55 protein-coding genes, 3 tRNA genes and 1 riboswitch (2 of these 59 cut by a window edge) are annotated in these 55,280 nt (G+C 62.4%); of the genes, 23 read left to right on the forward strand and 35 right to left on the reverse strand.

Annotation, left to right across the window (positions count from 1 at the left end; genetic code table 11):
- On the forward strand, positions 1-1,081 hold the end of the coding sequence (locus ABDB81_RS06005) for a bifunctional (p)ppGpp synthetase/guanosine-3',5'-bis(diphosphate) 3'-pyrophosphohydrolase (RefSeq protein ID WP_137922949.1). The gene continues 1,340 nt to the left of window position 1, outside the view; 1,081 of the gene's 2,421 nt are visible here — the last part of the coding sequence; its start codon lies off the left edge, out of view; its stop codon occupies positions 1,079-1,081.
- Between the two features lie 3 nt (positions 1,082-1,084).
- Here ABDB81_RS06005 and greB read toward each other — a convergent pair whose 3' ends face one another.
- Positions 1,085-1,657, reverse strand: a complete 573-nt coding sequence (gene greB / locus ABDB81_RS06010; protein ID WP_346810393.1) for a transcription elongation factor GreB — start codon at positions 1,655-1,657, stop codon at positions 1,085-1,087.
- A gap of 124 nt (positions 1,658-1,781) precedes the next feature.
- On the opposite strand from greB, the gene ABDB81_RS06015 reads away from it, so the two are divergent.
- The 4 genes from ABDB81_RS06015 to ABDB81_RS06030 all read left to right on the forward strand — a co-directional run bounded on the left by ABDB81_RS06015 (position 1,782) and on the right by ABDB81_RS06030 (position 2,870).
- A tRNA-Arg gene (locus ABDB81_RS06015) sits at positions 1,782-1,858 on the forward strand.
- Between the two features lie 137 nt (positions 1,859-1,995).
- Positions 1,996-2,274, forward strand: coding sequence for a hypothetical protein (locus tag ABDB81_RS06020; protein WP_137922951.1), 279 nt, complete (start codon positions 1,996-1,998; stop codon positions 2,272-2,274).
- Positions 2,275-2,440: 166 nt separating this feature from the next.
- Positions 2,441-2,686, forward strand: coding sequence for a hypothetical protein (locus tag ABDB81_RS06025; protein ID WP_346810394.1), 246 nt, complete (start codon positions 2,441-2,443; stop codon positions 2,684-2,686).
- A gap of 107 nt (positions 2,687-2,793) precedes the next feature.
- Positions 2,794-2,870: transfer RNA gene (locus tag ABDB81_RS06030), tRNA-Met, on the forward strand.
- A 122-nt stretch (positions 2,871-2,992) separates the two neighbouring features.
- On the opposite strand, the gene ABDB81_RS06035 is transcribed toward ABDB81_RS06030, so the two are convergent.
- On the reverse strand, positions 2,993-3,256 hold the full coding sequence (locus tag ABDB81_RS06035) for a hypothetical protein (protein WP_346810395.1): 264 nt from the start codon (positions 3,254-3,256) through the stop codon (positions 2,993-2,995).
- A gap of 47 nt (positions 3,257-3,303) precedes the next feature.
- Entirely contained in the window at positions 3,304-3,594 is a 291-nt protein-coding gene (locus tag ABDB81_RS06040) for a hypothetical protein (RefSeq protein ID WP_137922954.1), read from the reverse strand.
- Between the two features lie 308 nt (positions 3,595-3,902).
- On the opposite strand from ABDB81_RS06040, the gene ABDB81_RS06045 reads away from it, so the two are divergent.
- The 3 genes from ABDB81_RS06045 to lpxO all read left to right on the forward strand — a co-directional run bounded on the left by ABDB81_RS06045 (position 3,903) and on the right by lpxO (position 6,621).
- Entirely contained in the window at positions 3,903-5,264 is a 1,362-nt protein-coding gene (locus tag ABDB81_RS06045) for a DUF2252 domain-containing protein (RefSeq protein ID WP_160473213.1), read from the forward strand.
- 24 nt (positions 5,265-5,288) lie between these two features.
- Positions 5,289-5,594: a hypothetical protein gene (locus ABDB81_RS06050; protein WP_137922955.1), complete on the forward strand. Its 306-nt coding sequence runs from the start codon at positions 5,289-5,291 to the stop codon at positions 5,592-5,594.
- A 124-nt stretch (positions 5,595-5,718) separates the two neighbouring features.
- Complete coding sequence (gene lpxO, locus ABDB81_RS06055; protein ID WP_137922956.1) at positions 5,719-6,621, forward strand: lipid A hydroxylase LpxO; 903 nt, start codon at positions 5,719-5,721, stop codon at positions 6,619-6,621.
- A 68-nt stretch (positions 6,622-6,689) separates the two neighbouring features.
- Here lpxO and ABDB81_RS06060 read toward each other — a convergent pair whose 3' ends face one another.
- Together ABDB81_RS06060 and ABDB81_RS06065 are read right to left on the reverse strand one after the other, a co-directional pair.
- Positions 6,690-8,189 carry a sensor domain-containing diguanylate cyclase gene (locus ABDB81_RS06060; RefSeq protein WP_137922957.1) on the reverse strand — a complete coding sequence of 500 codons (1,500 nt, stop codon included), beginning with the start codon at positions 8,187-8,189 and terminating at the stop codon, positions 6,690-6,692.
- An 86-nt stretch (positions 8,190-8,275) separates the two neighbouring features.
- Positions 8,276-9,733, reverse strand: a complete 1,458-nt coding sequence (locus tag ABDB81_RS06065) for a PLP-dependent aminotransferase family protein (RefSeq protein WP_137922958.1) — start codon at positions 9,731-9,733, stop codon at positions 8,276-8,278.
- Positions 9,734-9,909: 176 nt separating this feature from the next.
- Here ABDB81_RS06065 and ABDB81_RS06070 point away from each other — a divergent pair, with 176 nt between their 5' ends.
- The 3 genes from ABDB81_RS06070 to ABDB81_RS06080 are packed head-to-tail and all read left to right on the forward strand — an operon-like array spanning position 9,910 to position 12,477.
- A complete protein-coding gene (locus tag ABDB81_RS06070) occupies positions 9,910-10,293 on the forward strand; it encodes a hypothetical protein (protein WP_346810396.1) in 384 nt (127 codons plus the stop codon).
- A complete protein-coding gene (locus ABDB81_RS06075; protein WP_137922960.1) occupies positions 10,277-11,899 on the forward strand; it encodes an NAD(P)/FAD-dependent oxidoreductase in 1,623 nt (540 codons plus the stop codon). The genes ABDB81_RS06070 and ABDB81_RS06075 overlap by 17 nt, the downstream gene beginning before the upstream one ends.
- A 2-nt stretch (positions 11,900-11,901) precedes the next feature.
- The gene (locus ABDB81_RS06080; protein ID WP_346810397.1) at positions 11,902-12,477 is read left to right on the forward strand and encodes a DUF1415 domain-containing protein; all 576 of its coding nucleotides are present in this window, start codon (positions 11,902-11,904) and stop codon (positions 12,475-12,477) included.
- A gap of 21 nt (positions 12,478-12,498) precedes the next feature.
- Here ABDB81_RS06080 and ABDB81_RS06085 read toward each other — a convergent pair whose 3' ends face one another.
- A complete protein-coding gene (locus ABDB81_RS06085; protein WP_346810398.1) occupies positions 12,499-13,338 on the reverse strand; it encodes an SAM-dependent methyltransferase in 840 nt (279 codons plus the stop codon).
- Positions 13,339-13,548: 210 nt separating this feature from the next.
- Here ABDB81_RS06085 and ABDB81_RS06090 point away from each other — a divergent pair, with 210 nt between their 5' ends.
- Both ABDB81_RS06090 and ABDB81_RS06095 read left to right on the forward strand, forming a co-directional pair.
- Positions 13,549-15,162, forward strand: coding sequence for a FapA family protein (locus ABDB81_RS06090; RefSeq protein ID WP_346810399.1), 1,614 nt, complete (start codon positions 13,549-13,551; stop codon positions 15,160-15,162).
- Positions 15,163-15,436: 274 nt separating this feature from the next.
- Positions 15,437-15,868, forward strand: coding sequence for a DNA-binding response regulator (locus tag ABDB81_RS06095; protein ID WP_346810400.1), 432 nt, complete (start codon positions 15,437-15,439; stop codon positions 15,866-15,868).
- Between the two features lie 517 nt (positions 15,869-16,385).
- Here ABDB81_RS06095 and ABDB81_RS06100 read toward each other — a convergent pair.
- From ABDB81_RS06100 to ABDB81_RS06175, 16 genes are all read right to left on the reverse strand, one after another.
- Positions 16,386-17,891: a hypothetical protein gene (locus tag ABDB81_RS06100; protein ID WP_346810401.1), complete on the reverse strand. Its 1,506-nt coding sequence runs from the start codon at positions 17,889-17,891 to the stop codon at positions 16,386-16,388.
- Positions 17,888-18,634 carry a hypothetical protein gene (locus ABDB81_RS06105; RefSeq protein WP_346810402.1) on the reverse strand — a complete coding sequence of 249 codons (747 nt, stop codon included), beginning with the start codon at positions 18,632-18,634 and terminating at the stop codon, positions 17,888-17,890. Before ABDB81_RS06105 ends, ABDB81_RS06100 begins: the two co-directional genes overlap by 4 nt.
- Before the next feature lie 241 nt (positions 18,635-18,875).
- Positions 18,876-19,391 carry a hypothetical protein gene (locus ABDB81_RS06110; protein WP_346810403.1) on the reverse strand — a complete coding sequence of 172 codons (516 nt, stop codon included), beginning with the start codon at positions 19,389-19,391 and terminating at the stop codon, positions 18,876-18,878.
- A gap of 278 nt (positions 19,392-19,669) precedes the next feature.
- The gene (locus ABDB81_RS06115; RefSeq protein ID WP_346810404.1) at positions 19,670-20,128 is read right to left on the reverse strand and encodes an HNH endonuclease; all 459 of its coding nucleotides are present in this window, start codon (positions 20,126-20,128) and stop codon (positions 19,670-19,672) included.
- Complete coding sequence (locus ABDB81_RS06120) at positions 20,116-21,159, reverse strand: hypothetical protein (protein ID WP_346810405.1); 1,044 nt, start codon at positions 21,157-21,159, stop codon at positions 20,116-20,118. The genes ABDB81_RS06115 and ABDB81_RS06120 overlap by 13 nt, the downstream gene beginning before the upstream one ends.
- Positions 21,160-21,188: 29 nt before the next feature.
- A complete protein-coding gene (locus tag ABDB81_RS06125; RefSeq protein ID WP_346810406.1) occupies positions 21,189-21,563 on the reverse strand; it encodes a hypothetical protein in 375 nt (124 codons plus the stop codon).
- Positions 21,560-22,273 (reverse strand): hypothetical protein, encoded by a 714-nt coding sequence (locus tag ABDB81_RS06130; RefSeq protein WP_346810407.1) that lies wholly within the window; start codon positions 22,271-22,273, stop codon positions 21,560-21,562. Before ABDB81_RS06130 ends, ABDB81_RS06125 begins: the two co-directional genes overlap by 4 nt.
- A gap of 570 nt (positions 22,274-22,843) precedes the next feature.
- Positions 22,844-23,104, reverse strand: coding sequence for a hypothetical protein (locus ABDB81_RS06135; protein ID WP_346810408.1), 261 nt, complete (start codon positions 23,102-23,104; stop codon positions 22,844-22,846).
- Complete coding sequence (locus ABDB81_RS06140; protein ID WP_346810409.1) at positions 23,101-23,469, reverse strand: hypothetical protein; 369 nt, start codon at positions 23,467-23,469, stop codon at positions 23,101-23,103. The genes ABDB81_RS06135 and ABDB81_RS06140 overlap by 4 nt, the downstream gene beginning before the upstream one ends.
- On the reverse strand, positions 23,466-24,152 hold the full coding sequence (locus ABDB81_RS06145; RefSeq protein WP_346810410.1) for a helix-turn-helix domain-containing protein: 687 nt from the start codon (positions 24,150-24,152) through the stop codon (positions 23,466-23,468). Before ABDB81_RS06145 ends, ABDB81_RS06140 begins: the two co-directional genes overlap by 4 nt.
- A 1-nt stretch (position 24,153) precedes the next feature.
- Positions 24,154-24,465 carry a hypothetical protein gene (locus ABDB81_RS06150; protein ID WP_346810411.1) on the reverse strand — a complete coding sequence of 104 codons (312 nt, stop codon included), beginning with the start codon at positions 24,463-24,465 and terminating at the stop codon, positions 24,154-24,156.
- A gap of 95 nt (positions 24,466-24,560) precedes the next feature.
- The gene (locus ABDB81_RS06155; RefSeq protein WP_346810412.1) at positions 24,561-24,869 is read right to left on the reverse strand and encodes a hypothetical protein; all 309 of its coding nucleotides are present in this window, start codon (positions 24,867-24,869) and stop codon (positions 24,561-24,563) included.
- Positions 24,870-25,018: 149 nt separating this feature from the next.
- Positions 25,019-25,534, reverse strand: a complete 516-nt coding sequence (locus ABDB81_RS06160; RefSeq protein WP_346810413.1) for a hypothetical protein — start codon at positions 25,532-25,534, stop codon at positions 25,019-25,021.
- Entirely contained in the window at positions 25,531-26,532 is a 1,002-nt protein-coding gene (locus ABDB81_RS06165; protein WP_346810414.1) for a site-specific integrase, read from the reverse strand. The genes ABDB81_RS06160 and ABDB81_RS06165 overlap by 4 nt, the downstream gene beginning before the upstream one ends.
- 72 nt (positions 26,533-26,604) lie before the next feature.
- A tRNA-Thr gene (locus tag ABDB81_RS06170) sits at positions 26,605-26,680 on the reverse strand.
- Positions 26,681-26,943: 263 nt separating this feature from the next.
- Positions 26,944-28,005 (reverse strand): porin, encoded by a 1,062-nt coding sequence (locus tag ABDB81_RS06175; protein ID WP_137922964.1) that lies wholly within the window; start codon positions 28,003-28,005, stop codon positions 26,944-26,946.
- Positions 28,006-28,684: 679 nt separating this feature from the next.
- Between ABDB81_RS06175 and ABDB81_RS06180 the strand changes: the two genes are divergently transcribed.
- From ABDB81_RS06180 to ABDB81_RS06205, 6 genes are all read left to right on the forward strand, one after another.
- Positions 28,685-29,521 (forward strand): NAD(P)-dependent oxidoreductase, encoded by an 837-nt coding sequence (locus tag ABDB81_RS06180; RefSeq protein ID WP_137922965.1) that lies wholly within the window; start codon positions 28,685-28,687, stop codon positions 29,519-29,521.
- A gap of 5 nt (positions 29,522-29,526) precedes the next feature.
- Entirely contained in the window at positions 29,527-30,432 is a 906-nt protein-coding gene (locus ABDB81_RS06185; RefSeq protein ID WP_346810415.1) for an SMP-30/gluconolactonase/LRE family protein, read from the forward strand.
- 70 nt (positions 30,433-30,502) lie between these two features.
- Complete coding sequence (locus ABDB81_RS06190) at positions 30,503-31,453, forward strand: TRAP transporter substrate-binding protein (RefSeq protein ID WP_346810442.1); 951 nt, start codon at positions 30,503-30,505, stop codon at positions 31,451-31,453.
- Between the two features lie 85 nt (positions 31,454-31,538).
- Positions 31,539-32,111: a TRAP transporter small permease gene (locus ABDB81_RS06195; protein WP_137922967.1), complete on the forward strand. Its 573-nt coding sequence runs from the start codon at positions 31,539-31,541 to the stop codon at positions 32,109-32,111.
- Positions 32,102-33,385 carry a TRAP transporter large permease gene (locus ABDB81_RS06200; RefSeq protein WP_346810416.1) on the forward strand — a complete coding sequence of 428 codons (1,284 nt, stop codon included), beginning with the start codon at positions 32,102-32,104 and terminating at the stop codon, positions 33,383-33,385. The genes ABDB81_RS06195 and ABDB81_RS06200 overlap by 10 nt, the downstream gene beginning before the upstream one ends.
- Positions 33,386-33,473: 88 nt before the next feature.
- On the forward strand, positions 33,474-34,388 hold the full coding sequence (locus ABDB81_RS06205) for an aldose 1-epimerase (RefSeq protein WP_346810417.1): 915 nt from the start codon (positions 33,474-33,476) through the stop codon (positions 34,386-34,388).
- A gap of 54 nt (positions 34,389-34,442) precedes the next feature.
- Here the strand turns inward: ABDB81_RS06205 and ABDB81_RS06210 are convergent, their stop codons facing one another.
- Both ABDB81_RS06210 and pepN read right to left on the reverse strand, forming a co-directional pair.
- On the reverse strand, positions 34,443-35,465 hold the full coding sequence (locus ABDB81_RS06210; protein ID WP_137922970.1) for a class 1 fructose-bisphosphatase: 1,023 nt from the start codon (positions 35,463-35,465) through the stop codon (positions 34,443-34,445).
- 77 nt (positions 35,466-35,542) lie between these two features.
- Positions 35,543-38,236 (reverse strand): aminopeptidase N, encoded by a 2,694-nt coding sequence (gene pepN, locus ABDB81_RS06215; protein WP_346810418.1) that lies wholly within the window; start codon positions 38,234-38,236, stop codon positions 35,543-35,545.
- Between the two features lie 175 nt (positions 38,237-38,411).
- On the opposite strand from pepN, the gene ABDB81_RS06220 reads away from it, so the two are divergent.
- Both ABDB81_RS06220 and ABDB81_RS06225 read left to right on the forward strand, forming a co-directional pair.
- Positions 38,412-39,065, forward strand: coding sequence for a DUF4136 domain-containing protein (locus tag ABDB81_RS06220; protein WP_137922972.1), 654 nt, complete (start codon positions 38,412-38,414; stop codon positions 39,063-39,065).
- A gap of 212 nt (positions 39,066-39,277) precedes the next feature.
- Positions 39,278-41,599: an NADP-dependent malic enzyme gene (locus ABDB81_RS06225; RefSeq protein WP_346810419.1), complete on the forward strand. Its 2,322-nt coding sequence runs from the start codon at positions 39,278-39,280 to the stop codon at positions 41,597-41,599.
- Positions 41,600-41,727: 128 nt separating this feature from the next.
- Here the strand turns inward: ABDB81_RS06225 and ABDB81_RS06230 are convergent, their stop codons facing one another.
- From ABDB81_RS06230 to ABDB81_RS06255, 6 genes are all read right to left on the reverse strand, one after another.
- Positions 41,728-41,973, reverse strand: coding sequence for a hypothetical protein (locus ABDB81_RS06230; protein ID WP_137922974.1), 246 nt, complete (start codon positions 41,971-41,973; stop codon positions 41,728-41,730).
- Positions 41,974-42,232: 259 nt separating this feature from the next.
- Entirely contained in the window at positions 42,233-43,336 is a 1,104-nt protein-coding gene (locus tag ABDB81_RS06235; protein ID WP_137922975.1) for a porin, read from the reverse strand.
- Positions 43,337-43,550: 214 nt separating this feature from the next.
- On the reverse strand, positions 43,551-44,081 hold the full coding sequence (uraD, locus tag ABDB81_RS06240) for a 2-oxo-4-hydroxy-4-carboxy-5-ureidoimidazoline decarboxylase (protein WP_346810420.1): 531 nt from the start codon (positions 44,079-44,081) through the stop codon (positions 43,551-43,553).
- Positions 44,078-45,022 carry an allantoinase PuuE gene (gene puuE / locus ABDB81_RS06245; protein ID WP_346810421.1) on the reverse strand — a complete coding sequence of 315 codons (945 nt, stop codon included), beginning with the start codon at positions 45,020-45,022 and terminating at the stop codon, positions 44,078-44,080. The genes uraD and puuE overlap by 4 nt, the downstream gene beginning before the upstream one ends.
- A gap of 209 nt (positions 45,023-45,231) precedes the next feature.
- Positions 45,232-46,638, reverse strand: coding sequence for a nucleobase:cation symporter-2 family protein (locus ABDB81_RS06250; protein ID WP_137922978.1), 1,407 nt, complete (start codon positions 46,636-46,638; stop codon positions 45,232-45,234).
- A 208-nt stretch (positions 46,639-46,846) separates the two neighbouring features.
- A complete protein-coding gene (locus ABDB81_RS06255) occupies positions 46,847-47,596 on the reverse strand; it encodes a GntR family transcriptional regulator (RefSeq protein WP_137922979.1) in 750 nt (249 codons plus the stop codon).
- A gap of 348 nt (positions 47,597-47,944) precedes the next feature.
- Here ABDB81_RS06255 and uraH point away from each other — a divergent pair, with 348 nt between their 5' ends.
- Positions 47,945-48,298 carry a hydroxyisourate hydrolase gene (uraH, locus tag ABDB81_RS06260; protein WP_137922980.1) on the forward strand — a complete coding sequence of 118 codons (354 nt, stop codon included), beginning with the start codon at positions 47,945-47,947 and terminating at the stop codon, positions 48,296-48,298.
- Between the two features lie 28 nt (positions 48,299-48,326).
- The gene (locus ABDB81_RS06265; RefSeq protein ID WP_137922981.1) at positions 48,327-49,532 is read left to right on the forward strand and encodes a urate hydroxylase PuuD; all 1,206 of its coding nucleotides are present in this window, start codon (positions 48,327-48,329) and stop codon (positions 49,530-49,532) included.
- 133 nt (positions 49,533-49,665) lie between these two features.
- Here the strand turns inward: ABDB81_RS06265 and ABDB81_RS06270 are convergent, their stop codons facing one another.
- The 5 genes from ABDB81_RS06270 to xdhC form a co-directional block, all read right to left on the reverse strand.
- A complete protein-coding gene (locus tag ABDB81_RS06270) occupies positions 49,666-50,244 on the reverse strand; it encodes a TMEM165/GDT1 family protein (RefSeq protein ID WP_137922982.1) in 579 nt (192 codons plus the stop codon).
- Positions 50,245-50,311: 67 nt separating this feature from the next.
- Positions 50,312-50,485: riboswitch (yybP-ykoY riboswitch) on the reverse strand.
- 84 nt (positions 50,486-50,569) lie between these two features.
- The gene (locus tag ABDB81_RS06275; protein WP_346810422.1) at positions 50,570-51,742 is read right to left on the reverse strand and encodes a fatty acid desaturase; all 1,173 of its coding nucleotides are present in this window, start codon (positions 51,740-51,742) and stop codon (positions 50,570-50,572) included.
- A gap of 182 nt (positions 51,743-51,924) precedes the next feature.
- Positions 51,925-53,256: a guanine deaminase gene (gene guaD / locus ABDB81_RS06280; RefSeq protein ID WP_137922984.1), complete on the reverse strand. Its 1,332-nt coding sequence runs from the start codon at positions 53,254-53,256 to the stop codon at positions 51,925-51,927.
- 92 nt (positions 53,257-53,348) lie between these two features.
- Positions 53,349-54,413: an adenosine deaminase gene (locus ABDB81_RS06285; RefSeq protein ID WP_137922985.1), complete on the reverse strand. Its 1,065-nt coding sequence runs from the start codon at positions 54,411-54,413 to the stop codon at positions 53,349-53,351.
- Positions 54,414-54,458: 45 nt separating this feature from the next.
- On the reverse strand, positions 54,459-55,280 hold the 3' portion of the coding sequence (gene xdhC / locus ABDB81_RS06290; RefSeq protein ID WP_346810423.1) for a xanthine dehydrogenase accessory protein XdhC. The gene runs 183 nt beyond the window's last position; 822 of the gene's 1,005 nt are visible here — the last part of the coding sequence; its start codon lies off the right edge, out of view — the gene reads right to left on this strand; its stop codon occupies positions 54,459-54,461.

Raw genomic sequence — 55,280 nt, forward strand, 5'->3', positions numbered from 1 at the left:
CGATATCCAGAGTCAGACTGGTGATTCGCAGGAGTTCCTGGAGCACGTCAAGATCGACCTGTTCCCGGATGCCGTCTATGTCTTCACGCCGAAGGGCCATATCCGTGCGCTGCCGCGTGGTGCCACGGCGCTGGACTTTGCGTACGCGGTGCACAGCGACCTGGGTAACCAGTGCGTTGCGGTCAAGATCAACAACGAAATGCTGCCGCTGCGCACGGAGCTCAAGAGTGGCGATATCGTCGAGGTGGTCACAGCGCCATACTCGAAGCCGAATCCTGCTTGGCTGGCCTTCGTGCGCACCGGCAAGGCGCGTGCGGCGATTCGCCATTTCCTGAAGACGACGAAGCTCGACGAGGCCATCCAGCTTGGCGAGCGCCTGCTGGACCAGTCCGCGCGCCAGCTTGGTATCGAACTCAAGGCGGTGCCGCAGTCGGTGTGGGAGCGGATGATCCAGTGGACCGGCAACAAGGCGCGCGAAGATATCTTCGCGGACCTGGCGCTGGGTCGGCGCGTGCCTGCAGTTGTGGCGCGCCGCATGGAAATCCTGCTGCAGGAACTCTCCGGCGATGTCGACAGCGCGCTGCTGGCGGCCGTGCAGACGTTTGCTGGCGAGGAAGCCCCGGCGGTGCCGATCACCGGCGACGAGGGTATGTCGATGATCTTCTCGGCATGCTGCCGTCCGATCCCTGGCGACTCCATCGTTGGTTATCTGGGCAAGGGCGAAGGGCTGCAGATCCACGTACAGGACTGCAAGGTGGCCAAGCGCCTGCACAGCAAGGACCCCGAGCACTGGATCGAGGTAATGTGGGCCAAGAAGACGACGCGTGCGTTCGACGTGTCGATCAAGATCATGGTCCACAACGTCAAGGGTATCGTCGCACGCGTGGCGGCGGACCTGACCTCTGCCGACGCCAATGTGGCGCACGTGGCGATGGAACAGCAGCAGGGCGGCCATCAGGAGGCCACCTATATGCAATTCGTGATCCAGGTGCAGAACCGCCTGCATCTCGCCAACGTCATGCGGGCACTGCGTCGCAATCCGGACGTCATCCGTATCTTCCGCGACCGGAACGACGGCTGACCGCTATCCTCCGGCTGTGCCTTTCGCGGGATAGCGCACTTCCAGGATATCGATCTGTTCAACGCCGACCGGCGTGCGTAGTGGCACCGTGTCCCCTTCGCGCGCCTTGATCAGTGCCTTGGCGATCGGTGAGATCCAGCTTACGTGATTGCTGTCGAGATCGACCTCGTCCATGCCGACGATGGTGATGGTCGTTTCTTCGCCCGACTGGTTCGCGTAAGTGACCGTGGCACCGAAGAAGATCTGGTCATTGTCGCCCTGCGGCGAGGGATCGACGACTTCGGCCTTGTCCAGCCGGCGTGTAAGGAAGCGGATGCGTCGGTCGATTTCGCGCAGGCGCTTCTTGCCGTAGAGATAGTCGCCATTCTCGGAACGGTCGCCGTTCGATGCTGCCCACGACACGATCTGCACGACGTCAGGGCGATCTACATCGATCAGGTGCATCAGCTCATCGCGCAGCCGTTGATAGCCAGTTGCAGTGATGTAGTTCTTGGTGCCGGCAGGCAGCGGTGTGGCGCCTTCGGGAAGATCATCGTCGTCATCGTTCGACGACTCTTTGACAAATGCCTTGTTCATGGTCCGGATCACTTCATCGGGCTCTCATTATAGGAAGTTGCTCGGGCCGAACGCCTCGGAAGAAAAAATGCGCGCAGGGGGCTTCACAAAACTGAAAACTTCTATATAATCTCTTTTCTCGGTTGCGGCTGTAGCTCAGTTGGATAGAGTACTTGGCTACGAACCAAGGGGTCGTGGGTTCGAATCCTGCCAGCCGCGCCAACCAATACGTGAGAAGGGCTTCCAGAAATGGAAGCCCTTTTTGCATTGGGCGCTCGGGATTTGTTTTGTGTCGATTTGGGAACGGCGCCACGTTGCGAGGCTCGAATCCTTATCGACAACCCATCGAGGGGACGCACATGCAGCAAGAAGAGTGGCGTGTGGAAGGCTATCGCGGCATGGATGCATACGTTCTGGTGACATCGCATCGCGATGCGGTGGCCGGCAGTGTTGGCGATACGCAGACGTGGGGCTACGAAGTGCGCGTGGGTCAGGAGGGTGCAGATCCTGCCGATGCAGGCGATACGGAAATTCTGTCGAGCGGCGCGCATGTGTTTGCCACACGGCATGCGGCCGAGGTGGCTGCGTTTGCTGCGGCTTATGCGTGGATCGACAAGCTGCTGGGTGACGCTCGGTAGATAAGAGACCAAGTTCCTTGCGATGCGTGCAACAGTCCATATCGACGCGAAAAGGCTGTCATCAAGGTCGATTTGATCGAGATCATTTTTGGTTTGGGGTATCACTCCTAGTCTGCAGATAAGGCGCGCCGCGGTGCGCGCCAGCTGCAGAAGACAAGGAGGTGCGATGCCCGAGTACGAAGGCTTCAAGATCGTTTATGAAGTGCTTGCCATGCCCAAGGACAAGTGGGCGATCATGATCGAAATCATTCGGCGGCACGGGGGTGAGGTCTTGATGGCGCGACACAATCCATTTCCGCGTCAGCCGTTCGATACAAAGCTGGAGGCGCTGGAGCATGTCAATCGATACGTGTCGGAGACCGTAGCGCGTCTTGAAGGTGAGGCGGAAAATGATCGGCGGCGCCGTGCGTGACGCCCGGCCTCATTGAAAAGCCTCAGGCATGCCTGAGGCTTTTTTCATTTTGGTGCATGAAGTGCTTGCCAGGGGCGTCACATTACTGCATAATCTCTTTTCTCAGACGCGGGGTGGAGCAGTCTGGCAGCTCGTCGGGCTCATAACCCGAAGGTCGCAGGTTCAAATCCTGCCCCCGCAACCAGTACCTTGTACTGGAACCCCTGAGAGTCTCGGCAGTCATCGAGTAGTTTCCCAGCAGTTCCCAGGCCGTTCGGCCAACCTTCTCAAACTTCGATCAGTACCGCTTCAGCGCACAGAGCTTCGTCACGCTTTCAGCAATGATGCAGCTTGTGCGAACGTATCGCGTACCTGTGGCTGACCTTCGCGTTCCGCTGCCTCGGCGCGATCCTTCAGGCGCGAAGCCAGCACGGCAAGATTGCCGCCGGTGCCACATTGTTGCGCGGCGTCCTTCATCAGTTGCTTGAGTTCCTGGTCGATGTCGGCGCCATCGAATGCGCTGACCGACAGCGCGGAAATGCGCTCCAGAAGATTGTTGACCAATGCTTCGTCGTGTTGCGGCTCGGGCATGGCGTCTCCTTGGCTGTCGAATATCAGGGATGCGGGAGCAACGGCGCTTAGTCGCGCCGCGACAATTGCGGTGGGATGGCTACGCGTCGTCGGGCCGGTTTCAGCGCGCGCTGCGGCCATAGTACGTAGTTGGTATGCGGATCCATCGGCTTGCCGAAGTAGGACACCCATACCTGGACGCCATGCTCCGTCTCGGACACGATGGCGGCAACGGCACGCGCGGCGACGGACGGCGACTTCAGAAGATCTCCGAGCGCTTCCACGCCCTGGACCACATGGTGCTTCACCCCTCTGAACCACACGTATTGACGCATGGCTGCAAGAAAACTCTTTGTCATGATTGCTGTTCTTCTCGTTGGCAATGCGAAACAGAGACCACAGCTTACACGCTTGGGTGTGACGTTTTTGTAGGGAAGCGTCTGATATTTGTGGCATCGCATGTCATGGGCGCCGCGGCGGCGCAGAAAGTGCGCCAGCCGTTGCTGGAATGCTGTGTGAGCCAGCAAATTGACAATGTGACGCTGCTGTCTTAGCGTGGTTACATTGCTGCACAAATGTTGTCATTGGCTCGGTGAGCCGTGGAGGCATTGTGGAAACTCAAGCGGAGTTGCAGGAACGGCGCGAACGAGGCAGGGCTCTGCGGCAGATGGTGCCCCGGCGCGAACATGAAGTGATCGGCAACATCGATCGCGACCCCGTCGCGTTGCTCAAGCAGAGCAGCGAGGGGCGCGTGCCCAAGCTGATTCCGCTTCGATACGGGCGAATGATTGCGTCGCCCTTCACATTCTTCCGAGGCAGCGCGATTATCCAGGCACATGACCTGGCCGGCACCCGGCATTCAGGCGTGATCCACCAGATCTGCGGCGATTGCCACCTTTCGAACTTCGGTGGATTTGCTACACCCGAGCGTGCGCTGCTGTTCGACGTCAACGATTTCGATGAGACAAGTCCCGGCCCCTGGGAGTGGGATGTCAAGCGGCTGGTGGCGAGCTTCGTGGTTGCGGCCCGGCATTTTCGGCACGGTTCAGTGGCTGCGGACGAGATGGTTCGTCATGTCGTCTCCAGTTATCGCGACCGTATGGCCGAATATGCGGAGATGGGTATCCTGGATACCTGGTATGACCGCATCACATTCGAGCGGCTGCTCGACAATGCGTCGGACCCCGACGTTCAGAAGCGTATCCGTCGCGCCATGGATCGCGCTGCCGAGCGCACGCACGAGGCGTTATTGCCAAAGCTCGGCATACGAGAGGGTGAAGGCGACCGGTGGCGCATTCTTGATGCGCCACCGGCCATCTTCCATGTGCGCGGTGAGCAAACCTTGTTCGACCCCGACGATGACTGGCTCGGCGTCGATGATCCCGCCGCCATCGTCAACAAGTGTTTCGGTGACTACACGGCCACGCTGGCACCGGATCGCCGCCAGTTGCTCTCGCATTTCAAGCTGCACGACATGGCGTTCAAGGTGGTGGGCGTCGGCAGTGTCGGTACGCGGTGCCTGATCCAGTTGATGATCGATACCCATGGCAAGCCGTTGTTCCTGCAGGTCAAGGAAGCATCGAAGTCCGTTGTCGCGCGGTATTTCAAATCGCCGTCAGTGGCGCATGAAGGGCGCCGGGTAGTGGACGGGCAGCGACTGATGCAGGCGGCAAGCGATCTGTTCCTGGGCTGGTCCAAGGGCCCATTCGGCCGGCACTTCTATATCCGCCAGTTGCGCGACATGAAGTTCTCGGCCGATCTGGAGCTGATGGATACCAACCTGCTCAACTTCTACGCGCGAGTGTGCGGGTGGGTGCTGGCGCGTGCGCATGCCAAGGCAGGCGGGCTCGCCGCCGAGATCAGCGGCTATCTTGGTACCAGTGACCGCATAGCCGATGCGCTGGTGATCTACGCCAATGCCTATGCTGATCAGGTGGAGCGCGATTACGAGATCTTTGTCGATGCCTGCCGCTCGGGGCGTCTCGAGGCGCGCACCGATACCGATATGGCCGCCGATTTCCGAGTTTGATCTGCCCATCTCCAGGAGTCCGGGATGACTGAAGACATGCTGCTGCAACTCATCATCGAAGTGGAGAAGGCCGATCCCATCGACTACGCCAACCTGCCGTTCGACGACGTCAAGCTGCGGGCGCTGGCGTGCAAGCTGATTGCCGAGCGGTCCATCGAACTGGAGTCGTCGGGCATGTCGCAGGATGCCTTGTTGGCAACACTCTGGGTCTCCACCGCCAAGCTCGTGCTCGAAAACATCGTGCTCAATGCGCGCCTGCTGACCTTGATGGGCAAGGCCGAAGATGCCCGGGTGCTGATCGACCGGATTTCCCGGCAATCGCGGGGATAATCCCGCATCGATTATCGATGTGGTGACTTGCGCACACACTGCGCGAAGCGCGCCAATTCGCTAAAATACGGCGTTTCTACCCGTTCGGACGATCCGTTGGGTGGGTTTGTCTTGGAGAATTCGGGTGATCAAGTGGATTATCGTCGCGGCTTACGTAGGTGCCATCTTGTATGTGCATTTCCGCGGCAAGGTCAGGTTGCCGTTCATGCGCCAGATGCTCGACCATTCGGCATTGGTTGCGCCCGTGAATTGCTTTATGTATCTGTTCTCGGGGGTACCGCGCACGCCGTATATTCCCGTCGAGCGTTTTCCTGATCTCGAAAAGCTGCGCGCTGCCTGGCCGCAGATTCGCGACGAAGGCCTGGCGCTGATCGCGATGCGCAAGATCAAGGCCGCGGACAAGAACGATGACGCCGGTTTCAACTCGTTCTTCAAGTACGGCTGGAAGCGTTTTTACCTCAAGTGGTACGAAGCCCAGCATCCGTCCGCCGAGCAGCTGTGCCCCAATACCGTAGCGCTGCTGCGCGAGATGCCGACGGTCAAGGCGGCGATGTTTGCCGAACTGCCGCCGGGCGGCAAACTCAATCCGCACCGTGATCCGTTTGCCGGTTCGCTGCGCTATCACCTGGGTCTCTCCACGCCGAACGACGACCGCTGTTTTATCGAGGTTGATGGCGAGCGTCATAGCTGGCGCGATGGTCATGGCGTGGTCTTCGACGAGACCTACCTGCACTGGGCCGAGAACCGCAGCGAGACCGATCGCCTGATCCTCTTCTGCGACATCGAACGTCCGATGCGCTACCGCTGGGCCGCGGCCGTTAACCACTGGATGGGCCGCAAGGTCATGACGGCAGCCAGCTCGCCGAATGACGATACCGACCAGACCGGCATGATCAACAAGCTGTTCCGCTTTGTCTGGCTCGGCGGCCAGTACCGTCGCCGCTTCAAGGCATGGAACAAGACCGTGTACAAGATGACGAAGTTCGGTCTGATCATCGGTGGGGTGGCGTTGATCGTCTTCCTCTGATCGAACGGGACGTTGTATTAAAAAAGCCGGCTGAATTGCCGGCTTTTTTGTTGGGCGATCGAGCAGTACTATCCTCGCCGCTCATTGCCCAACGCTTCATAGTGCGCACGCTTGGCTTCGTACATCCGGCTGTCCGATAGCTTCACCGTGTCCGTCAGCCGGTCCCCTTGCGAACAGGTTGCCGCGCCGATGGAGAAAGACAGTCGCGCACCGGGATAGAACTGGTTGTTGAGACCCACGACTTCCTCGATCTGCTCGACCACGGTGGCGGCGCCACGTTCGTCGCGGCCGGCCAGCAGGACCATGAATTCGTCGCCGCCGATGCGGGCGATGCAGGCTTGTTCGCCCACGGCCTTCTTGAGGACTTCGCCGGTGCGGCGCAGCAGGGCGTCTCCATCGCTATGGCCGAACTGGTCGTTGATGATCTTCAGGCCGTTCAGGTCTACGGCAATCACGCTGACGGGCCAGGGGCCCTTGCGGCCCAGGCGGGCCAGTTCGTCCTCGTAGTACGCACGGTTGTAGAGTTTGGTCAGCACGTCGTGCTTGCCCAGGAACTCCACGTAGGCTTCAGCCTTCTTGCGCGCGGTGATATCGGTCAGCGATACGAGCACCTGATCCCAGTCGGATTCGCAGCCGGGGAAGACCGACCATTGCATGAAGACATCGACCGCGCGGCCGTCGAGCGCGTAGTTGATGACTTCGCGTTGCTGCCAGAGTTTCTCGTGCCAGAGATCGACGAGTTGCTCGGCGAAGTGGATGCGCATGTCGTCGCGGAACACGTCGCCGAGGCGCGACAGCAGGATGTCCTTGCTGGGCGCGCCGAACATCGACAGCGTTTGCTGGTTCACGTCGAGCACGCGGATTTCCTGCATGCAGCGCGAGACGAAATCGGGGTGGACGTTCAGGAAGGTGCGGAAGTCCGTGATGCCCGCAGCCCGCACTTCGTCGAGCAGCATCTTCACGACGCTGAAGTCTTCCACCCATAGCGATACCGGCGAATGTTCGAACAGTCCGCGCGCGTATTGCTGGCTGCGGCGCAGCTCGCGATCGGCGCGTACACGTGCCGTGATGTCCTCGATCGACAGCAGCACGCGCGACCAGTCATGCTCGTGGCCTGGCATGACGCTGGCTTCCAGGCGGATGTCGAGCCGGTCGCCATCGAGCGTGTAGTTGACGGTCTGGCTCTCGAAGTGCTGGCCGCCATCCCAGAGTTGGCCGAGTTCCTCCACGTGCTGGTCGAACATGTCGTCGCGGAACACCGTGTCGAGGTTGGCGACGAGGTCGGCCAGGTCACTGGCGCGGAACAGGTCCAGCGTGCGGCGATTGACGTCGAGCACGCGGATCAGCGCCGAGCAGCGGGCCACTTCGGACGGATGCTCGCGCAGGTATCCCCGCAGGTCGGAGACGCCATCGGCCCGTAGCGCGTCGAACGCCTGGCGCACTGCGCTGAAGTCTTCCAGCCAGAGCGAGACGGGCGCGAGCTGGAACAGGGTCTGATAGTCGTTGTCGAGCCGTGCGGCGACCGATGCGTGCCCCAAGTTCTTCTCCCTTGTTGTGATGGATGGCATATCGCGCATTAGGATAGGCGAGCGCGCCTCACTTTGGGAGAAATCTTGCGGGAGCGAAACGCCTGTTGGCGTCCGCGCCACGCTGGTCAGGCCGCCAGGCGGCGTGCGGCGGCGGCCACGGTGTCGAGCGCGGCCTCTAGCTGAGGTGTGCGGAGGTTGCCGCAGTTGAGTCGCAGGTAGTGATTGAAACGGTTGGAGTTCGAAAACATCGCGCCGGGCATCACGCGGATACCGTCGCGCAGCACCTGTTCGAAAAGGGCTTCCGACGAGACATTGGCGGGCATCTCCAGCCAGATGTGCAGCCCGCCGCGCGGCAGCGTGAGCCGCGTGCCGGATGGGAATGTCGCGGCTACCTTTTGCGCTACCCACTCGCGCTGCATGCGGAGCTGCGTGCGCAGACGCCGCAGGTGCCGCTCGAACGCGCCGGTGCCCATGTACTCGGCCACGGCGATCTGGGTCAGCATCTCGTTGGGGCGAGACAGCCCGAACTTCAACATCTCCACGCGCGCCTGCCACCGGCCACCGGTGATCCAGCCGAGCCGCATGCCGGGCGCGAGGATTTTGTGCAGCGACGCGCAGTGGATGACGGTGCCGGTCGTATCCCAGGACTTGGCGGCGGTCAGCGGCACATCGTCATCGAACGTGGCCGAGCAGCAGTCGTCCTCGATCATGGCGATGCCACGCGCGGCACACCATGCCACAAGCCGCTGCTTGTGGGCGTCGGGCATCACGCAGCCCAGCGGGTTCTGCAGGTTGGGCACGACGCAGACCGCCTTGATGTTGTCGTAGGTCTGCGCGGCCAGTTCCAGTGCTTCGAGCGAGATCCCGGTCTGCGGGCTGCAAGGGATTTCGAGTGCCTGCATGCCGAGGCTCTCCAGGATCTGCAGCAGGCCGTAGTAGGTGGGCGACTCCACCGCGATGATGTCGCCTGGCACGGCCACGGCGCGCAGCGCGAGCGTCAGCGCCTCGGTGGCGCCATGGGTGACGACGATCTCTTCCGGCGATACATGGATCTTGTGGCGCAGCGCATGCCGGGCCAGTGCGGCGCGGAAGGCCGGATGGCCGTCAGCCTCGACGGAACTGCCGAAGAGGTCGGGCTGCTTGCGCAGCGCGCGGATGGCGGCGTGGCGCAGGTCGTCGGCCGGATACAACTCCGGCGCGCCACACGCACCGCCGAGGTTGACCTGGTGGTGGCGGCTGCGGGCAAGGATCGCGGAAATACGCTGGTGAATGCCCACATACTGTGCCGGGTCGGGCAGCCCTGGGGCGGGCTCCTCGATCGGGGCTAGCGCAGGGCGCTGCGGGGCCGCCACGAAGTAGCCGGAGCGCGGGCGCGCTTCCAGCAAACCGGCCGCTTCCAGTTCCCGGCACGCTTGCAGGGCGGTGGACAAACTGACGTTGTGGAGTCCCATCAGTGTCCGCACGGACGGCATGCGATCGCCCGTGGTCAACGTGCCGGCCGCAATGGCCTGGCGATAGTGTCCCGCCACCTGCTGGTAGAGCGGGGCGGATGCAGCGCGAAGGGCGGAGGGCACGGCAGACATGGGAGGCATCATCGCGCGCGGGCGATGTCCGGAACAGATACAGATTCAGGGGTTCTGTATCGTAACAGAGCATATTCATCGTATCTGTTCTGGCGTCGTGCTCAAACGCTTGTGCCTGTTGAGGGGAAAGGCCGGCCGATAGTCTGGAGGCTCGAAATGTTGCCAGGAGAAACACCATGCCAGCCCCTGATATCGTCACCCGGACCCTTCGCCTTGCAGCCGGGCAAAGTCTCATGATTCACCTGACCTCGGGCGTGGTGGTGCGCGTGAATGCGGGGCGCATTGCCCTGCACACCGCGCCGCGCTGGCTGGCGGGCGGCATCTTCACTGTCGGGAGCGAACTCGATGGAGAGGGTGTGCAGGTGATCGAAGAGGCGGGCTGGTATCGGATCGAGGCGCATTCTGCTGCGCAGTTGCAGATCATGGCGTTGCCGCCGCGCCCAAGCCTGTGGCGGCTGATAAAATCCCGGCTCGGCCGTTCTGGCCTCCTGCTGGGTAACGCCCGGCCACCAGACGACAAGGCCGCAGAACAATCGGTACCCCATGCTACGTCTCAGTGAAGTCAAACTCCCGCTCGACCATGCCGAGGGCGACCTGGAGGCTGCCGTGCGCAGCCATCTCGCTCAAATCGGTGTCAAGGGCGACGGCCTCGTCAAGTTCACCGTCTTCCGCCGCGCGCACGATGCGCGCAAGCGCGACGATATCAAGCTGACCTACATCATCGACATCGAGGTCAAGGACGAAGCCGCGGCGATCAAGCGGATGTTCCGCAAGCCGAACTGGAGCGTGACGCCTGACATGGCGTACCACTTCGTGGCGAAGGCACCCGAAGGCGGCCCGAAGCTGCGGCCCGTGGTGATCGGGCTTGGGCCGTGCGGCCTGCTGGCCGGTTTGATCCTGGCCCAGATGGGTTTTCGCCCGATCATTCTCGAACGTGGCAAGGAAGTGCGCGAGCGCACCAAGGATACGTTTGGCCTCTGGCGCAAGAATGTGCTGAACCCCGAGTCGAACGTGCAGTTCGGTGAAGGCGGTGCGGGCACGTTCTCGGACGGCAAGCTCTATAGCCAGATCAAGGACCCCAAGCACTATGGCCGCAAGGTGCTGGAGGAATTCGTGCGCGCAGGCGCGCCCGAAGACATCCTGTACAAGGCGCGTCCGCACATCGGCACGTTCCGGCTGGTCAGCATGGTCGAGAAGATGCGCGCGGAGATGCTGGAACTTGGTGCGGAGATCCGCTTCGAGACACGCGTCGACGATATCGATATCGACAATGGCCATGTGCGCGGCCTGAAGCTGTCGAATGGGGACTACCTGGCGTGCGATCACGTGATCCTGGCCGTGGGCCATAGCGCGCGCGATACCTTCCACATGCTGCATGACCGTGGCGTGTTCATGGAGGCCAAGCCGTTCTCGCTGGGCTTCCGCATCGAACATCCGCAGGGCCTGATCAACCGTAGCCGCTTCGGCAAGTTCGCCGGCAACAAACTGCTGGGCGCCGCCGACTACAAGGTCGTGCATCACGCGAGCAACGGCCGCGCCGTATACAGCTTCTGCATGTGCCCGGGCGGTACGGTGGTGGCGGCGGCATCGGAGCCGGGCCGGCTGGTGACGAACGGCATGAGCCAGTATTACCGTGCCGAGCGCAATGCCAACGCCGGCATCGTCGTGGGCATCACCCCCGACGAGGATTTCCCGGGTGGCCCGCTGGCGGGTATCGCCTTCCAGCGCAAGTGGGAAGAGCGCGCGTTTGAACTGGGCGGCGCCGACTATCGCGCACCGGCCCAACTGGTCGGCGACTTTGTGGCGGGCCGCGCATCGACCGCGTTGGGTTCGGTGGAGCCGTCGTACAAGCCGGGCGTGACGCCGACCGACCTGAGTACGTCGCTGCCGGACTACGTGATCGATGCCATTCGCGAAGCGCTGCCGGAACTCGACAAGAAGATTGCCGGGTTTGCGATGCACGATGCCGTGCTGACGGGCGTGGAGACGCGCACGTCGTCGCCGCTGCGGATTCGCCGTAACCGTGACGACTGCCAGAGCATCAACGTGCGTGGCCTGTATCCGGCGGGCGAAGGTGCGGGCTATGCCGGCGGCATCTACTCGGCGGCGATCGACGGCATCGAAGTGGCCGAAGCCGTGGCGCTGCACATCACCAACGGGCAGTGACGATGACGGACAGCACTCGTGACGATCACGACGTCGCTCGCATCACCGGCGAGGTCAGGCACTGGCTCACGCGTGCCGTGATCGGCCTGAACCTGTGTCCGTTTGCCAAGAGCGTGCATGTGAAAGGGCAGGTGCGCTACGTGGTCAGCGATGCCACGCGCGACGAGGACCTGCTCGATGAACTGGAGCGCGAGCTGACGCTGCTGGTGGAATCCGATCCGGAGGCCATCGACACCACGCTGCTGATCGTGCCGCATGCACTGTCGGACTTCCTCGCCTACAACGACTTTCTCTACGTGGCGGACCAATTGCTGCAGAGCCTGCGGTTGGATGGCACGCTGCAGATCGCGAGCTTCCATCCGCAGTATCAGTTCGAGGGGGCCGGGCCGGACGATATCGAGAACTATACGAATCGCGCGCCGTATCCGATCTTCCATCTGCTGCGCGAAGACAGCATCGCGCGTGCGGCGGAGGTATTTCCCGAAGCTGAAGATATCTACGAGCGGAACATGGAGACGGTTCGCCGGCTGGGCCATGCCGGCTGGCTCGAATGGATGGCGGGCAAGAGCGATCTCTGACCCGCCATTGAGGGAGGGATGCTACGCCGCAGCGGTATCCGTAAAGAACCGCTCGTGCAGTTCTTCCAGTCCCACTGATTCCAGCACTTGCTGCAGGCGCTCGGCCGGACGGCGGCGCGGCAGGTCCTTGTACTGGGCGATGATCAGTTCGTTTTTCATCGAGTGTTCCCAGCCCACCAGTTCCGTCACGCTGACCTGATAGCCGTGCGCCTCCAGTTGCAGGCAGCGCAGCACATTGGTCAACTGGCTGCCAAACTCGCGCGTGTGCAGCGGATGTCGCCAGATTTCCGTCATCGGATTGCCCGCCAGCATGCGGCCCTTGTGCTTGCGCAGAACGGAAGCCACCTCGGCCTGGCAGCACGGCACCAGCACGATATGCTGCGCGCGCTTGCCCAGCGCGAAGCGGATGGCATCGTCCGTGGCCGTGTTGCATGCGTGCAGGGCCGTGACCACATCGATGGATTCCGGCAGCGCCGACGATTCGATCGAATCGGCGACCGACAGGTTCAGGAAAGACATCCCCGGAAAACCCAGACGTTTTGCCAGCGCCTCGGAGCTGGCCACCAGTTCCTCGCGGGTTTCGATCCCGTAGATGTGAGAGGTGTCCTTCAGATCCTTGAAGAACAGGTCGTAGAGGATGAAGCCGAGGTACGACTTGCCGGCGCCGTGGTCCACCAGCGAGACGGCGCCGCGGGCGTCCTTCACTTCGCGCAGCAGCGGTTCGATGAACTGGAACAGGTGGTAGACCTGCTTGAGCTTGCGGCGGCTGTCCTGGTTCATCTTGCCATCGCGCGTCAGGATATGAAGCTCCTTGAGCAGTTCGATGGATTGTCCCGGGCGGACTTCGTTCTGGCTGGACATCAGGGTGTGGGGGTGATGCTGGAAAGGGCGACAGTTTACCGAAAACCAGGGCCCCCTACTTTTGTGGGCTAAAGTTCACTTCGCTTCCTGCCGTTGATCTGTGGATCACGACAAGCAGAGTTGGCGCGGTTGCGGCGGGTTTTGCGGAAAACCTTCGGGGCATCGACCCTGGCCGGCTGTCGCCACTTTAGAACGAGAAAGTGGGGAGCCATGACAGCGGACATGGGATTGCGCCTGGAGCTGAGCCAACCCGGCGATCAGGTTAGAGCATGCTTTGCGCCCGAGCCGGGGCGCCTGCCGCCCGACCGGGCGGCGCTGGACGCCGAACTGGCCGACCATGGCTGGGAGGGGGCGCGCCTCGACCCGTCTGCCGTGACGGGTTTTCTGACCCAATGCCAGTTGACCGATCGCGAGATCGATGCCGTGATCGGCAGCGTGCTGGACGGCGCGTTCGAACTGGAAATCACCGCAGACAAGCTGCAACTGTTGCTGACGCTGATGCCGCCCGAGGGTGGACGTCCGATTGCGGAAGAAGATATCGCGGCAGCGGCAGCATCGATGAAGATCGTGGCACTGCTCGACTCCGCCGCCATTGGCGTGGCGCTGGAAGCGGGCAGTTGCGAAGGCCGCGAGATTGCGCGTGGCGTGGCACCTGTGCAAGGCGAGGCGGCGCGTTTTGACAGCCTCGTGCAGCAACCTCGTCCTGCCCAGGTGGAGAACGAAGACGATCGCGTGGACCTGCGCGATCTGGGCAGCCTGCTGCTGGTCAATCCGGGTACTGCGCTGATGCGCCGCACACCTGCGCGGATGGGCAAGGACGGCATGGACGTGCTCGGCAAGCCGATTGCCGCCGACGCGGTGGTGGACACCCCGTTCGCCGCCGACATGACCGGCGTGGCCGTCGATCCCAATGATCCGAACCTGTTGCTGGCGGTGATCGCTGGCTCGCCCCGCGTGCTGCCCAATGGCGTGATCGTCAGCCCGGTGGTGGACGTGGAGGCCGTGGATCTGCATTCGGGCAATGTCACGTTCGATGGCTCGCTGCGGGTATCGGGCGACATCCGCACGGGCATGACCGTACGCGTGACCGGCGATGTGGTGGTGCAAGGCACGATCGAGGCTGCCCATGTGGAAGCGGGCGGCGATGTGATCGTCAAGGGCGGCATCATCGGCAAGGCGGAAGGCGCCCATGGCGGTGCCCCGAGTGAAATCGCCAGCGTGCGCAGCAAGGGTGCCGTGCATGCGCGCTTCATTCAGAACGCGATTGTCGAGGCGGCCACCGAGGTCATTGTCGAAAGCGGCATCCGCCAGAGCGATGTCTCGGCGGGCGAGCGCGTGGCGGTCGGCACGCCGACGGGGCAGGGCAGTATCAGTGGCGGACGCACGCGTGCGTTGCAGGCGGTCAGTGCCGCCATCCTGGGCGCGCCCGCCGGCAGTGCCACCGCCGTGCATGTTGGGCTGAATCCGTTCGCTGACGAGCAGAAGGCAGATCTGGAAGCGCGCCGCCGCCATGTACTCGACGATCAGGCGAAGCTGCAGCAGCTGGTGGCGTTCTTTGCCAAGCATCCCGAGCGCGCACAGGGCGACGTCCGTGAGAAGGCTCGGGCCACGATGTACAAGATCAATCGGGAACTGTTCGAGCTCGATGCGGAAATCGCCAAGCTTAACGAGCAGATCAAGCCGACCGACGATGCCGTGATCGCGGCCAGCCGACGTATCCACGGTGGCGTGACGCTGCAGGTGGGCCACAAGGTGCTGAAGGTCATGGAGGACAAGTCCGGCGGCCAGGTGCGCGTGGTCGAGGATCGCATCACGGTAAGCTGACCCCGCCGCGCGTTTCGTGTATTCCGCGTCACGCGTTACGCCGGGGAGGGTGACGCGTTACGTCACGCGTTACGTCACGCGTAACGTCGGGGATGACCGGCCGTGGCAGCCAGGATGCCGCATGGCGCGGCGCCCCAATTGCCCGCAAAGCCCGGGTTTTCAAGGGTTGCGGGCGTTACGCGCGTGGCCGCGCACACTGATCGGATGCGCGGCTTTCCGCTGGCACGGGGTTTGCGGTGTCTCCTGCACTCAAAACACAAACGGGGAGATTGCCATGGACACGATCGTGATCGAAAGCCAGCCGCTGATCCGACTGGGCATGCAACGGATGCTGGAGCGCATGGCCGGGATCGGTGCGGTGCGGGTGATGGAACCCGCTGCCATCGTCTCGCTGCAATACACCACGGAACCTGCCATCGTGGTCTTTGGCATGTCTGCCGATACCGCCGACAACTGGTACCTGCTACGCCGGCTGCACCACGTCATGCCCGGCGCGCGCATCCTGCTGCTGTCGGACAACATGTGGCTGCGCATACCGGAGACGAACACGTCGTGCGGCGTGGTCGAGCAGTTGCCGAAGTCGGCATCGATCGAGCGTATCGAGGCGGTGGTCTACCAGATGCTCGGTCACGATGGCTTTGTCCCCATGCCCGCTGCGAGGGATGGCTGGCGGCCCGCCTACCAGCATCATTCCGCATTGTCGTGAGCGGTAGGGCAGGACACTTGCAAATGGGGTGGGCAACATTGGCCCAATAGCCAGGCTCCAAAGCAAAAAGGGCAACCCGAATGGGTTGCCCTTTCTACTTCAAGTGGTGCCGGAGATAGGAGTCGAACCTACGACCTTCGCATTACGAATGGATTCACACCAGCAGCAGGACCATGAGTGTAACCCATTCTGACATGCTCTGGATCACGGATGAGCCTATATCCGACACCTTTGCGTTATCACGTGGTAGAGCGCACAAGGTGATTGCCCGGTGTTCTCAGATGGCAATCCGGCTCCTGCACCCCTGAGTCCGGCAGCGAGGAGTTGGAGGATTTGAGTGTGCGGGCACGGAGCAAGAGGTGCGGGACGTTTGCGTGCAGGAGGCTACGGCGCGGGCGGTCAGAGGAGCGGGCGCACTGGATCAGAATGGGCAAGCCAAAAAATCGGATCGAAGTGAAGCTGCTAGCCTGCGGGCGGAGCCGTACTTTCGTCCTGTCAGGCGAGCCGAAGTATCGATTTACATCCAGATCGCCTGAAATACGACGTCTCGGATAACTTTTATCTTCGCTCTCCCGATGTAGTCAATCCTGTCCAGCTCGGCGTCAGTAGCGTTAGCAAGTTCGCCCACAGTTGTCATACCAGCCGCTCTCAATCGTTGAATGATTGGCTCGGTCAAACCGTAAGGGTATGCCGACGACCGGCCAAGCAACTTAATCTCTTTGTTCAAAATGGCCAACCCATTCTCGTCTGGCAGCTTCGGTAGCTTGATATGTTGGAAAATAGCGCTCGCTACATACAACTCGGCTGCCTCACCATTTCCCTGTAGCCATTCGTCCATCATCTCGGATGTAAGGCGTCTGGAGGGCGTGGACTCAAGCAGGCTGCACAGATTGATCGCATAGATAGGCCCGCGGCCTCCGGATTTAAGCGCTCGGGACGCTTCCCGTTTTGCAACGAATCCAAGATATTCAAGAATCTCAAATATCTTGAGATACTGGCTAACTATCTGCCGGTGGATTAAGACTCGATCGTAAGCAATAGTACGATGACTTGACTTCACTGACTTGGTGGCGTGTTCCACGATGGCTTCCATCACATCACGCGCAGGTTCTACGAGAGCCTCGTAAATTCCAAGCTTGGGAGCCACCTCTTCCATCAATGGCCAAAAGTAGTCCGATGCCATATCGAGCATGCATTGCTGCACATCGGGTATGCCGATTTTATCTTTGTTGTCAAATCGATTGCATGCCAAGATAAAGCCCCGAAGATTCCCTACTACGGATCTTCCGAGCAAGTTGGCAAACTCCGAGGGACCCAGTCGATCAGAGAACTTCGAACGCTCGGCCAGGCGAGGGTAACGAGCCCGTATGACATCCGGGAAAAAATCCGGAGACGTTGAAACATCAGACCGGCTAATGTCGATGACGGTCGAGTCATTGAAGACATCAAAGCGGACGCCAAACTTGGTTACACCCGGGTAAATCGAAGCTTTACAGGATGTGAGGTTGCTGGACAGCGTGCGGAACATGTCAAAGAAGACTTCAAGCGGCTTCTCACGACCGATGTGTGCAGCGTCGTCAAAAAGTAGCACAATCCGCATGCCTAGTGACTGCGCCAACGTCGTCAACCCAAACTGAAGTGAGCCTTCGTCGACCGCTGTGGGAAAATCTTGATTACTTCCACGCTCACCCAATTCCTTTTGAATCGCTTGCGACAGCAGGACACAAAAGTGCTCAATGTACTCCTGTCCGTCAGACTGGAGAAGTGGCAGATAGCGGAGGCTCACATAAACAGGCAGAACGCTTGTGGACGTCTTCATCCTCCGAGAAGCCTCAATCAGCAAGGCACTCTTCCCGCTACCACGGCCACCTCGAATAAGTACCGGACCGTGAGCACTCAGTTTTCGGATTATCACCTCATCGTGGCTTGAGAAACTATGGTACTTTTCGAACTCGGCAGGTGGGCACTCTTCAGCCGCCAGAATAAGACCTGAGTCCGTTTCAAAGTTGTCAATGTTATTCACGGTACGAGCCTTCTAATAGCTTTATAAGAGTCGACTGCAACTATAGGGTCGAGGGACGCATATGCGGTATGGACGAAGTGCGATGCTAAGCCAAGGTGTGCTACGACGAGGATTGCCTCACGAATCGAATTCTTGACGGTGACATCATCGAAGAGAAGGGCACTAGTAAAAAATTCCCAGTGGACGCCCTTGGAGAGGGTCGAGTACAGTTGTGCGCTACGACCTTTGGTTTCATCAATGAATCGGTCTGGATCAATGTTCAGAACATCGGAGAGCAGCGGATCCGTGGGCAGCGTCGACACATGATCCAGAAGCCGCGCAAATGCTGGCTTCCAAAATACATGGTCGAAATGCTTAGAGAACAAAGCACGGCTAATTTTTGGAAGGTCATGGTCAGCACTCCATAGAACGTTGCTCTGCTTGTCCTCTGGAATGACATCTCCGGTCCACGCGAATGCCGACTTTACGCGCTTACCGTATTCATACTCCGGCTGCGCTTGAAATTCGCTCAGATACAGCATCCGGAACGAATCTAGCCGACCGACAAGAGCTGCACATCCGTTCTCAAGAAGTACCCGGGCACAAAATGGCCCATAACTCAGGGTCTCGTCCGTAGTGTCGTCAATAAGAAACCTCGCCGCGCGGGATGAAAATCTCTCAATCGAACTGGAAAGTTGGCTGAGGGCAATCCCGGCAGTTCCATTTGCACCATTGCCGCATAAGAGAAGTGCTAACTCGTTCATCGAATAAGGTGTTCGTGCATGGCAGGTTTCCACAGAAGATGGCCGTACAAGTCTCAGCCAATTCCGAATTGGACGAAGAAGGGATTCGAACGACATCCGGGCAGTATAACTCGACCGTTGCATGGTTCCTTCGCGCCTTCTAGATCGGTAAAGGCAAAAAAAGGCCGGGGGCGTTCTTACCTTCCGCGACACAGCGGCCCTCTGTCTCCCCCCGGCTGGTTGCAATCGGTTCTGGATCCGCTCAGTCCAGCAGGGTGCGGCGGGCCTCCTCGTGGGCGCGCTGGACGGCCATGAGCGCGTCCGGCCCCACCTGGACGCGCACTTGAAAAACGTCTCTGCTTAATCGCGTGAGCAGCCGTGCCTGCACGAGACGCGATAGCTCGACATCTACGGCCACGTCCACATCTAGGCCCCACCGCTCAGCGACATTGGGCCAGCAGCCACCAATGTGCTCGTAGACCACGCTCACATGGAATGCGAGATGCTCACGAGCAGCGTGTGCCACCTCGGTTATAACGGCGCTCTCTACGACCACCCCGCACGGCACAAACTCAGCCAGCACGTGACGCGCTCCCGGACCGCTGGCCTGCAGGTAGTCTTGCCACCACAGCGGGTCATTGCAGCCTACCCTTTGCAGCGAGTGACGCTCGTCAGCCGGAAGCGACAGCGCGAGCAGCTCAGCGTGGGCCATCGCGGTGCGGCGGTGTAGCTCCGACCGCCAATATAGGAAGTCCCGCGCTGCATTTCCGAATTTCATTGCATCCCCGATTATTTCTGGCTACAAAACTATCCCTCATTTCTGGGGTCCATTTTCTGGGTTTCAGAAAATGAGCTGAACGAGGGTCGCTGTCCGATGTTGTGTGACTCTTTCGGCATAGCCCCCGCGCCCTGTGATGTCCCCGCAACTCCGCGGCGAAAGTCCGCGCGACCCGTTAAAACGCACCAGGAGCGACGAGCGGCCCGCACCTGTAGGCGAGGGCCTGTTCGTATCCGTTCGCGCCTTGGCGCTGGATCCGGTTGGCGCATGGCATGGCCTCACCATCGGGATGGGTCAAGGGTCGGGTATGGACTCGATGGCGGCGCCTCGCCCTCCGCCTCACCGGCACCGGCTCCCGTCCCGAGCGTTTGCCCGGTGGCCTGCCCCGAGTCGTCAAGCACTGCGAACGGGTCACCGTTCCAAGGGTGGGCGGGGTCCAGCGGTTGGCCGTGGTCATCGCTGCCGCGGCGGGGGTTGGCCCCACCTCGCTCCGCGTGGTTCCGGTTGTCGCACCCGACGCATAGCGTGCGCAGGTTGGGCAGGTGGAGGCCCAAGTCCGGCCTGTCTGCCAGCCGCTGGATGTGGTCCACTCGCGCGGCGCCCTTACCCCGGACATCGGCACCACACACCACGCAGCGGAATCCGTCGCGCACCAGGACAGCATGGCGTGCCCGTTTCCATGCGACGGACTGGTAAAGCGGATGCTTGCTGCCCTGCATGGCTGTCACCACGTGCATCCGGTGATTTCGGCAATCCGGTCCTCGCGGCGCATTGCCCACGACAGGCCGACGCGCGAGCGCATCGCCATAAGTTCCTGCTGCATCAGGCTGGTGATGGGCTGGCCCACCGTCCCTGTCGCATCGGCGAAGGGCACAGCCGGAGACGCCATCACCACCGCGCCATCTGCCCGGGTGTCGATCGTGGGCGCCGTATCACCCGCCACTGCGAGATCCTGCACGTCGAGCAGGATCATGGCGTCATCGGGAATCTGGCTGGTCAGCACGATTTCAGCGCCGCCGAGCCGGCCGTCCGATGGGTTGCGCACCTGGAGCATGTCCACCGACAGCAGGCGTCGCGAGGTCATCAGCAACAGGCCGCGCTGCAGCTTCGGTACCGCATCGAACAACGCGCCGAGGTCGGCCTTGCCGTCCGCACTACCGGGCAGCGCCGTCACGCCATTGAGCAGGCCGGCGGGGCTGTAGGCCGTGGCCGCAGCGTTGCCGAGCATGTTTTTATCAATCCGGCCGGCGGCGTCCTCCAACAGCAGCGTGGACAGGATGCTCACGCCGTCCGTGCTCGTTGCCAGCTCCTGCGTGAGCGTGGTGATGAGCGCCAACTTCCCCATCACGAACGGCGTACCGGACGAAAATTCCATGCTTGCAACAGGGATCGGGGCGGCCTCGGCCACCCACCCATAGCCGTCGATGAAGTCCGTGATGCGGCCCACAAAACGGGACTTGACCGTGGCGGAGGCACGGATGCCCGCGAGTGCAAACAACCGCGCGGAGGCGTTGGGCAGGTTCGTGACGAAATCCAACGTCACGGTTTCCTGCACCAGACCGCCGAAACTCGCGTCAGACGTGTTCGCGGGGTCGGTGGTGGCGCGCAGGATCATGCCGGCCAGCGGCGATGCCTCCAGGCGTGAGAGTTCGTTTTCCGGGGAGGATCGGCCGCCGGAAAGCACAGACCGCTGCATGGCAATGGTGGCCGTTGCGATAGCCTTGGCGATTGCCCGTGCTGTCGGGGAGGCTGTAGGTGAGCGGGACATGGATGTCTCCAGTGATGGATGGTGCCGCGTTACGCGCGGCGCGTGGTGAATGACAGCGGCCCGTTGTCCGGTAACGTGAATGACTTGCCCTCCTGCGCGAGAGCGGATTGCAGCAGCGCCACGCGCTCCTCCAGGTCCTTGATGCGCTCGGACTGCGCGATGGAAATTTCCGCCAATTGCACAATCTCCCGCGCGAAGCTGCCGGCCATGGTCTTGCACATCAGTTCAATGAACTTGATGGCCGCCTTGTTGAGCCCACTTCCCTTGATGCTTTCCATCTCCGCGTCCGTCAGGCCGGCACGGTGCTGCGCGGAAGTCTGCGCGGAAGTCTCCACGACAGGCTTGCCGGCGGCGGCCTTGACGCGCTGGAGCAGCTCGTTTGCGAAATCGGAATCGATGCTCATGATTGGCCTTCCTCGTTTGCGGCGTTGGCGCCGAGGCGCGCGGATAGCTGGCAGATGAGGCCGCTGGCATCGCACCCGAAGTCGGCGCCGTGCAGGCCGCCGAGGATTTCACCGTGGATCCGCACGGACGCGGCCAGCACGTCAAGATGCGTCCCCCCGGCGTGGTACTGGACCTGGACGCTATCGCGCACGAGCAGCCCACGCGGGTCACCACGCAGGGAGCGCCCGAGCGTGTGGGCGAGGCGATAGACGCTCTCCTCGTCCACATCGGTGTCAAAGCGCCGTCCACTGCCTTGGTATGGGCCGGCAATGATCTGCGGTCCTCGCTGCTCCGCGAACCACCGCAGTCCATCGGCCTGTGTCTCGGTCTGGACGGAAAAACGATCGTAAAGGGGGAACACGACGAACAGCAGCTCATAGGGAGACCCGCCGCCGCCAGGGTGTCCACCGCGGTTGCCGGTACCTGCGCGCGGCTCGGTGGGGCCGGCATCGGATTCGGGCAGCGGGCCACGGGCCAGCGGCGTATAGCTGCCGGAGAGCGCGCGGGCCTCGGCCTCCTCCTGCGCACGGCAGGCGTCGCACTTGCGGGTGCGGATGGAACGGGATACGAACGACTGCCGGCAGGTGGGGCAGTTGACCAGCGTGGGCGTGGTGGACTTGGCCTCCCGCGCCTGCCGCTTGGCATAGTTGCCATCGGGAGCGCGGGGCATCAGCACACCTCCGGGAGGGAGGTGGGGGCAGGCGTGCGGCGGTGATTCATGGTCGAGCTGCTCCACGGTTCGGGGAGCAGGACCGGATTACCCGTCGCCTGCAGGTGCGCCTTCTGGTCGGGTGGCACGGTCGAGCTGCTCCACGGGGGAGCTGGACCGGTGGGCCGTCGCCAGCAGGTTTCAGGGTTGCACTATAGGCCCGCAGGCGCGGAAGTCCAGCCGGTGAGGCGGTTTAGCAGCTCCGCGAGATGGCGGAGCGAGAGCAGCGGGCCGCACCGGGCGTGCGGCTCAATGGTAAAGACAAGGACGGAAAGGTTCGGAAATCGCAGGTAACGACTTCCGAAACTGCACCGCCCACCCTCGCGCAGATCGGCGTGTCCCGCGACGAATCAGCCGGCCCGCAGGGACTTGAGGCGGCGGCCAGCGTGCGGCGTCGCTCGTCTGCCTGTGGGACCCCGCTGCGCGTAATCCACGAGCACCAGCCAATCCGTGACCCGAGTACGCGCGCAGTCCGGGCAGCAATATCCAAGCGTGTCCAGGAAGCCATGGGCCACCAGCCAGCGGTGGTTTTTAGGCAGCATAGGCACGGCGGTGTGGCAGAAAATGCAGCGGTTCATGGTGTGTCTCCTCGTTGTGCAACAGGCGGTAGTGCGCGCAGCGGTTGCGTGCATTCGTGCCGGATAGCGCGCGGTGCTGCTCGGAAATGTCGGCCGGGTCGCGCATCGGCGTCATGCACAGGCCGCGTCCGTCCTCGTGCCGGCGGAAGCTGCGGCACTCCCCCTCGCAGCAGTGAATAGGCGGAAATCCCGGCTCCTCGCGGCGGGCGATCATGCGGCCTCCTCGTTGGGGAACAGCGCTGCCTGCACGCCTGGCGCCGACCTGGGCGGCTTGGGTGTCAGGTATCGAGCGGGGCCGCGAGGTTTTCGCGCGTGCGGCTCGGGCGTGGCCGCGTCAGATGGGTGTGAGCGGCGGTGTTCGGGAATCAATCCCCGGTCTTCCATGGCCTCCCACATCCTCGCGCGCCACTGCTCCACCACGGCCTCAATGGCTGGCAAGGGGGTGGTGCCGAACTGCTCGCGCTCGTGGATGAGGTGGGCGGCGGTCCAGCCCTCGAGATCGGCGCATCGCTCGATCCACGCAATGCCCTGCCTGCGGCGCACGGCCACGAGGTCCGGGGGCAGGTAGGCGGCGCTCATCCGATCATCCCCGACAGGTCACCGGCAGGTGGGGCCGCTCCCGTCTCGTCGTTCGGTGCCGGCTCTCGTTGCGCTGCGTCGCGCAATCCCTTTCCTGCAAGCCAGCCCTCGGCTGCGTCGCCACTGCCGAGCTGCTCGAAATCCTCGGGTGCGGAATGAGGTCCGGCGCCTGAGTTTTCCCCTGTTCTATGTAACCCCTTATTAGAGGGCTTTTGAAACCGCCCCTGTATGGGCTTTTCCCGTGTCCTGCATGGGCTTTTTTCTTCTGGCGAAACCGCCCCTGTGTGGGCTTTTTTCTTCGAGTTATCCACAGGGTGTCCGTCATCCTCGGCGCGTTGCGTTCTCCACTTTTTCCCGATGACCGGCGCGTCATCCGGTAGGCCGCCGAGGGCCAGATAGTTGCAGCGCACAACATCATTTATGGCGTCCTTGCCCGGGATGGTGATGACCCATTGCGATTGCCGCTGGCCGCGCTGGATCAAGCCGGCCGCTACCAGACGCATGCGCACCTTGCGCGCCGCAGACACGGTGCCGCCGAGCATGGCCGCGAGCTGCTTGTCCGATAGCGTGGCGATGAATTGCTCTCCAAAGCGGTCAGCAACATCGCACAGCAGGACGAGCGCCACGCGGACAGCCGGGTCCAGGTTCATCCGCATGGCGAGAGGCAGCAGGCCGGATGCCATATCACTGCTCCGACATGGGCGGCAGCCGCTTGCCGTTGGCAAAGAGTCGCGCACGGTCCCACCACTCCTGGTCCGGGGCGTGGTACTTGTGCGGCGGCCTCGGCCACAGCGCGCGTCGAGTCTTCCCGATTGCCTGGAGAATTTCCCAATCCTCATGCCCACGGAAACAGTGAATGTCGGTTTGTCCGGCGGCGTCCTCGCGGATGAGCAGCCGGTGTTTGCGCACCGCGCACAGCGGGCAAAACGATGTCCATTCGCCATAGGATCGCTCCCGCACGCCTTTCAATTCGGCAAGAATTTCGCTCGATGACATGCCTGTCTCCCGCGTAAGTTTTTTTTCGGCAAAAGGCTCCCCATTCCCGCCGGGTGGGAAGGCCGGCGGGGGATTGCAAATCAGCGGGGAGGGGCTTACGCGGAGGGTTCTGGCGAGGGCACGGCACGGATGCCGGCGCGGCGTTCGTCGGTGAAGCGGGCGCGGCTGCGGTCCTTGTAGACATCCACCACGGCCTGGAGCAGATCGTGCGGGCGGTCGGTCATCAGGCGGGTCGAAATCAGGAAAATCAACCCTTCACGAATCCAGTGTTCGCGCACTTCGGGGGTCATGACGTAGCGTAGGGCGGCATCACTCGGCACGAGGGCGCTGGCGTAGTTCGAGCGCCAGCCATCCGGGCCAATCAGGGGCATGACGTTCGGGGGCGTAGTGGCAGTAGCTTCCATATTTCGAGTGTCCTCGCGGTTGACGGGCCAATGGTGGCGCGGTTGTCCGGGCCGCGCTGGAATCAAAGTAGGTCCGCCGAGGAGCAAAGGCACGAACGAAAAAGGGAAGGACGTACGTCCTTCCCTTTCTGGTCAGCGCGGCACCGATATCACGCCACCGTTTTGTTCTTGCCTCGTTCCCGTTTCGGTGGCTTGGGAACATCCTTGAGCGCCGATTTCTTGAGAGAGCTGGCCGCCACCGTCTTGCCACCCTCGCCTTTGAATTCTCCCGCCACATAGGCATAGGCGCCCTCGCGTGTGGCTTTCTTTCCTTCCTCATCCCGGAGCACGAAATATTCCAGAAACAGCCGTTCCATCTCTGCACGGTCCGCCTCGGTGAATGCTTTGCTGTTGGGGGAAACAATCGCGCGCAGCACGCTCTGATCGGCCTCCACAGCCGAGAGCAACCATTCCAGCGTCTCGTTTGCACGCTCGCGGAACATAGGCCAGCCATCCGATTCGGTGAAGTCCGCACGCAGTCGGGCCAGTGCCTCCAGCCGGCGCAGGGCACGCATGTCTACCAGCTCAGTCGGCGGGTCCTCGCCATCGAAAAAGCCCGTCACAAACATCTCTGCGGCAATGCGCGGCATTTTCTTTTTGACGGTCGGTTTATTCTTGGAGGTCATTGCATGTCTCCGAGGACGCGATTGACTAGACGGGCCTTGCTGTCGGTGCAAAGGTGGGCGTAACGCTGGACCATTTCCAGCCCGCGATGGCCGAGCACGTCAGCGATTTCGAGCAGGCTGCCGCCTTGCTGCGCGAGATAGGACGCGCACGAGTGGCGCAGGTCGTGGAATCGGAAGTCCGGGATGTTGGCCTCGGTAAGCGCGATCTTCCACGCCCGTTCCGGGTGGAATGGCCGGTCCCAATGGCCGATGCGATGGAATAGCAATGCCTCGGGGTGGGGTGCCTTGCCGAGGCGTTTGATTTCGGCCGCCACGGCGGGCACCAGCACGAGGACCCGCTCGTCCCCGTTCTTGGTGTCGTGGAGGTGGGCGGTGCCGGCCTCCATGTCAATGTCCCGGTAGGCGATCGACAGCAGCTCGCCACGGCGTGCGCCGGTTGTCAGTGCCATGAGCACGAGCAGATAGAGGCGCGGCCACGTGGAAACCTTGGTGATGGCGAGTAGGCGCTTGCGTTCGGCGGCGGTCAGAAAGCGGGTGCGGGCGTTGTCGGCCTCCCGCGCGGCAACGGCACGGCATGGGTTCTGCCAGCCCTTAGGCATGAGGCGCTTCTGCTGCGCCCACGAGAAAACTGCTGAGAGGACCGCCTTGGCGCGGTTGATGGTGGCGGGGGCGGGGAGGCCCACGTCCTTGTAGATCGGCTCGCCCGCATCGTCCTTGCCCATGAAGCGGCGCACCGGCTGCTGTGACCAGTGCTCCAGCGCATCGGCAATATGGTCGGCGTCCACCTCGGCAGCATTCAGGCCGTCAAGGTAGGCGCACCAGCGGTGCAGAGTTTGGGGGCGTGCTCGATCATTGCCGCTGTAAGCGGCCATGTACGCGTCCACGAGTTCGTGGACGGTGAGGAGTCGTCTGCTGACACTGGACAGGTGCCGGACGGGTACGACGGTGAAGGCACGCGAGGGAGATTGCGTGCCGCTTTTCAGGGCTTGGGCTTTCATCTTTGCTCCACGTTAGACCAGCTCACTCGCTGCCTTGCGTGAAACCCTCGAAAACCGCGCCACCATTGAGAATGGTGCCGGAGATAGGAGTCGAACCTACGACCTTCGCATTACGAATGCGCTGCTCTACCAACTGAGCTACACCGGCGAAACCTTAAACTTGTCTGAAACCTGTTTTCTTGCTGGATTTGCTGCGCTTTGTTGCATCTGCATCGCGTCCAACAGAGCCAGCAATCTTAGCAGCGCCCCTCGGATTTGTGAAGCCCCTCCTGCAATTTTTTTCGCAAAGCTTGCTGGGGCAACGCGTCACAACAGGCGTAATCATCGCATGGGCATTCCTGCCACGTTCCAGGAAAAAGGGGGCGATGTCGCCCCCTTTTTCTCGTTGACCGGCTTGTGTCGATTGCCGCGTCAGAACTTGTGGCGCAGGCCGGCCATCACGCCCACACGGCTGCCGTGGCCGTAGAACGGCGTCTGGAACGTCGGCTGTGCGCCGAGGGTGCGCCAGGCGTCGGACAGCGTGGTGTAGTCGGCCTCGAGGTAGACGTCGGTGCGCTTGCTGAATGCGTAGTCGAGCATCATGGCGCCCGTGAAGCGGTTGCCCGAATCGCTGCCGGTCTTCAGGTGGTCATAGGTGCCGCTCGCGATGACCGACCATGCCGGATTGAACTGGTACTTGAAGCCCAGGTAGCCGGCCTGGTTCTTGTAGCCAGCGTTGTCCACGTTGCTGTTCGTGTAGCCGAGATAGACCGTGGCCGGGCCTGCGGTGTATGTGCCGCCGAGAGTCCAGACCTTCTGATCACTGTTCGGTACCGTGACGCCGTAGTACGTGGTGGTGTCCTTCATGATCTGGTAGCCGCCTGCCACCATGAACGGACCGGCCGCGTAGGTCAGGCTGCCGCCCGTCGAGGACGACTTCGCCACGCTGCCCGGCTGCTCGCCGAATGCATGCTGGGCTGCGATGGTCAGGCCGCCGAACTTGCCGGCGTACTTGATCATGTTGTCCTGGCGCACGCCGCCCGTGTAGTTGCCACCCTGGAAGCCGACGATGGCGAGGTTGGCCAGCGCGTATGCGTCATAGCTGGCAATGACTTCGTGGATCACCGTGAACTGGCGGCCCAGCGTGACCGTCCCGAAATCACCCTGCATCCCGACGTACGCCTTGCGACCGAACAGGCGGTTGCCCTGCAGGCTCTGGCCCGCGTCAGGCGAGAAACCGGATTCCAGCACGAAGAGCGCCTGATAGCCACGGCCCAGGTCTTCCACGCCGTACATGCCCCAACGGCTGCCGGTCAGCACGCCGTCGGTCATCTGCACCTTGGCGTTGCCAGCGGCGTTTTCATTCGTGGTGTAGCGGATCGTGGTGTCGACAATGCCGTAGAGCGTGACATTGGACTGGGCCTGGGCCGAAGCCGAGACGCCTAGTGTCGCGAGTGCTGCGGTGGTGAAGAAGGGCGCAAGGGCTCGCTTCATGGTTTGAGTCTCCATCCTGGCTTGTTATTTCGTTTGTTGTGGAATTGCCGGTGGCGAATGCTTTGACTTCTGCTGCGTCTGGCTCAGGCATTTCCTTCACCGGCGGGCATGGGAGGCGCGCGGTATTTAAGGCGCGCCGCGCGCCGGGACGTCCGAAACATGGAATTGGGAAAGGCAATTCATGTGATCTGATGTCCGATGACATCGTACCTTACAAAAAAATAACGACGCAAGACATAGGATGAGACATTGCGTTGTGGAATCACACCAGTTCAATCATTCCAGCAGCCGCCAGCCCTTGATGCAGAGCGGAAATCCCACGTCTGCCGATGTGAAGTCGAAGCAAAGAAATGACTGTCATCGGCTTTATTAGCTAATCGCTTAATAAGCCTGTATCCCATTATTCATAAGGGTTACAGGGTTTTTATCCGACTGTATTTCGCCATTCACCAAAATAGGGAATTCACTCGTTTGAGTTAGAAATATCGCATTGCAGCAATTAAAGTCTGGATGTCTGCAACTTAAAACTTCTAGGGAATTCACTGAGACAGAGTGATCTTGACCTGAATACGGGGCGCGATTAGATTCCAGTGGCGTTGTATGACGACAGATCAATAACTCTCAATTTAGTCATGAGTGCGCCTGTAGCAGGACCCGCGCGCCATGCAAGCCGAAATCCATGTCCCAGACTTTCAAAGACCCGCTGGATGGCGTCGCCACCCGCTGCCACCGCATCCTGCTGACCGGTGCGGCCGGCAACCTTGGCCGTGTCCTGCGCGACCGGCTGAAGCGTTATGCCGATGTGGTGCGCGTTTCCGACATCGCCAACCTTGGCCCGGCGGGCGAGCAGGAAGAAGTCTTGACCTGCGACCTTTCCGATGCCAAGGCTGTGCACGCGCTGGTGGAAGGTGTCGATGCCATCGTCCACCTGGGCGGTGTGTCCGTGGAGCGCCCGTTCGAGGAAATCCTGCCGGCCAACATCCAGGGCACCTATCACCTGTACGAAGCGGCGCGTCGTCATGGCGTGCGCCGCGTGGTGTTCGCCAGTTCGAACCACGTGATCGGTTATTACCGGCAGGGCGAGGTGCTCGATGCCGATACGCCAGCGCGCGCCGATGGCTACTACGGTATCAGCAAGGCATTCGGCGAGCAGATGGGCAGCTTCTACAGCGATCGCTATGGCATCGAGACCGTGGCGCTGCGCATTGGCTCGTCGTTCCCGGAGGCCAAGGATCGTCGCATGATGGTGACGTGGCTGGGTTATGAAGACCTGGAACAGTTGATCAAGCGCGCGATCTTTGTGCCCGAGGTCGGTTTCCTGATTGTCTATGGCGCATCGGCCAACCGCGATAGCTGGTGGGACAACAGCAAGGCGGCGAAGCTGGGCTTCAAGCCCGTGGAATCGTCCGAGCAGTTCCGCGCCAAGGTGGAGTCGGTGCCGCCGCTGCCGGCCGATGATCCGGCAGGCTGGTACCAGGGCGGCGCCTTCGTGAAGGCCGGACCGTTCGGAGACTGACCGCCATGGCAGGCCACACCGAATTCGAACGCATCGGCGACATGCGCTGCGGCGTGGGCGAAAGCCCCGTCTGGCACGCCGGCGATGCGGCGCTGTACTGGACCGATATCCCCAATCGCACACTGTGGCGCTTCGATCCATCGAGCGGACAGACACATCAATGGGCCGTGCCCGAGATGGCGGGTTGCATCGCGATGACTGCCGATGGTGGCTGGCTGCTGGCGATGGAAACGGGACTCTTCCGCATCGGCAAGCTGACGCCGGGACAAACGGTATCGGCCATCGACCGCGTGGCGACGGTGCAGCACAGCCACGGCGGCATGCGCTTCAACGATGGTCGTTGCGACCGGCAGGGGCGTTTCTGGGCCGGCACGATGGTGATGGATATGTCGCTGGCCGCCACCGACGGCAAGCTGTATCGCTTCGATGCGCGCACTGGTGCGCTGGATGTCGTCCGCGAAGAAATGATCACGCCGAACGGGCTGGCGTTCAGCCCCGATGGCCGCACGATGTACGTCTCCGATTCGCATCCCGCGCGGCAGGCCGTGTGGGCCTACGACTTCGACACCGATACCGGCACGCCATCGAATGGCCGCCTGTTCATCGACATGAACAAGTACCCGGGCCGTCCCGATGGCGCGGCGGTGGACGAGGACGGCTGCTACTGGATCTGCGGTAACGACGCAGGACAAGTGCATCGTTTCACGCCCGATGGCCGGCTTGACCGCAGCGTGGCCGTGCCGTTCGCCAAGCCCGCGATGTGCGCGTTTGGCGGCGCGGGCCTAGACACGCTGTATGTCACGTCGATCCGCACCGACGACAGCGATCCGCTGTCCGGCGCCGTGGTCGCGTTACGCCCTGGTGTACGTGGCCTTGCGGAGCCGGTATTGCGCGATTCCATGCGCGACTGATTTTGAACGAAGAACTACAACACTGGAGACACTGATGACCCGCATTTCGCCCCCTCGCCTGCGTACCCTGATGGCCGCTTTCGCCACCGCGATGGCCCTGCCGCTGGCCGCTCAGGCCGTGGAGTTCCGCTCCGCCGACATCCACCCCGAGGACTATCCGACCGTGCAGGCCGTGCGCCAGATGGGCGAACTGCTCAAGCAACGCTCCAACGGCAAGATGACGGTCAAGGTCTTTGCGCAGGGTTCGCTGGGCAGCGAGAAGGATGCTATCGAGCAGACCAAGATCGGCGCGCTGTCGATGGTGCGCGTGAATTCGGCAGCGATGAACAACATCTGCGAAGCCACCATCGTGCCGACGATGCCGTTCCTGTTCCGCTCCACCGAACACATGCGCCATGTGCTGGACGGCCCGGTGGGCGACGACATCCTGAAGTCGTGCGAGAAGAACGGCTTCATCGGCCTGGCCTGGTACGACAGCGGCTCGCGATCGATGTACACGACCAAGCGTCCGATCAAGTCGCTGGCCGATGCCAAGGGCATGAAGATTCGCGTGCAGCAATCGGACCTGTGGGTCTCGCTGCTCGAAGCCATGCATGCCAACGCTACGCCGATGCCGTGGGGCGAGGTCTACACCGCGCTGAAAACCGGTCTGGTCGACGGCGCCGAGAACAACTGGCCCAGCTATGAGAGCTCGCGCCAGTTCGAAGTGGCCAAGTACTACTCGCTGACCGAGCACTCGATGGCGCCCGAAATCCTGCTGTTCTCGAAGGTGGCATGGGATCGCCTCTCGAAGGAAGACCAGGCGATGGTGCGCCAGGCCGCCAAGGATTCGGTGCCGTTCATGCGCAAGCTGTGGGACGAGCGCGAACTGAAGTCGCGCAAGATGGTGGAAGCGTCGGGCGTGCAGATCATCCAGGTGGACAAGGCATCGTTCCAGGCCGCGATGAAGCCCGTGTACGACCGCTTCATCACCAGTGCCCAGATGAAGGATCTGGTGAAGCGCGCGCAGGACACGAAGTAAGCCTCATCGTAGTGGCCGCGGCCCTTGAGCAAGCGGGGTCGCGGGCAGTCCCTTTGCTGTCGTATCGCTGCAGGAATCCATCATCATGCTTTCGCCATCCCCTACGCCGGCCACCCCGGCGGAGGGCGTGCGCGGCGACGCCATCGAGGCGCCGGTCGTACACGCCAACTTCTACACTCGCCTCTGCGCCACGCTCGCACGCACCTGCCTCGCGCTCGGTGTCCTCGGACTGGTGCTGCTCGTCGTGGCCGTGCTCACGCAAGTCTTCGGCCGCTACGTGCTGAACGACACGCCGACCTGGGCCGAATCCATCGCCATGCTGCTGGTGCTCTACGTGACGATGTTCGGTTGCGCCGTGGGCGTGCGCGATTCGGGCCATATCGGGCTGGAGTCGCTGCTCGTGCTGCTGCCCGATAGCGTGCGTATCAAGATCGAACTGCTGATCCACGTACTGGTGGGCAGCTTCGGCGCCATCATGGCTTACAACTGCGCGCTGCTGGCGCTGTCCGTGGCCGACTACAAGCTGCCGACGCTCGGCATCTCCGAAGGCTGGCGCTATCTGCCGCCGGTCATCGCCGGCGTGCTGATCGTGCTGTTTTCGATCGAACACCTGATTGCCGTGCTGAAAGGCACGGAAGTGGAGCCGGCATGGCACTGATCATTCTCACCGTCAGCTTTTTCGGCTTCCTGATTCTCGGGGTGCCGGTTGCATTTGCCATCGGCCTCTCGGCCGTGGCAACGATTCTGTACGAGGGCCTGCCGCTGGCCGTGGTGTTCCAGCAGATGACCTCGGGCATGAACGCGTTTTCGTTCCTGGCCATTCCCTTCTTCATCTTTGCGGGCGAGCTGATGCTGTACGGCGGCATCGCCAACCGCATCGTTGATTTCGCCAAGTCGCTGACCGGCCATGTGCGCGGCGGGCTGGGTATGTCGAACGTGGTGGCATGTACGCTGTTCGGCGGCGTGTCGGGTTCGCCGGTGGCCGACGTATCGGCCATGGGCGCGGTGATGATCCCGATGATGAAGAAAGAGGGCTATCACGCGGACTACGCGGTCAACGTGACCACGCATGCCTCGCTGGTGGGCGCGCTGATGCCGACCAGCCACAACATGATCATCTTCACGCTGGCCGCAGGCGGCAAGGTGTCGATCGCCGCGCTGATTCTCGCGGGCCTGCTGCCGGCGCTGATCCTGACGATCTGCAACCTGGCCGCTGCCTACTTCGTGGCGCGCAAGCGTGGCTATCCGGCTGGCTCGTTTCCGGGCTGGGAAATCGTGGGCCATTCGCTGGCGGCGGCATTGCCGGGTCTGTTCGTCGTCGTGCTGATCATCGCGGGCATCCTGTCGGGCGTGTTCACGGCAACGGAATCCGCTGCGGTGGCCGTGCTGTATGCGCTGACGCTGACCGTGTTCCTCTATCGCTCGCTGACGCGTGAACAGTTCATCAAGGCTGCTGCCAAGGCAGTGAAGACCACGGGCGTGGTCCTGCTGCTGATCGGCATCTCGGCCACGTTCGGCTACATGATCAGCCTGTACGGCGTGGCTGCGCTGACCGGCGAGTTCCTGAGTTCGATGTCCACCACGCCGTGGATGATCTTCCTCATGGTCAACGTGATGCTGTTCATCCTGGGCACGTTCCTGGACATGGCCGCGACGATCCTGATCTGCACGCCGATCTTCCTGCCGATCTGCATCCACTACGGCATGAGCCCCGTTCAGTTCGGCATGATGATGCTGATCAACTGCGCGCTGGGCTTGAATACGCCGCCTGTAGGGACCACGCAGTTCGTCGGCTGCGCGATTGGTGGTGTATCGGTGGGGCAGGTGATGCGCACGATCTGGCCGTTCTACGGCGCGTTGCTCGCGGCGCTGATGCTGGTGACGTTTGTGCCGGCGTTCTCGCTGTGGTTGCCGGAGATGTTGTTGAAGTAAGTATCAAGAGCGCGGTTGAATCTGCCGCTGTAGTTCTCCCCTCTCCCGCAAGCGGGAGAGGGGAGCAAAAACAAGTGGAATGTTGAACATGCCATTGCTCTCCGCTGGCCCCATCCACACCCTCCGGGCCGGCCCCCACACCCTCGTCATCGCCCCCTCACTTGGCGGCCGCATGGCATCGTTTCAAACCACGCGTGCCAACGGCGTCGTCATCGACTGGCTGGCTCCACTCGACGTAACCCAAGGCTTCGACGCCCACCAGTGGCCCAAAACTGGCAGCTATCCTTTGCTGCCGTTCTCCAACCGCATCCGTCTGGGCCGCTTTCGCTGGAACGGCCGCGATATCGAATTGCCCGCTCATCCGGGTCAGGCCCACGCGATGCACGGCTTCGGTCATGCGCGGCCATGGACCGTGGAAGAAGACAGCGAAGACACCCTCGTCATGACACTCGCCCACACACCGGCCGGTGAAGACTGGCCATGGCCCCTCCGTGCGCGGCAGACCCTGCGACTCACCGAACGAGGACTCGAAATCGAACTGAGCTTGCGAAACGATGGCGACGACGCGATGCCTGTAGGCGGTGGCTTCCACCCATTCTTTGCCCGCGTGCCAGGGATGCGATTGCAGTTCGATGCCGCGCACGTCTGGCCTGCGGACGCCGGAGGCGTGGCCACTGCGCGTACCACCGTGGCGGAGCGCGAGCGTTTCCTGCGCGAACGCGATTTGCCGGAGGGTGATTTCAGTCGCTACTACGGCGCATGGAAGCGCGCGGCCACACTGAAGCGCCGCGATGGCGCAGCGCTGACGATCTGTGCCGGCGAAGGGCTCGATCATCTCGTGCTGCATGCCCCGTCAGGCGCTGACTTCTTTTGCGTGGAACCGGTGTCGCATGTGGCCGATGCCGTGAATCTTGCGGCGCGCGGTTGGGAGGGCACGGGCCTGCGGCGGCTGGAGCCGGATGCGTCGGTGACGTGGCGCATGCAGTGGGACATTGGCGCCTGAAATGAAGCGGGGCGCCCGAAGGCGCCCCGCTTGTTTTCATTCGATTGCCAGTGATCAGACCACCGGCTTCGAACCGTCTTCCTGGTGATAGCGGGTCACGCGATCCACTTCGTTCTTCGAACCGAGGATCACCGATACCCGCTGGTGCAGCTTGGTCGGCTGCACGTCGAGGATGCGTTCGTGGCCGTTCGTGGCCGCGCCGCCAGCCTGCTCGACGAGGAACGCCATCGGATTGGCTTCGTACATCAGGCGCAGCTTGCCTGGCTTCTCGGGTTCACGCTTGTCCCACGGATACAGGAACACGCCGCCACGGGTCAGGATGCGGTGCACGTCTGCCACCATCGAGGCAATCCAGCGCATGTTGAAGTTCTTGCCGCGCTCGCCATCCTCGCCGGCCAGGCATTCGTCGATGTACTTGCGCACAGGCGGAGCCCAGTGGCGCATGTTGGACATGTTGATCGCGAATTCCTTGGTGTCTTCCGGGATCTTCACGTCCGATTGCGTCAGCACGAAGCTGCCAGCCTCGCGATCGAGCGTGAACATGTGCACGCCATTGCCAACCGTCAGCACCAGCGTGGTCTGCGGGCCATAGACTGCGTAGCCGGCGGCCACCTGCTGCGTGCCCGGCTGCATGAAATCGGCCTCGGTCACGGTCTCGCCCGGCTTGGGCATGTGCAGCACCGAGAAGATCGTGCCGATCGACACGTTGACGTCGATGTTCGACGACCCGTCGAGCGGATCGAACAGCAGCAGGTATTCGCCCTTCGGGTAACGATTCGGGATCTCGTAGAACGAGTCCATTTCCTCGGATGCCATCGCTGCCAGGTGGCCGCCCCATTCATTGGCGTCGAGCAGCACTTCATTGGCGATCACGTCGAGTTTCTGCTGCGTTTCGCCCTGGACGTTGCCAGTGCCGGCCGAGCCGAGCACGCCGGCGAGGGCGCCCTTGCTGACGGCGTTGGAAATGGCCTTGCAGGAACGGGCAACCACTTCGATCAGCAACCGCAGTTCCGGCTGGATCGTGTTGTGTTTGCGCTGCTCCTCGACCAGATAGCGGGTGAGGCTGATGCGTGACATGGTGCGTTCTCCTTGGATGGCCGCCATTCTACAGGGCTGCCGCTAAGGACAGCCCGTTTTCGGTCGCCCTGGGGCGCTTAACTGGCCAGTGCCTTGCCCACGATCTCGCGTACATCGCGCGACAGCGTCGATGCAGCCGCCACCCGTTCCAGCGCGCTGCGCATCTGCTCGCGCAGCGGCGCTTCGTATTTTTGCCAACGATCCATCACACGGGCAAGGCGCGCCGCCACCTGCGGGTTGATCGCATCGAGCGCCAGCACCTGTTCGGCCCAGAACGCGTAGCCGGAGCCGTCCTGCGCGTGGAACTGTGCCGGATTGCCCGAGCAGAAGCTGAAAATCAGCGAGCGGGCGCGGTTCGGATTGCGAAGGTTGAAGGCCGGATGCTCCATCAGCGCGCGCACGGTATCGATGGTGCGCTTGCCCGCGTGCGGACCCACTTCGCCGCGCTGCATGCCTTGCAGCGAGAACCACTTGTCGATGACCAGCGCGTCGTTCTCGAAACGCTCGTAGTAATCGGTCAGCGCGTGTTCGCGGCCCGGCGCGAAGCTGTTGACCAGTGCAGACAGTGCAGCAAAGCGGTCGGTCATGTTGCCGCTCTGGCGATAGTGTTCATCGGCCAGTGCCTGCATGTCGGCGTCGCCCGAATCCGCCAGGTAGCCGAGCGCGAGGTTGCGCAGCGCGCGCTTGGCCATCGAGTCGGCATCGGGGCTGTACTCGCCCGGCGTGGCGTTGGATTGATACGCCGCCAGCCATTCGTTCTTGAGCGCGCGGGCCAGGCCCTCGCGCATGAACAATCGTGCGTAATGGATCGCAGCGGGATCGGCTACGGCCATGCGTTCGGCCAGATAGGCTTCGGCAGGCAGCATCAACGCCTGCTCGCGGAACGCCGGGTTCAGCGAACCATCTGTCAGCACCGTGCGGAAAGCGGAGACCAGTGCGGGATCGAGCTTCAGTTCGCGATTCGCCTGCACGTCCTGCACCAGTTGCAGCAATGCGCGCGTGGCCAGTCTCTGGCCGGCTTCCCAGCGGTTGAAGGCATCGCTATCGTGCGCGAGCAGGAACGTCAGTTCGTTGTCGCTGTACTCATAGTCGACGATGACCGGTGCCGAGAAGTTGCGCAGCAGCGAGGGCAGGGGAGCCTTGTCGCCAGTGGGCAGGCCCACGAAGCGGAACGTCTGCTCGGCCTGCGTGAAATCGAGCACCCGCGTGGTGACGGTTGGCTGTGATTCGCCATCGAGTTGCAGCGGCAGGTCGTTGCCTTCGGCGTCGAGCAGTCCGACGGCGAACGGAATGTGGAACGGTTGCTTGTCGGGCGAGCCCGCGCGCGTTTCGATGCCGACCTTCGGGCAGCGCTGCGACAACGTCAGCGTCAACACGCCAGCCTTGCCATCCCAGTGCGTCTTCGCGGTGACCACGGGCGTACCCGCCTGGCTGTACCACAGGCCGAACTGTGTGAGATCGCGGCCGTTGGCATCGGCCATCGCTGCGCGGAAATCGTCGCACGTCACAGCCTGACCGTCATGGCGTTTGAAGTACAGATCCATGCCGCGCCGGAAACCATCGCGGCCCAGCAGCGTCTGGTACATCCGCACGACCTCGGCGCCTTTCTCGTAGACGGTGACCGTGTAGAAGTTGTTGATTTCCTCGAAGCTGTCCGGGCGCACCGGATGTGCCATCGGGCCCGCATCCTCGGGGAACTGCACCTGACGCAGTACGCGTACATCCTCGATACGCTTCACGGCGCGGCCCGATTCCGAACCCATCATGTCCGCGGAGAATTCCTGATCGCGGAACACGGTCAGTCCTTCCTTGAGCGAGAGCTGGAACCAGTCGCGGCACGTCACGCGGTTGCCGGTCCAGTTGTGGAAGTACTCGTGCGCCACCACCGATTCGATATTGGCGAAGTCCACGTCGGTGGCGGTCTCCGCATTGGCCAGCACGTACTTCGTATTGAAGATGTTCAGGCCCTTGTTCTCCATCGCCCCCATGTTGAAGTCGCTCACGGCGACAATCATGAAGCGGTCGAGATCGAGTTCCAGTCCAAAGCGCCGTTCGTCCCAGCGGATCGAATGCACCAGCGAATCCATCGCGTGCTGTGTCTTGTCCAGATCCTGCGGCTCCACCCAGACCTGCAGCAGCTTGTCCTTGCCCGATGCGCTCTGGATCGTCTTCTCGATCCGTTCGAGCTTGCCGGCTACCAGCGCGAACAAATACGACGGCTTGCGGAACGGGTCTTCCCATACCGCTTCGTGCCGGCCGTCCGGCAGTTCGCGCTCGGACAGCAGGTTGCCGTTCGACAGCAACACGGGGCACGCGGCGCGGTTCGCACGCAGCGTGACGCGATAGGTGGCCATCACGTCGGGGCGGTCGAGGAAGTAGGTGATGCGGCGGAAGCCTTCGGCCTCGCACTGCGTAAAGAAGTTGCCGTTCGACACATAGAGGCCGGACAGCGTGGTGTTGGCGGAAGGATTGCACGCGACGGTGATTTCCAGCGTGCCCTGCGCGGGCAGGCCGGTCAGCGTCAGCGTGTCGTCTTCGTGGCTGAAAGCGGTGAACGGGTGGCCGTCCAGGCGGATGCCAACCAGTTCGAGCGCTTCGCCCGTGAGCACCAGCGGCACGTCCGTGGAGGCGGTACGTTGCAGGGTCAGCGTGCTGGTGACGATGGTCCGCTGCGGATCGAGGTCGAGCACCAGCTCGACGTGGTCGATGGCGAACGCGGGCGGAGTATAGTCCTTGCGATAGACGGTAACGGGCGTATCGGTGCGCAGCATGGGGAAATCCTGTCTTCGGAGTGACCGGGGGCGGAGGGCCGTGCGGAACGGTCCGGGAAGTCCTCATTGTAGCCAAGGGGTCGCCGGCTTGCGCTGAGGCAGCTTCTGCATGGGAATTCGCACAGCCGGTTCGTGTCTGAGGAAACGGGTCGACCAACAGGGGTGAGGTATTGCGATGTGGCAAGACGTGTTGAGATGGGGACGCTGGGGCCTGGTGGCGCTCGGCGCGCTGTGGCTGTCGGGGTGCGCAAGCACGATCACAACCGAGGTGACCGCATTCCGCGAAGCCACTTGGCAGAACGATGCGCCGCGCACCTATGCCTTTGATCGCGCGCCCCAGCAGGAAGGCCAGCTCGATCGGCAAACCTACGAACTCTGGCTGGCGCAGGCGCTGTCCGGCCTTGGTTTCGAGCAGACGCCCGCCGCGCAGGCCCGCTACCGGGTGACGATGGACTATGACGCGACGCCGGGCTTCGTGCGCGTGGCGGAAACCTACTACCCCGATCCCTGGTACGGCCCGTGGGGTCCTTACTGGGGACCGTATGGCTGGTATCGCCCCTACGGCCCCTATGGCTGGGGGCCGGGATACTGGCCGCCGCAGACCGTGGTACGCGACGTGCCAGTGACATTCTCGAACCTCCGCGTCTATTTCAAGGACGCGGCCAGCGGCAAGCGCGTCTATCAGGTGACGGCACGCAACACCACCGAAGGCGGCAGCCTGACCGGTGTCATGCCGTACATGATCCGCAGCGCGTTCCTGGATTTCCCGGCCGAAAGCGGAAGACCGCGTCGCGTCACGCTCGAAGTGGAGAAGGAAAAGAAGCCGTAAGGCAGCCAAGTCAGAGGGGTTGCGTGCCGCATGCATTCGTCGACATTCGTCCACTGATGAGACGACGCGCAGTGCCTGCCACTCGGCAACACGATTTTTGCGCGCAGCCCCGTGAAAAACCTTGATTTGCGCATTGCAAAGGGCCGCCAGCACGTATTGACTGGGCTAGAATGGCCCCTCGATTTTTTTCGCCTTCTCTCCTGGACACGCAGATGAGCAGCAAGACTCGCGGTGATGCACCGCAACATGCCCCGAACAGCCCCGAAGCGCAATTGCGTCTGGCGGCACTCGAATATCACCGCAGCCCGACCAAGGGCAAGATTCAGGTAACGGCCACGAAGGCGCTGTCGAACCAGCGCGACCTGTCGCTGGCCTACTCGCCTGGCGTGGCGTATGCGTGCGAGGAGATCCACAAGGACCCGGCGATGGCTGCCGAGTACACCTCGCGCGGCAACCTCGTGGCAGTGATCACGAACGGTACGGCAGTGCTGGGTCTGGGCGACATCGGCCCGCTGGCCGGCAAGCCGGTGATGGAAGGCAAGGGCTGCCTGTTCAAGAAGTTTGCAGGCATCGACGTGTTCGACATCGAACTCGATGCACGCGACCCGGACAAGATCGTGGAAATCGTAGCCGCGCTGGAGCCCACGCTCGGCGGCGTGAACCTTGAAGACATCAAGGCGCCGGAATGCTTCTACATCGAGAAGCAACTGCGCGAGCGCATGAACATTCCCGTCTTCCACGACGACCAGCACGGCACCGCGATCATCTCCGCCGCCGCACTGCTGAACGGCCTGAAAGTCGTGGGCAAGGAAATCGGCAAGGTCAAGCTGGCGGTCTCGGGTGCGGGCGCCGCAGCTATCGCTTGCCTGGACACCATGGTCAGCCTCGGCGTGAAGCGCGAGAACGTCTTCGTGGTGGATTCGAAGGGCGTGATCTTCCAGGGCCGCGATGCCAACATGGAAGCCAACAAGGCCCGCTACGCGCAGGACACCACGGCCCGTACGCTGGCCGATATCGTCGATGGCGCCGACGTGTTCCTGGGGTGCTCCACCGCAGGCGTGCTGACGGGCGACATGGTCAAGACGATGGCCGACAAGCCCATCATCCTGGCACTGGCGAACCCGGAGCCGGAAATCCGCCCGGAAGTGGCCAAGGCCGCGCGTCCGGACTGCATCATCGCCACGGGCCGCTCGGACTATCCGAATCAGGTCAACAACGTGCTGTGCTTCCCGTACATCTTCCGTGGCGCGCTCGATTGCGGCGCGACGAAGATCACGGAAGAAATGAAGCTGGCCTGCGTGAAGGCGATTGCCGAACTGGCCGAAGCCGAACTCAACGATGCCGTGGCCGCAGCCTACGGTGGCCGTGAACTGAAGTTCGGCCCCGACTACATCATCCCGACGCCGTTCGACCAGCGCCTGATCGAGAAGATCGCACCGGCCGTGGCCAAGGCTGCCGAGGAATCCGGCGTGGCAACGCGTCCGATCCAGGATCTCGACGCCTATCGTCAGCAACTGTCGAGCTACGTGTATCACACGGGCCTGATCATGAAGCCCGTGTTCTCCGCTGCGAAGGCAGCGCCGAAGCGCGTGGCCTACGCCGAGGGCGAAGAAGAGCGCGTGCTGCGCGCCGTGCAAAGCGTGGTCGATGAAGGCCTGGCACGTCCGATCCTGATCGGTCGTCCGCACGTGATCCAGATGCGTATCGAGAAGGCTGGCCTGCGCCTGCGTTCGGGTGTCGATTTCGAACTCATCAATCCGGAAGACGATCCGCGTTACCGCGCCTACCACGAGGCTTACCACGCGCTGCGTGGCCGCGATGGCGTGACGCCGGACATGGCCAAGGTGGCACTGCGCCGCTCGAACACGCTGATCGGCACGATGCTGATGCACATGGGCGATGCGGACGCGCTGCTGTGCGGTACGGTAGGCCGTTTCGAAGCACACCTGGAACATGTGCGCGACGTGATCGGTCTGGCGCCGGATGCCAAGGTATTTGCGGCGATGAACGCGCTGATGCTGGAGAAGCACACGCTGTTCATCACCGACACCTTCGTCAACGACGATCCGAGCGCCGAGGAACTGGCGGCAATCGCGCAACTGGCGGCGCAGGAAATCGCGCGTTTCGGTCTGCATCCGAAGGCAGCGATGATGTCGCACTCGATGTTCGGTTCGTCGAACCGTCCGTCGGCGCAGAAGATGCGTGAAGCCGCAGCGATCCTGGCCCGCGTGGCGCCGGAACTGGAAGTCGAAGGCGAAATGCAGGGCGATGCCGCACTCGACGAAGACGTGCGCCGCCACTTCCTGCCGAGCACGAAGCTGGCTGGCAGCGCCAACCTGCTGGTCATGCCGACGCTGGATGCGGCCAACATCGCGTTCAACCTGCTCAAGATGACGGGCGGCCAGGGCGTGACGGTGGGTCCGATCCTGCTGGGCGCGGCCAAGCCGGTTCACATCCTGAACCCGCAGGCCACCACCCGCCGCATCGTCAACATGACGGCCGTGGCCGTGGCGGAAGCCAACGCGATCCGCTGATCCGCTGATCCGAGTAGAGTCGAAAAAAAACCGGGCCGCCTATGCGGCCCGGTTTTTTTTGTCGGTGCGCTGGCACTTCTGCCGGGGTGTCAGCGCGTCGGCGAGTCAGTACGCACAGTCGTGCCCGCTCACTGCAGCACGTTGTACTGCTCCCGCATCACCACGATGATCGAACGGGCGGCGGCCATTTGCTGCGACAAGTCATCGAAGCACTCCTGGCGGAGATCGACCTCAGCACTCCAGTTGCAACCCGTATGGTCCGGCTGATGCACACGCATCGCGTGCAATTCCATCTCGCCGCACTCCGGGTTGTTGTCCAGGCATTGGCTCAATATGGCCATGAGTTCCGATCGGGACTTCACATAGCGCCGCATGCGTCACCTCTCTCGTCCTGATTTACGTGGTCCGGCACACAGTCCGGAAAACCAATCTAGGTAGAAGAGAACATAGTCGCCAATTGAAAGCGACTATGAAGCAGCCGTTTCCCATCCTGCTGCCGTTGCGCAACGTCTTGCTGCGTCGCAGCATGTTGTGCGCAGCATTGTGCCGGCGAGCGGCGCCTGGCGCGCACGAAAGCGCATGAAAAAAGCCTGCCGCGAGGGCAGGCTTTCAGGGCTGCTGTATACCTTGCGATCAGAACTTGTGACGCACGCCCACGCCGAAGCTGTCGCCGTGCTCGAGGCCCGTGATCTTGTCGTAGTAGTACGCGGCGTAGACGTCGGTACGCTTCGACAGGTTGTAGTCGTAGGCCACTGCCATCGTGTTGCGCTTGAAGCTCGACAGCTCGTTCAGCACACGGCCATACGTGTACGACGCCAGGATGTTGCCGGCGCCCACGGGAATCGACACGCCACCCTGACCGTCGATGTGCTTGATGTCGCCGTTCACATTGTTGTTCACGTCGGTCTTGATGTACTGGCCTTGCAGGAACACCTTGACGACCTTGAAGTCGTACGAGGCGCCGGCCTGCACTGCCGTCTGCTTGTCGAAGCCGACGATGTACGGCGTGTTGGCGTTTGGCGTGGTCGGTGCGTTGGTCAGGTCGAACGGCGTGTTGTCGAACTTGACCTGCTGGAATGCCACCGTGGCTGCCACAGGACCCGAGAAGTAGGTCACGTTGCCGCCCCACTTGGCCTTGCTGGCGTTGCCGGCCGACTCACCCGCGCTGTAGATGAAGTTGGCGGTCAGGCCACCAAAGTTCGGCGTCGAGTAGACGATCGAGTTGTTCCAGCCCGAATCGCCGATGATGCCCGGGTCGTACACGCGGCCATTGTTCGCGCCGAAGTACGTGTGGAAAATCATCGGGCTGAAGACGTACGAGTCAACCAGCGGATTGAACAGGATCGTGGAGACGAAGTAGGGCGTGGTGTTGCGGCCCAGCTTCACCGAACCATAGCGATCGTTCTGCAGGCCGACATACGCATTGCGGCTGAACATCGAGTCGCCGTTGAAGCGGCCCATGCTGCCGGAGTCGGTGCGGAAGAAACCGTTCAGGTCGAAGATTGCCTTCGTGCCCAGGCCCAGGTCTTCCGTACCCTTGATCCCCCAGTACGACGTTTGCATGCCACCCGAGTTGGCAACGTAGGCGCGGTCCGCGCCGCCCACGCTCTTGATACCACCGACGAACATGTCAGCCTGGCCATACAGCGTGACGCTGGATTGGGCCATGGCCGCGCCGGAGAAAAGGGTAGCCGCGATTGCCGCCAGCTTGAAAGCCGGCTTGTACTGCTTCTTCATGTTTAAGACCTCCGTGGTTGTAATGCTGCTCAGAACGTTTTTTCTTGTGTGCCGGAACCCTTCAGGGTTTCTTTGGTACTACGTCCCTCGGCCGCGCTCGGAAGTCTGACTGTGCATTGGGGACCGGCGCGGCCGGGGACGTTGTTTGACAGCAGGCATGGCTCGCTGAACGTCCCTGAATTTCTCTCTCTCTTCTACCGTTATGGTTTTGATTTCAGGCGGATACTAAGTCGTTCAACCGGAACTGCGCAATGCGATGGATCTGGTTGATGCAAGTTTGCAACTCGACATCGGGTGCGTTCTCCAAACGCCTTGCAAAAGCCTCGATGATGCCGTGGCGATCGTAGCCACGAACAGCCAGGATGAAGGGGAATCCAAACTTCTGGTTGTAGGCCGCATTCAGATTCTGGAGGCGCTGGAATTCCTCCGGCGTGCATTGATCCAGTCCGGCACCGGCCTGTTCCCGCGTGGACTCCGCGGTCAGTTCGCCGCGCACCGCAGCCTTGCCCGCAAGCTCCGGGTGAGCGCGTACGAGCTTCAGTTGGGCCTCCTTGCCGGCTGCATCCACGGCACCGCGCAATGCGGTGGCGAGTTCCGCCGTGTTGGCGAAAGGTCGCTGCTTCGATGCGGCTTCGGCAAACCACGGCGAGTGCTCGTAGATGCCGCCGAGGACTTTGACGAATTCTGCTTCGGGCAGTCCATTGATCTGCGCGATGGTGTATGGGTTGTGGGTCGTTGTGCTCATGCCTGGCTCCGGTGGGGATGGGTTTCGATCCAGTGGCGTGCGATATCGACACGCCGGCAGATCCACACCTTGTCGTGCGACTGCACGTAGTCCAGGAATTTCTGGAGCGCGCGGAAGCGGCCCGGGCGGCCCAGCAGTCGGCAGTGCATGCCCACCGACAGCATCTTTGGCGCGTCGAGTCCGCTCGGGTCGCCCTCGGCATACAGCACGTCGAACGCGTCCTTCAGGTACTGGAAGAATTGATCGCCGGTATTGAAGCCCTGCGGCGTGGCGAAGCGCATGTCGTTGGAGTCGAGCGTGTACGGCACCACCAGGTGCGGCTTCTTCTCGCCACCGGTGACTTCCACTTCGGTCCAGAAGGGCAGGTCGTCGCCGTAGTAGTCGGCGTCGTAGAGCAGCCCGCCGTGTTCCACGACGAGGCGGCGTGTGTTGGGGCTGTCGCGGCCCGTGTACCAGCCGAGCGGCATCTCGCCGGTCAGGTCCCTGATGATCTGCATGCCGATGCGCATGTGCTCGCGCTCGGTGGCTTCGTCCATGCCTTGGTAGTGGATCCAGCGCCAGCCGTGGCAGGCGATCTCGTGACCGAGTTCGACGAACGCGCGCGTGAGTTCGGGATGGCGCTGCAGTGCCATCGATACGCCGAAGATGGTGAGCGGCAGCTTGCGTTGCTCGAACTCGCGCAGGATGCGCCAGACGCCGGCACGCGAACCGTACTCGTAGACGCCTTCCATGCTCATGTGCCGCGCGGGGTAGGCCGCGGCACCGATGATCTCGGACAGGAACTGCTCGGAAGCGGCGTCGCCGTGCAGCACGCAGTTCTCGCCGCCCTCCTCGTAATTGAGCACGAACTGCAGCGCGATGCGTGCGCCGCCCGGCCAGCGGGCGTGCGGCGGCTGGGCGCCGTAGCCGATGAGATCGCGTGGATAGTTATCGTGTTTCATCTGGTTATGTTTGCTTCAGGTGCCTCAGGAGAAAACTCGGAGAAATCAAAAAAACGTTTGCTCGTCCGGCGTCCCTGGCAGCGGCTTCACTTATGCAAAGCGCGTGCCAGAAAGACTCCGGCGGGCTTGACATCGTGGCGGCAACGTGGCCACAAATTGTTGCCGCCCGATTGTCGTTCGAGATTGTTGGCGGTCAATCGTCGGCGGCGTTACTCCGTGCCGTGCGAGTTTGCCGCGGCGTTGCGCATGGCTTCATCGGCAGACTGGATGCCGTTGAAGAACAGGTTCAACGCCACTGCGACGATGGTGCCGAGCACGATGCCGCTGTGCGTGAACGGGTCGGTCCACTTGGGCAGATACTGGAACAGCGTGGGCGACAGCGTGGGAATCATGCCGAAGCCGATCGAGATCGCCACGATGAACAGGTTGTGGCGGTTCTTGTTGAAGTCGCACGAACCCAGGATGCGGATACCCGTGGCCGCCACCATGCCGAACATCACGATGCCGGCGCCGCCGAGCACGAACTGCGGCACCGAAGCCACCACGTGGGCCATCTTCGGGAACAGGCCGAACGCGATCAGGATCAGGCCGCCGGCTGCCGCCACGTAGCGTGAGCGCACGCCGGTTACCGTGACCAGACCCACGTTCTGCGAGAACGAGGTGTACGGGAAGGTGTTGAACACGCCGCCGATCACCGTGCCCAGGCCATCGGCGCGCAGGCCGGCCGTCAGGTCGCTGCGGCTCAGCTTGCGGCCCGTGATGTCGGACAGCGCCAGGAACATGCCGGTGGACTCCACCAGTGTGATCAGCATGACGATGCACATCGACAGGATGGCGGTGATCTCGAATGTCGGCATGCCGAAGTGGAACGGCGTGATGACGGCCACGTAGCTCGCGTCATGCAGGCCGTCGAACGACACCTTGCCAAAGGCCATGGCCACCAGCGTGCCGACGATGATGCCGAGCAGCACCGCGCAGTTCGATACCAGTCCGCGGCCGTACTTGCTCAGCACGAGGATCACCAGCAGCACCAGCCCGGCGATGCCGAGGTTGGTCAGATCGCCGTAGGCAAGGTTGGGTACTTCCTTGACCACGCCATCGATCACGGCGCGGGTGGTGGGTTGTCCGCCACCGGCCCAGTTGATGCCCACCCGCATCAGCGACACACCGATCAGCGTGATCACGGTGCCGGTCACCACGGGTGGGAAGAGTCCCAGCATGCGTCCCATCATCGGCGCGATCAGGATGCCGAACAGTCCTGACGCGATCACCGCGCCATAGATGCCGAGCAGGCCGACGTTGGGATCGTTGCCGATGGCGATCATCGGTGCCACCGATGCGAACGTGACGCCCATCATCACCGGCAGCCGGATGCCGAACTTCCAGAAACCGATGGCCTGGATCAGCGTAGCCAGGCCCGCTGCGAAGAGGTCGGCATTGATCAGGAAGGCGAGCTGATCCTTGGGGAGCCTGAGCGCACCGCCGACGATCAGCGGAACCGCCACCGTGCCGGCATACATCACCAGTACATGCTGCAGGCCCAGCGCCAGCAACCGCCCGGAGGGCAGCCGCTCGTTTGTGAGATCCGTGGGGACCGTGGTGCTTGCGGAATTCATGGGTGTGTCTCCTCTCCTTTGGTTTTGGATGGGAACGCGCGCCGGGTTTTACCCTTGACCGTTTTGTCGGCGCCTCTTGTCGTGGGCACTTGTTGACGGTTCTTGTCCGGTTTCCTGCCGTGCCTCTGACGGGCGAATGTGGTGGCTAAACCGGTGGGTCTGCATCGGCAACAGGGGATGTCTGTTGCCCGGCGGCGGGAACATTGCGCTAGGTGGAGCGGCCCAGCACGCTGCGAAGATCGAAATTGCCTGGTTCATCGGGTTGCACGCGATCGGCGCACGCGCCAAGGTGGTGCGCCATGCGCGACTTGGCCAGGGCAGCGTCGCCCTGTTCCAGTGCGTCGAGAATCTCGTCGTGCTCATCGAACGAACACGCGTTGTGGCCGGGGGCTTCCACGCTGGCAATCATCAGCGTGGTGCGCGACACCAGGCGGCGCATCATCGTTACCAATAGTTCGTTGCCGGACAGCTCGGCCAGTGCGGTATGGAATTCGGCGGACAAGCGAATCCAGCGCGGACGCTCGTGAGTCAGGAACGCCTGGCGCTCGTCGTTCACCATCTTGCGCAGCGGGGCGATCACGGCACGCACGTTCGGCAGGGAAGCCAGCTTGTCGAGCACGGCACGCTCGAGCATCTGGCGCAGTTCGAACATGTCATGGGCCTCGTCCGTGGACGGGCTGGCGATGAACGCGCCACGGTTCGGTTCCAGATCCACCATGCCGTCGGCGGCCAGACGCGATAGCACCTTGCGCACGGTGTGGCGCGCGGTGGCATAGATCTCGCAAAGCGAGTGCTCCGTCAGCTTGGTGCGCGGCGGCAGGCGGTGCTCCATGATCGCGTCGTAGATCTCGTGATACATGCGCTCTTCCACCGATCCCTTGCGGGCAGGCTTGTTGTCGAGGGACGCAGGCAGTACGTCGGCGGCGGTGGGGGCAATGAGCTTGAGATTCTTGGACATCCTGGACACTCGCAAAAAAGCTGAAGGGGCGATGGTCAGTGATCGTAGCGACCGGTCATCAGATCGACATCAAGCGTCTTGATATCGGTCATACGGCTGCATGGATCTAAAAATTGTTGACAATTATTTGGATATGCAAGCACCATTGTCAACAAAACCGAGTACGGTTTTTGACAACCGCGGGTATCTACCGAGTTGTCACCGGGTCCGTGCAGGCGCATTGTCGCCACGCACCAACCTAGCGCCGGGATGCGTTGAAATACGTACCGAGCGGGCACCATTCCCCACAAATGGTGCTAGTGAAGGCAGCGGCGCCCCTCACAACCCACACTCCAAAGGAAGAACAGGATGGGACGCTTGACCACTCACGTTCTCGACACCGCAGCCGGCACGCCCGGCGCCGGCATGTCGGTTACCCTGCATAAAATTGTCGACAATCGTCGCGAGACCCTGAAGTCGATCCAGACCAACCACGACGGCCGTGCAGACCAGCCCCTGCTGGAAGGTGCCGACCTGCAGGTTGGCGTCTACGAACTCGATTTCGGCGCCGGCGACTACTTCCGCGCGCAGGGCACCAGGCTGCCCGAGCCCGCATTCCTCGACGTGGTGACCCTGCGTTTCGGCATTGCCGATACGAGCGGCCACTACCACGTGCCGCTGCTGGTCTCGCCGTGGTCGTACTCGACCTATCGCGGTAGCTGAAGCGGTCGGAAGGGAAAGGAGACAAGTCATGGAAGGCTACATTCTCGACTGGGCCAATCTGCTGTTGCGCTGGCTGCACGTCATCACCGCAATCGCCTGGATCGGCTCATCGTTCTACTTCGTCTGGCTCGACAACAGCCTGACGCCCCCCACCGACGAGAACCTGAAGGAGAAGGGTGTCGGCGGCGAACTCTGGGCCGTGCACGGCGGCGGCTTCTACAACCCGCAGAAGTACCTCTCGTCGCCGGCCAAACTGCCGGAGCATCTGCACTGGTTCTACTGGGAGTCGTATTCCACGTGGATGAGCGGCTTCGCGCTGTTCGTGGTGCTGTACCTGTTCAACGCGAGCACGTTCCTGATCGACAAGAACGTCTTCGACATGTCGCCGGGCGCGGCAGTCGGGTTCGCGGTGTCATACCTGATCGCCGGCTGGGTGGTCTATGACGCCATCTGCCGCATCTTCGGCAAGAGCGACAAGACGGTTGGTATCCTCGTGGCGATTTACGTGGGTGTGGCCGCATACGTGGCGTGCCATATCTTCTCGGGTCGCGCGGCATTCCTGCTGACCGGCGCGATGATCGCCACGATCATGAGCGCGAACGTGCTGTTCTGGATCATTCCGGGCCAGCGCAAGGTGGTGGCAGCCCTGCGGGCCGGCAAGCCGGTGGATCCGATCCACGGCAAGCGTGCCAAGCAGCGCAGCGTGCACAACACGTACTTCACGCTGCCGGTGCTGTTCGCGATGCTGTCGAACCACTACAGCATGACGTATGCGGCAAAGAACAACTGGGCCGTGCTGATCGCGATCATGCTGGCCGGCGTGTTCATCCGTCAGTTCTTCATCCTGAAGCACAAGGGCAAGATCAACATCGCGTGGCCGGCCGCTGGTGTGGCGTGCCTGGGCGTGGTGGCGTTCCTGATCGCACCGCAGCCGCGTCCGCAAGTGGCCAAGGCCGATGGCGCTGCCGCCAACGCGGTGAGCTTCGTCAAGGTGCAGGAGATCATGAACTCGCGCTGCGTGCAGTGTCATGCCGAGCAGCCGAAGATGATGCCGACGGCTGCCAAGGGCATCAAGCTCGATACCGTGGATGACATCAAGTCGCATGCCCAGCTGATCTATCAGCAGGCTGTGCAGCAGAAGGCGATGCCGCTGGGCAACGTCACGCAGATCACGGACGACGAGCGCGCATTGCTGGGCCAGTGGTTCGAAGGCGGCGCCAAGACAACCAACTGAACTACCAACTGAATTTGACCGAGCATCGGTGATCGACGGTTCGGAGGCTGCGCAGTTGGCAGTCGGCTGTACCGAACCGGCGAGGGTTTGAACGGGGCTTCGTGCCCCGTTTTTTTATTATTGCGTAGGTGCCTCAGCCGCCGACATTGAACAGCGCCAGCAGGCCCAGTACCAGGAAGATTGCAGCGGCGATCTTGTGCACCAGGGCGATGGGCATCTTGTTGGCGAACTTGTCGCCAAGCAGCACGGCAGGGGCATTGGCGAGCATCATCCCGAGCGTCGTGCCTGCTACCACGGCCAGGACTTCACCATGGAAACGCGCAGCCAGCGCCACGGTGGCGATCTGCGTCTTGTCGCCCATTTCGGCAAAGAAGAATGCCACGATGGTTGTACCCAGGATGCCGAGCGTGGTCTTGGCAGGCTTGGTGTCTTCGGCGTCGTCCAGCTTGTCCGGGATCAGCATCCATGCCGCCATGGCGATAAAGCCCAGGCCCAGGATCCACCGCAGGAGATTCGCGCCCAGCACATCGGTCAGCCATCCACCCAGTGCCCCGGCAAAACCGTGGTTGACCAGTGTGGCGATCAGGATGCCGAGAATGATGGGGATGGGTTTGCGATACCGTGCTGCGAGGACGAGCGAAAGCAATTGCGTCTTGTCGCCCATTTCCGCGAGCGCGACGATCCCTGTGGAGACGAGGAATGAGGATGCCATTTCTTATAGGTCGAATAACCGGGCCGAAGGCGCATCTGCGAGATGCCAATGACGCATGCCTTTCCCGGCCCGGCCAGAAAGGTATGGTCATCGGTCTCGCCAGGCGCCGGACGCAAGGTCCAGAGCTGCGCACGCCATAACTGCGGTGGCAGTCAAGTCTGTTGACGTACGCCCCTGTCTTCCGGATGCCGCATTGCGCGGCGCGGTGAGATCAGGGCGGCTACTCCCCAATGGAAGGCCGCATTGTAGCCAGAGCGGTGGATGATGTCCACCAATCCGGCGTAAATGCTAGTTTTTGAGAACGGTTCTCAGTAGATGGTGCGTATCAGACGGGGACCGGCGAGTTCTCGCTGGTCTGGCGACCGCGGAAATCGGTCCAGCAAAGTGCCTTGAAATCGTAGAGTTTGCAGCGGCGCGCCGTGCGGAAGTACCAGCGCCACGAGAAGTTCTCGATGATGATGCGGCCCGGCAGTGCGTGTTCGAGCAGTGCCTGGGCCTTCTTGAGCCGGTACAGCGGCACGCTCATGTCCACGTGGTGCGCGGTGTGCTCCATGATGTGATGCAGCGCGGCGCCGATACCCATGCCGAAGCGCAGGTGGACCGTGGTCGAGACGAACGGCTGCGCCTTGGACCACATCGGCTTGGTGTCGTACCACGCCACGCTCGTATGCGTGTGGTGGACGTACAGGACGAAGCCGACCGTGGTGTTCCAGATCAGGAACGGCAGCACGAAACCCGTGCCGATCATCAACAGGACCGACTGCTCCGTGGCCATCGCCAGCACTGCCAACGCACCGATCCACAGCGCGCCGAAGGCGGCGACCAGTGCGCAATCCCACATGAAGATTGCACGACGGGTTGCCATCTGGCGCTTGCTCGGGAAAAACAGCTTGAACCACCAGATTTCGATGAGGTAGTACAGGCCGGCGCCGAATCCATTACGGTAGATCCGCTCCATCGCGCGGCGCCGGCGCGGCAGCGCGCGGAATTCTTCCAGCGAGTAGGGCGCCCACACGAAGTCGAAGCCCTTGAGATTGGTGTAGCCGTGATGGACCACGTTGTGGCCCACTTCCCACAGGCTGTACGGCGTGAGCGACGGCAGGAAGGTCAGCCGGCCGAGCCATTTGTTCAGGCCGCGGTTGTCGGTCAGGCTCTGGTGGCAGGCGTCATGGCCGATGATGAACAGGCGGGCGATGATCAGGCCGGCCAGCACACCCAGACCGACCTTGGCCCACCATGCCGGCACCAGTACCACGCCGGCCAGCACTGCCGCGAACAGCAGATAGTCGAACGCGAACAGCATCAGCGCGCGCGGCGTGCTGCGGTCCCCGAGCGGGATCAGCCAGCTGCGGATGGTCTTGCGATTGGGAAAGGGGGCTTCGAACGCGATGGGTTCGGGCAGGGGAAGGTTGCCGCGTGTATGCGGCTGGCCGGGATTGCTGGCCCCAGCGTCGGCCGAGGCGTCGGCAGCAGATAGGGTGTCGGATCGGGCAGTCATCGATGTGTCAGGCTTGTCGGAGTCGAGGCTGCGCCCATCCTATACGGCAAAAGCGGAGGGGCGCATGAATCCGACAGGCTAGAAGGGTTTGATGACTGTTGTGTTGATCCCAATCAAGACACTTGGGCTATTAGGGATATTTCTGGTCAGGAATCGGAACGTTGTTTGCGCTCGGACACCTTTCAGGACGCCATTGTGCGGGTGGCTTCGCCCATCACATAGACGTTGTCGATCACGCGGTCGTCGCCCAGCATGGCGAACGCGAACAGTTGCTCTTCCAGAGTCTCGCAGCGGCTGCTGCGTCGTCCGATCAGCGGCGTGGCCTCCGGGTCCAGCACGATGAAATCGGCTTCGCAACCTGTCTCGAAACTGCCCACGCGGTCCTGCCAGCCGAGCGCATCGGCCGCCGCGCGCGTGGCCAGGTAGAACATCCGCAGCGCGGTCAGGTGATAGCCGCCCATGCGCGCCACCTTGTGTGCGGCATTCATCGTGCGGAACATCGAGAACGACGTGCCGCCGCCCACGTCGGTGGCCAGCGTCACGTTGAGACGGTTGGCGTCGGACTGGTGGAAGTCGTAGAAGCCGCTGCCCAGGAACAGGTTCGACGTGGGGCAGTGGGCCACGGCTGCGCCGCTGTCGGCCAGGCGAACGCGGTCCTCGGGGTCGAGGTAGATCGCGTGGCCGTAGAACGCGCCGGGGCGCAGCAGGCTGTAGCGGTCATAGACGTCGAGGTAGCTGCGCGCATCGGGGAACAGCTCCGCCACCCATTTCACCTCGTCGCGGTTTTCGGCAACGTGAGTCTGGATGAAAACGTCCGAATGGGCGCGCGCGAGTTCGCCGCAGGCGGCCAGTTGGGCCTCGGTGGAGGTCGGGGCGAAGCGCGGCGTGATGGCATAGGCCAGACGGTCCTTGCCATGCCACTTCGAGATCAGGTCCGCCGAATCGCGCGCACCGGTCTCGGCGGTGTCGCGCAGGAATTCGGGGCAGTTGCGGTCCATCATCACCTTGCCGGTGATCATGCGCAGGTTGCGCGCCTGGCTGGCGGCGAACAGCGCGTCGGCGGACGCAGCGTGCACGGTGCTCCAGACCATGGCAGTGGTGGTGCCGTTGCGCAGCAGCTCGTCGGTAAAGAAATCGGCCACGCCGCGCGCGTAGGTGGCGTCGCTGAAGCGGCGCTCCTCGGGGAAGGTGTACGTGTCGAGCCAGTGCAGCAGGCCCGGCGACGGCGACGCGATGATATCGGTCTGCGGATAGTGGACGTGCGTGTCGATAAAGCCCGGCACGATCAGCTTGCCGCGATGATCGATGACTTCGGCGCCAACCGGGATGTCGTGCGACAGGTCTGCGTAGGCACCGGCCGCAGCGATGTGGCCGTTCGTGACGATCAGCAGGCCGTCTTCCCAATACTCGTAGGCATCCTCATGAAACTGCGGATCGCGCAGGAAATGGAGGATGCGGCCGCGCACGGCGCGGGTGCCGGAGGTGTTCGGGAAGGAGGGGGCAGTCGTCGTCATCGTCTTGTCTCAGGGGCGGCCGGAGCCAGCGCCCGCGCGGATCTTGCGATCTTGCAGCGGGCGCGGCGCCGGCATTCTTCGTATGTGCCCGGTCAGGTCGTGGGGTTCACGTTGGCCGTTGCAGGCGGGTGGGTGGGCGTGGCCGACCAGAAGTGGTCGACTTCGGCCAGGAAATCGGCTTTCCGCGCGTCCGGCAGGAAGGCCGCTTCGAAACTGTTGCGGGCCAGCTTGTAGGCGTCTGCAGCATCCAGCGGCAGCGCATCGAACGTGGCTTCCCAGTTGGCGTTCATGTAGCCGCCGAAATACGCAGGATCGTCCGAGTGCAGCGTCACGGCCACGCCAGCATCCAGCAGCTTTTTCAGCGAATGATCGGCCAGGTCCGGGTACACCTTCAGCTTCTGGTTAGACAGCGGGCACACGGTCAGCGCGATGCGTTCGCGTGCGAGGCGCTGCACCAGTGCGTCGTCGTCGATGGCACGCACGCCGTGGTCGATGCGCTCCACCTTGAGGATGTCCAGTGCGTCCGTCACGTACTGTGCCGGGCCTTCCTCGCCAGCGTGTGCCACGAGTCGCAGGCCCAGTTCCTTCGCACGGGCAAACACGCGCGCGAACTTTTCGGGCGGGTTGCCGCGCTCGGACGAATCGAGTCCCACGCCGACGAAGCGGTCGCGATACGGCAGCGCGGCTTCGAGCGTGGCGAACGCGTCTTCCTCGGAAAGATGGCGCAGGAAGCAGAGAATCAGGCTGCTCGAAAAATCGTACTCGGTGCTGGCCTGCGCCAGCGCGTCGGAAATACCGTCGATCACGGTGCCCATCGGCACGCCACGTTCGGTGTGGGTTTGCGGATCGAAAAAGATCTCGGCATGGCGCACGTTGTCGGCGGCGGCGCGCTTCACGTAGTCCATCGTCATGTCGAAGAAATCTTCCTCGGTCAGCAGCACGCTGGCACCGGCGTAGTAGATATCCAGGAACGACTGCAGGTCCGTAAAGGCGTAGGCGGCGCGCAACGCTTCCACATCGGCATAGGCCAGCTTGACGTTGTTGCGCTGGGCCAGCCGGAAGATGCGCTCGGGTTCGAGCGTGCCTTCGATATGCACGTGCAATTCGGCTTTGGGAGTACGGCGGATCTTGTCCGCCAGCGCGGCATCAATGGTCATGGGGCCTCATTTTTCTATGACGACGGCCGGATCGCGGCCGTCTTGTTACGGATGCATCGCCTCCAGCCGGTGAGCGGACAGCGCAGCAATGCGCTGGTCGCGAACCTGAAGCAGCTGGGCGACGATGGCTACCGCAATCATAGCCGGTGCCTTGTCTGTGATGCCTGACACGCCCATCGGGCATGTCATTTCGGGGAAGCGCGCGGGGTCGATGCCGTGCGCCGCCATGCGGTGCTCGAACTGGGCGCGCTTGGTTTTCGAGCCGATCAGCCCGAAGTACGCAAAGTCGTTGCGGCGGAAGATCCGTTCGCACAGGCTCTGGTCCAGCGCATGGCTGTGCGTCATGACCAGGAAATACGTGCCGGCAGGTGCTTGATCCACCACGGCTTCCGGTGAGTCGGTGGCTTCCGCCTCGACGTTGTCGGGCAGGCCGCCCGGAAACAGCGTGTCGCGCTCATCCACCCAATGCACGGTACACGGCAGCGTGGCGAGCACCTTGACCAGTGCGTGGCCCACGTGACCCGCGCCGAACAGCACCACGTGCATGGGCGAGGGCACGAGCGTGTCGATCCACGTATCGTCGGCATGCAGCGTCACCGATGGCAGCAGTGCGCGGCATTCCGACACGGTAACGTCGCCGGACAGTGCCACCGTCCGTTGCAGCGACTTGCCTTCGGCGAACGATGCTTCGAGCGCGTCGAGCCACGCCAGATCCGCTGTGCCGAGCACCTCGAACGCGAGTTTCACCACGCCGCCGCAGCACTGGCCCAGCGCGGGCCCTAGCGGAATCCGCTCGATGCGGCGGTGCGGATTGCCCCGGACATGACGATTGGCGAGCATGGCCCGCGCGATGTCCATGCCGCGCCA

It is taken from the genome of Cupriavidus sp. DL-D2 (assembly GCF_039710735.1).
Taxonomy (GTDB): domain Bacteria; phylum Pseudomonadota; class Gammaproteobacteria; order Burkholderiales; family Burkholderiaceae; genus Cupriavidus.

Excerpts from the sequence above, each read along its gene's own strand:
- ABDB81_RS06210 (WP_137922970.1), bottom strand. The coding sequence starts at position 35,465 with ATGTCACGCATCAGCCTCACCCGCTATCTGGTCGAGGAGCAGCGCAAA.
- guaD (WP_137922984.1), bottom strand. The coding sequence starts at position 53,256 with ATGACGACGACTGCCCCCTCCTTCCCGAACACCTCCGGCACCCGCGCC.
- ABDB81_RS06175 (WP_137922964.1), bottom strand. The coding sequence starts at position 28,005 with ATGAAGCGAGCCCTTGCGCCCTTCTTCACCACCGCAGCACTCGCGACA.
- ABDB81_RS06060 (WP_137922957.1), bottom strand. The coding sequence starts at position 8,189 with ATGCCATCCATCACAACAAGGGAGAAGAACTTGGGGCACGCATCGGTC.
- ABDB81_RS06220 (WP_137922972.1), top strand. The coding sequence starts at position 38,412 with ATGTGGCAAGACGTGTTGAGATGGGGACGCTGGGGCCTGGTGGCGCTC.
- ABDB81_RS06070 (WP_346810396.1), top strand. The coding sequence starts at position 9,910 with ATGCCAGCCCCTGATATCGTCACCCGGACCCTTCGCCTTGCAGCCGGG.
- ABDB81_RS06125 (WP_346810406.1), bottom strand. The coding sequence starts at position 21,563 with ATGAGCATCGATTCCGATTTCGCAAACGAGCTGCTCCAGCGCGTCAAG.
- ABDB81_RS06200 (WP_346810416.1), top strand. The coding sequence starts at position 32,102 with ATGGCACTGATCATTCTCACCGTCAGCTTTTTCGGCTTCCTGATTCTC.
- ABDB81_RS06040 (WP_137922954.1), bottom strand. The coding sequence starts at position 3,594 with ATGACAAAGAGTTTTCTTGCAGCCATGCGTCAATACGTGTGGTTCAGA.
- ABDB81_RS06110 (WP_346810403.1), bottom strand. The coding sequence starts at position 19,391 with ATGAAATTCGGAAATGCAGCGCGGGACTTCCTATATTGGCGGTCGGAG.
- ABDB81_RS06160 (WP_346810413.1), bottom strand. The coding sequence starts at position 25,534 with ATGACCTCCAAGAATAAACCGACCGTCAAAAAGAAAATGCCGCGCATT.
- ABDB81_RS06050 (WP_137922955.1), top strand. The coding sequence starts at position 5,289 with ATGACTGAAGACATGCTGCTGCAACTCATCATCGAAGTGGAGAAGGCC.
- ABDB81_RS06190 (WP_346810442.1), top strand. The coding sequence starts at position 30,503 with ATGGCCGCTTTCGCCACCGCGATGGCCCTGCCGCTGGCCGCTCAGGCC.
- ABDB81_RS06235 (WP_137922975.1), bottom strand. The coding sequence starts at position 43,336 with ATGAAGAAGCAGTACAAGCCGGCTTTCAAGCTGGCGGCAATCGCGGCT.
- ABDB81_RS06075 (WP_137922960.1), top strand. The coding sequence starts at position 10,277 with ATGCTACGTCTCAGTGAAGTCAAACTCCCGCTCGACCATGCCGAGGGC.
- ABDB81_RS06020 (WP_137922951.1), top strand. The coding sequence starts at position 1,996 with ATGCAGCAAGAAGAGTGGCGTGTGGAAGGCTATCGCGGCATGGATGCA.
- ABDB81_RS06080 (WP_346810397.1), top strand. The coding sequence starts at position 11,902 with ATGACGGACAGCACTCGTGACGATCACGACGTCGCTCGCATCACCGGC.
- ABDB81_RS06150 (WP_346810411.1), bottom strand. The coding sequence starts at position 24,465 with ATGTCATCGAGCGAAATTCTTGCCGAATTGAAAGGCGTGCGGGAGCGA.
- ABDB81_RS06180 (WP_137922965.1), top strand. The coding sequence starts at position 28,685 with ATGTCCCAGACTTTCAAAGACCCGCTGGATGGCGTCGCCACCCGCTGC.
- greB (WP_346810393.1), bottom strand. The coding sequence starts at position 1,657 with ATGAACAAGGCATTTGTCAAAGAGTCGTCGAACGATGACGACGATGAT.
- ABDB81_RS06155 (WP_346810412.1), bottom strand. The coding sequence starts at position 24,869 with ATGGAAGCTACTGCCACTACGCCCCCGAACGTCATGCCCCTGATTGGC.
- ABDB81_RS06205 (WP_346810417.1), top strand. The coding sequence starts at position 33,474 with ATGCCATTGCTCTCCGCTGGCCCCATCCACACCCTCCGGGCCGGCCCC.
- ABDB81_RS06270 (WP_137922982.1), bottom strand. The coding sequence starts at position 50,244 with ATGGCATCCTCATTCCTCGTCTCCACAGGGATCGTCGCGCTCGCGGAA.
- ABDB81_RS06195 (WP_137922967.1), top strand. The coding sequence starts at position 31,539 with ATGCTTTCGCCATCCCCTACGCCGGCCACCCCGGCGGAGGGCGTGCGC.
- ABDB81_RS06115 (WP_346810404.1), bottom strand. The coding sequence starts at position 20,128 with ATGCACGTGGTGACAGCCATGCAGGGCAGCAAGCATCCGCTTTACCAG.
- ABDB81_RS06090 (WP_346810399.1), top strand. The coding sequence starts at position 13,549 with ATGACAGCGGACATGGGATTGCGCCTGGAGCTGAGCCAACCCGGCGAT.
- ABDB81_RS06120 (WP_346810405.1), bottom strand. The coding sequence starts at position 21,159 with ATGTCCCGCTCACCTACAGCCTCCCCGACAGCACGGGCAATCGCCAAG.
- ABDB81_RS06065 (WP_137922958.1), bottom strand. The coding sequence starts at position 9,733 with ATGTCTGCCGTGCCCTCCGCCCTTCGCGCTGCATCCGCCCCGCTCTAC.
- uraD (WP_346810420.1), bottom strand. The coding sequence starts at position 44,081 with ATGAGCACAACGACCCACAACCCATACACCATCGCGCAGATCAATGGA.
- ABDB81_RS06230 (WP_137922974.1), bottom strand. The coding sequence starts at position 41,973 with ATGCGGCGCTATGTGAAGTCCCGATCGGAACTCATGGCCATATTGAGC.
- ABDB81_RS06045 (WP_160473213.1), top strand. The coding sequence starts at position 3,903 with ATGGTGCCCCGGCGCGAACATGAAGTGATCGGCAACATCGATCGCGAC.
- uraH (WP_137922980.1), top strand. The coding sequence starts at position 47,945 with ATGGGACGCTTGACCACTCACGTTCTCGACACCGCAGCCGGCACGCCC.
- ABDB81_RS06250 (WP_137922978.1), bottom strand. The coding sequence starts at position 46,638 with ATGAATTCCGCAAGCACCACGGTCCCCACGGATCTCACAAACGAGCGG.
- ABDB81_RS06085 (WP_346810398.1), bottom strand. The coding sequence starts at position 13,338 with ATGTCCAGCCAGAACGAAGTCCGCCCGGGACAATCCATCGAACTGCTC.
- ABDB81_RS06035 (WP_346810395.1), bottom strand. The coding sequence starts at position 3,256 with ATGCCCGAGCCGCAACACGACGAAGCATTGGTCAACAATCTTCTGGAG.
- ABDB81_RS06145 (WP_346810410.1), bottom strand. The coding sequence starts at position 24,152 with ATGGCATCCGGCCTGCTGCCTCTCGCCATGCGGATGAACCTGGACCCG.
- ABDB81_RS06185 (WP_346810415.1), top strand. The coding sequence starts at position 29,527 with ATGGCAGGCCACACCGAATTCGAACGCATCGGCGACATGCGCTGCGGC.
- pepN (WP_346810418.1), bottom strand. The coding sequence starts at position 38,236 with ATGCTGCGCACCGATACGCCCGTTACCGTCTATCGCAAGGACTATACT.
- ABDB81_RS06225 (WP_346810419.1), top strand. The coding sequence starts at position 39,278 with ATGAGCAGCAAGACTCGCGGTGATGCACCGCAACATGCCCCGAACAGC.
- ABDB81_RS06140 (WP_346810409.1), bottom strand. The coding sequence starts at position 23,469 with ATGAGCGCCGCCTACCTGCCCCCGGACCTCGTGGCCGTGCGCCGCAGG.
- ABDB81_RS06285 (WP_137922985.1), bottom strand. The coding sequence starts at position 54,413 with ATGACCATTGATGCCGCGCTGGCGGACAAGATCCGCCGTACTCCCAAA.
- ABDB81_RS06275 (WP_346810422.1), bottom strand. The coding sequence starts at position 51,742 with ATGACTGCCCGATCCGACACCCTATCTGCTGCCGACGCCTCGGCCGAC.
- ABDB81_RS06130 (WP_346810407.1), bottom strand. The coding sequence starts at position 22,273 with ATGCCCCGCGCTCCCGATGGCAACTATGCCAAGCGGCAGGCGCGGGAG.
- ABDB81_RS06095 (WP_346810400.1), top strand. The coding sequence starts at position 15,437 with ATGGACACGATCGTGATCGAAAGCCAGCCGCTGATCCGACTGGGCATG.
- ABDB81_RS06255 (WP_137922979.1), bottom strand. The coding sequence starts at position 47,596 with ATGTCCAAGAATCTCAAGCTCATTGCCCCCACCGCCGCCGACGTACTG.
- ABDB81_RS06265 (WP_137922981.1), top strand. The coding sequence starts at position 48,327 with ATGGAAGGCTACATTCTCGACTGGGCCAATCTGCTGTTGCGCTGGCTG.
- ABDB81_RS06105 (WP_346810402.1), bottom strand. The coding sequence starts at position 18,634 with ATGAACGAGTTAGCACTTCTCTTATGCGGCAATGGTGCAAATGGAACT.
- ABDB81_RS06025 (WP_346810394.1), top strand. The coding sequence starts at position 2,441 with ATGCCCGAGTACGAAGGCTTCAAGATCGTTTATGAAGTGCTTGCCATG.
- ABDB81_RS06165 (WP_346810414.1), bottom strand. The coding sequence starts at position 26,532 with ATGAAAGCCCAAGCCCTGAAAAGCGGCACGCAATCTCCCTCGCGTGCC.
- ABDB81_RS06135 (WP_346810408.1), bottom strand. The coding sequence starts at position 23,104 with ATGATCGCCCGCCGCGAGGAGCCGGGATTTCCGCCTATTCACTGCTGC.
- puuE (WP_346810421.1), bottom strand. The coding sequence starts at position 45,022 with ATGAAACACGATAACTATCCACGCGATCTCATCGGCTACGGCGCCCAG.